At 56.0% G+C, this 45,607-nt stretch carries 33 protein-coding genes and 1 pseudogene; 16 read left to right on the top strand and 18 right to left on the bottom strand.

Features of this window, described 5'->3' with window-relative positions; genetic code table 11:
* On the top strand, positions 1-193 hold a 193-nt coding region (locus EXE46_RS17320; RefSeq protein ID WP_206750444.1), incomplete at its 5' end, for a hypothetical protein.
* A 69-nt stretch (positions 194-262) separates the two neighbouring features.
* Here EXE46_RS17320 and EXE46_RS11695 read toward each other — a convergent pair.
* A complete protein-coding gene (locus tag EXE46_RS11695) occupies positions 263-1,084 on the bottom strand; it encodes an IS5 family transposase (RefSeq protein ID WP_137688574.1) in 822 nt (273 codons plus the stop codon).
* A gap of 101 nt (positions 1,085-1,185) precedes the next feature.
* Here EXE46_RS11695 and EXE46_RS11700 point away from each other — a divergent pair, with 101 nt between their 5' ends.
* The 4 genes from EXE46_RS11700 (at position 1,186) to EXE46_RS11715 (ending at position 3,958) form a co-directional block, all read left to right on the top strand.
* On the top strand, positions 1,186-1,539 hold the full coding sequence (locus tag EXE46_RS11700) for a MarR family transcriptional regulator (RefSeq protein ID WP_137688575.1): 354 nt from the start codon (positions 1,186-1,188) through the stop codon (positions 1,537-1,539).
* A 478-nt stretch (positions 1,540-2,017) separates the two neighbouring features.
* On the top strand, positions 2,018-2,446 hold the full coding sequence (locus EXE46_RS11705) for an RDD family protein (RefSeq protein ID WP_008584128.1): 429 nt from the start codon (positions 2,018-2,020) through the stop codon (positions 2,444-2,446).
* Positions 2,447-2,577: 131 nt separating this feature from the next.
* The gene (locus EXE46_RS11710) at positions 2,578-2,862 is read left to right on the top strand and encodes a deoxyhypusine synthase family protein (protein WP_241981547.1); all 285 of its coding nucleotides are present in this window, start codon (positions 2,578-2,580) and stop codon (positions 2,860-2,862) included.
* A 331-nt stretch (positions 2,863-3,193) separates the two neighbouring features.
* On the top strand, positions 3,194-3,958 hold the full coding sequence (locus EXE46_RS11715) for a deoxyhypusine synthase (RefSeq protein ID WP_255509553.1): 765 nt from the start codon (positions 3,194-3,196) through the stop codon (positions 3,956-3,958).
* A gap of 112 nt (positions 3,959-4,070) precedes the next feature.
* Here EXE46_RS11715 and EXE46_RS17625 read toward each other — a convergent pair whose 3' ends face one another.
* The 3 genes from EXE46_RS17625 to EXE46_RS11725 are packed head-to-tail and all read right to left on the bottom strand — an operon-like array spanning position 4,071 to position 8,945.
* Entirely contained in the window at positions 4,071-4,193 is a 123-nt protein-coding gene (locus tag EXE46_RS17625) for a hypothetical protein (RefSeq protein ID WP_255509550.1), read from the bottom strand.
* Between the two features lie 37 nt (positions 4,194-4,230).
* The gene (locus EXE46_RS11720; protein WP_137688576.1) at positions 4,231-4,911 is read right to left on the bottom strand and encodes a hypothetical protein; all 681 of its coding nucleotides are present in this window, start codon (positions 4,909-4,911) and stop codon (positions 4,231-4,233) included.
* Positions 4,912-4,913: 2 nt separating this feature from the next.
* A complete protein-coding gene (locus EXE46_RS11725; RefSeq protein WP_137688577.1) occupies positions 4,914-8,945 on the bottom strand; it encodes an Eco57I restriction-modification methylase domain-containing protein in 4,032 nt (1,343 codons plus the stop codon).
* Between the two features lie 158 nt (positions 8,946-9,103).
* On the opposite strand from EXE46_RS11725, the gene EXE46_RS17435 reads away from it, so the two are divergent.
* Positions 9,104-9,916 carry a uracil-DNA glycosylase family protein gene (locus EXE46_RS17435; protein WP_241981548.1) on the top strand — a complete coding sequence of 271 codons (813 nt, stop codon included), beginning with the start codon at positions 9,104-9,106 and terminating at the stop codon, positions 9,914-9,916.
* A 378-nt stretch (positions 9,917-10,294) separates the two neighbouring features.
* The gene (locus EXE46_RS11735; protein ID WP_137688578.1) at positions 10,295-11,725 is read left to right on the top strand and encodes a PAS domain S-box protein; all 1,431 of its coding nucleotides are present in this window, start codon (positions 10,295-10,297) and stop codon (positions 11,723-11,725) included.
* Positions 11,726-11,778: 53 nt separating this feature from the next.
* Here EXE46_RS11735 and tnpC read toward each other — a convergent pair whose 3' ends face one another.
* The 4 genes from tnpC to EXE46_RS11755 all read right to left on the bottom strand — a co-directional run bounded on the left by tnpC (position 11,779) and on the right by EXE46_RS11755 (position 24,704).
* On the bottom strand, positions 11,779-13,218 hold the full coding sequence (tnpC, locus tag EXE46_RS11740; protein ID WP_137688579.1) for an IS66 family transposase: 1,440 nt from the start codon (positions 13,216-13,218) through the stop codon (positions 11,779-11,781).
* Between the two features lie 368 nt (positions 13,219-13,586).
* Positions 13,587-13,943, bottom strand: a complete 357-nt coding sequence (locus EXE46_RS11745) for a hypothetical protein (RefSeq protein WP_137688580.1) — start codon at positions 13,941-13,943, stop codon at positions 13,587-13,589.
* A complete protein-coding gene (locus EXE46_RS11750) occupies positions 13,936-24,390 on the bottom strand; it encodes a cadherin-like domain-containing protein (RefSeq protein WP_137688581.1) in 10,455 nt (3,484 codons plus the stop codon). Before EXE46_RS11750 ends, EXE46_RS11745 begins: the two co-directional genes overlap by 8 nt.
* Positions 24,387-24,704 carry a hypothetical protein gene (locus tag EXE46_RS11755; protein WP_137688582.1) on the bottom strand — a complete coding sequence of 106 codons (318 nt, stop codon included), beginning with the start codon at positions 24,702-24,704 and terminating at the stop codon, positions 24,387-24,389. The genes EXE46_RS11750 and EXE46_RS11755 overlap by 4 nt, the downstream gene beginning before the upstream one ends.
* 515 nt (positions 24,705-25,219) lie before the next feature.
* On the opposite strand from EXE46_RS11755, the gene EXE46_RS11760 reads away from it, so the two are divergent.
* Positions 25,220-26,023 carry a recombinase family protein gene (locus EXE46_RS11760; protein ID WP_137688583.1) on the top strand — a complete coding sequence of 268 codons (804 nt, stop codon included), beginning with the start codon at positions 25,220-25,222 and terminating at the stop codon, positions 26,021-26,023.
* 134 nt (positions 26,024-26,157) lie between these two features.
* Here the strand turns inward: EXE46_RS11760 and EXE46_RS11765 are convergent, their stop codons facing one another.
* Entirely contained in the window at positions 26,158-26,640 is a 483-nt protein-coding gene (locus tag EXE46_RS11765; protein ID WP_137688584.1) for a hypothetical protein, read from the bottom strand.
* 237 nt (positions 26,641-26,877) lie between these two features.
* Here EXE46_RS11765 and EXE46_RS16865 point away from each other — a divergent pair, with 237 nt between their 5' ends.
* Positions 26,878-27,036 (top strand): hypothetical protein, encoded by a 159-nt coding sequence (locus EXE46_RS16865; RefSeq protein ID WP_158413949.1) that lies wholly within the window; start codon positions 26,878-26,880, stop codon positions 27,034-27,036.
* A gap of 265 nt (positions 27,037-27,301) precedes the next feature.
* Complete coding sequence (locus EXE46_RS11770) at positions 27,302-27,793, top strand: hypothetical protein (protein ID WP_241981549.1); 492 nt, start codon at positions 27,302-27,304, stop codon at positions 27,791-27,793.
* A gap of 165 nt (positions 27,794-27,958) precedes the next feature.
* Here the strand turns inward: EXE46_RS11770 and EXE46_RS11775 are convergent, their stop codons facing one another.
* The 5 genes from EXE46_RS11775 to EXE46_RS17750 all read right to left on the bottom strand — a co-directional run bounded on the left by EXE46_RS11775 (position 27,959) and on the right by EXE46_RS17750 (position 31,940).
* Positions 27,959-28,792, bottom strand: coding sequence for a phosphate ABC transporter ATP-binding protein (locus tag EXE46_RS11775; protein WP_137688585.1), 834 nt, complete (start codon positions 28,790-28,792; stop codon positions 27,959-27,961).
* Positions 28,789-29,646, bottom strand: a complete 858-nt coding sequence (locus EXE46_RS11780; protein WP_137688586.1) for a PstA family ABC transporter permease — start codon at positions 29,644-29,646, stop codon at positions 28,789-28,791. The genes EXE46_RS11775 and EXE46_RS11780 overlap by 4 nt, the downstream gene beginning before the upstream one ends.
* Positions 29,643-30,590 carry a phosphate ABC transporter permease subunit PstC gene (gene pstC, locus EXE46_RS11785; protein ID WP_394348198.1) on the bottom strand — a complete coding sequence of 316 codons (948 nt, stop codon included), beginning with the start codon at positions 30,588-30,590 and terminating at the stop codon, positions 29,643-29,645. The genes EXE46_RS11780 and pstC overlap by 4 nt, the downstream gene beginning before the upstream one ends.
* On the bottom strand, positions 30,584-31,567 hold the full coding sequence (locus tag EXE46_RS11790; RefSeq protein WP_137688588.1) for a PstS family phosphate ABC transporter substrate-binding protein: 984 nt from the start codon (positions 31,565-31,567) through the stop codon (positions 30,584-30,586). Before EXE46_RS11790 ends, pstC begins: the two co-directional genes overlap by 7 nt.
* 226 nt (positions 31,568-31,793) lie before the next feature.
* Positions 31,794-31,940, bottom strand: coding sequence for a hypothetical protein (locus EXE46_RS17750; RefSeq protein WP_137688589.1), 147 nt, complete (start codon positions 31,938-31,940; stop codon positions 31,794-31,796).
* 377 nt (positions 31,941-32,317) lie between these two features.
* On the opposite strand from EXE46_RS17750, the gene EXE46_RS11800 reads away from it, so the two are divergent.
* The 4 genes from EXE46_RS11800 to EXE46_RS11815 all read left to right on the top strand — a co-directional run bounded on the left by EXE46_RS11800 (position 32,318) and on the right by EXE46_RS11815 (position 36,561).
* Entirely contained in the window at positions 32,318-33,118 is an 801-nt protein-coding gene (locus tag EXE46_RS11800) for a UbiA family prenyltransferase (RefSeq protein ID WP_241981551.1), read from the top strand.
* Positions 33,119-33,205: 87 nt separating this feature from the next.
* On the top strand, positions 33,206-34,885 hold the full coding sequence (locus EXE46_RS11805) for a histidine kinase N-terminal 7TM domain-containing protein (RefSeq protein WP_241981552.1): 1,680 nt from the start codon (positions 33,206-33,208) through the stop codon (positions 34,883-34,885).
* A 295-nt stretch (positions 34,886-35,180) separates the two neighbouring features.
* Positions 35,181-35,330: a DUF2080 family transposase-associated protein gene (locus EXE46_RS11810; RefSeq protein ID WP_137688590.1), complete on the top strand. Its 150-nt coding sequence runs from the start codon at positions 35,181-35,183 to the stop codon at positions 35,328-35,330.
* Between the two features lies 1 nt (position 35,331).
* The gene (locus tag EXE46_RS11815) at positions 35,332-36,561 is read left to right on the top strand and encodes an RNA-guided endonuclease TnpB family protein (protein ID WP_137688591.1); all 1,230 of its coding nucleotides are present in this window, start codon (positions 35,332-35,334) and stop codon (positions 36,559-36,561) included.
* Positions 36,562-36,628: 67 nt separating this feature from the next.
* On the opposite strand, the gene EXE46_RS11820 is transcribed toward EXE46_RS11815, so the two are convergent.
* On the bottom strand, positions 36,629-37,321 hold the full coding sequence (locus EXE46_RS11820) for a TetR/AcrR family transcriptional regulator (RefSeq protein ID WP_137688592.1): 693 nt from the start codon (positions 37,319-37,321) through the stop codon (positions 36,629-36,631).
* A gap of 202 nt (positions 37,322-37,523) precedes the next feature.
* Here EXE46_RS11820 and EXE46_RS11825 point away from each other — a divergent pair, with 202 nt between their 5' ends.
* Entirely contained in the window at positions 37,524-39,155 is a 1,632-nt protein-coding gene (locus EXE46_RS11825) for a COG1361 S-layer family protein (protein ID WP_394348196.1), read from the top strand.
* 3 nt (positions 39,156-39,158) lie between these two features.
* Positions 39,159-41,630 (top strand): RND family transporter, encoded by a 2,472-nt coding sequence (locus tag EXE46_RS11830; protein WP_137688593.1) that lies wholly within the window; start codon positions 39,159-39,161, stop codon positions 41,628-41,630.
* A gap of 869 nt (positions 41,631-42,499) precedes the next feature.
* On the opposite strand, the pseudogene EXE46_RS11835 reads toward EXE46_RS11830, so the two are convergent.
* The 3 genes and pseudogenes from EXE46_RS11835 to EXE46_RS11845 form a co-directional block, all read right to left on the bottom strand.
* Positions 42,500-43,087: pseudogene (locus tag EXE46_RS11835) on the bottom strand (hypothetical protein).
* A 62-nt stretch (positions 43,088-43,149) separates the two neighbouring features.
* Complete coding sequence (locus EXE46_RS11840) at positions 43,150-43,851, bottom strand: hypothetical protein (protein WP_394348197.1); 702 nt, start codon at positions 43,849-43,851, stop codon at positions 43,150-43,152.
* 294 nt (positions 43,852-44,145) lie between these two features.
* The gene (locus EXE46_RS11845) at positions 44,146-45,315 is read right to left on the bottom strand and encodes an NAD-binding protein (protein WP_137688594.1); all 1,170 of its coding nucleotides are present in this window, start codon (positions 45,313-45,315) and stop codon (positions 44,146-44,148) included.
* Positions 45,316-45,607: the final 292 nt, after the last annotated feature.

A 45,607-nucleotide genomic window follows, 5' to 3' on the forward strand; every position in this document is an offset into this window, starting at 1 on the left:
TACTGTTTCGGTAGCCGCCGCATTCAAGAAGTCGTCTACCGAAGCCACATTTTGCAGGGTTGCGCTGGTGTTGGACACACTTTCCGCACCCTGCCGCTTCGTACGTGACGCTTTCTATGACACGCTCAGCTGGTTAAAAAGAGAACTGTATTACCCAATCAAAATGGTTTGGATCTATGGCGCTCTTGTTTGACGTGAAAAACGACAATATAGTTCACTAATACTTACGCGGATTTTTATCTAAAGTACGCTTATTGACCGCTCAGAGTGATCGATCTACGTTATGAATGAGACAGGCGATGATGAGTTCACGGAACTGCTTCCACCAGCACCGTGACCGGACAAATGCACCGTACTTCCGCTTGAGTGTTGAGTTGACACTCTCGGATTGACTCCGCTGGCCGTAGAGATCAGTGTCTAAGCGTGCGTTCCATGCTCGGTGGAGTGGCGTGAACTCACGGTGCTTAATCAGTGGCCGAATCTCGTGTTGTCGGGCAAGTCGCCTGATTTTCTGGTCGTCGTAGCCCTTGTCACCGAGGAGAACGTCGATATTCTCGGGATTGCGCTTGATCAACGATGGAACGATCTGGCTATCGTGTTTCCGCGTCGTCGTTACGTGTAGATCGAGAATCGCGTTCACTTTCGTATCGACCAGCAGTGTCACTTTGAGCTGCTGAATCGTAAGCTCAGCCCGTTTCGTGTAGTGTTTCGAGGCATGACTCCGGTCGAAACCTGACGCATCGACTCCAACGATACCGTTTGTCGGAAGTAGCGTCGCTGAGAGAGTCAATATAACACGCCAGACAGCCATATCAAGCCGAGTGAACGCCTTACAGAGCGTTGACGGTGTAGGTAGTTCAGCTAATCCAAGAGCTCGACGAATACGTGGCATCTCGATTAACTCGTCAAGCAGTCCACGGTAGGTCGTATTCTTCCGAACTTTGAGACACAGTAGAACAACGTGCTGCGGAAGTGTATAGCGGTGTTTAGAGAATTTCGAGGAGTATCGAGACACTGCTCGGCGTGCCAGATGGATCGCCTTCTCAGTAAAACGCAGAATCTGCGACTTCGGGAGGGTCTTCATCTCATGGAATTACAGGACGAACATGTAACTCTCTGAGGGTTTCAACAAAGCCAACGCAGCAGAAAGAACGATTATAATGGATACACGTTAGATGTTGGAATATGAGTGCGTCACAGGGTGAAGCCGATCTCTCGGAGGACGAACGTGCGGGTCTTGAACTGATCCGCGAGACGGGTGGGATTCACCAGAGCGACTTTTGGAAAGAGCTGGGCGTCTCTTCGCGAAAAGGAAGCCGACTAGTCGAAGGGCTTGAGAGTGCCGGGCTGATTCAGCGTGAGGAAACGGTGTACGGAGGTCAACGGACCTACTATCTCGAACCAACAGCATCTGATCGTGACTTTTCACTGCTAATGGCGGGTGACATGCTCTCGCCATTTATCGGTGAGGAAGAAATCGATCCGCAGTCAGACGCCTTCTCCCAGTGGCTGATGAACCTCACATACGAGGAAGAGTGACCCTGATCTCGAGGGCTTCTGACAGCTCTTAGTCACCGACTCTCATACTTTTGTATTGGAATCTCTCGCATAGGGAGTTCGCTGATTACACCGATAATCAACACACGAGGTCGTTGTTTAACCAACGTAGATGGGGGAACCGTCCAGCATGTTGGCTAATATCGCTCACTCTCATGGAGAACTGCTGAAAAACTCATCGCCAGTGGAGTCTGTTATTTCACTTGAAGCAGTGGTGTGTGAGTCCAATACTGTCCCTCCACCGTTTCCGAAGCTTTTGTTGACGAGCAATCGTGGGAACCCGCACACCACCATGTCCGAAGCTATTCACTAGAGAACAAGCGACTACTGCTGTGTTGATATCCAATTTTCCAGATACATTCTCGTCTGCAACAGCCAGTCGACGAGGGCTGCGAGCTGTTTTATAAATTCGTTCCAGAACTATCAAAGATTAATAAGTGATGGGTAACAGAAGTGGGATATGGAAAAGCATCCGCAACCGCAGCGAGGGACGAACGGAGATGTGATCTGGCACCGAGTCGGAGCATTCTTCATCGACTCGATTCTCATGGGGCTAATCTGGGTTCCCGTTATAATTGTCGGGGCAGCTCTTGGTGACCTCGGTTTCCTCGTTCTGGCGTCCGCGGGACTGGTCGCAACATTGGTTTACGGGTTTCTCCTTGAGGGACTATACGGGTACACACCAGGTAAATACCTACTTGGACTGGTCGTTATCAAGTCCGACGGCTCAAACTGTACGATCGGCGCGTCAATACTACGGAACTTGTTATGGATCGTTGATGCACTCCCGACGTTCAATCTCGTCGCAATGGTATCAATACTGCTTACAGACGACAACCAACGGGTCGGTGACCTCGTTGGAGATACAGTCGTCGTCAAGCAACAGTAACCGGAACGGATCGGTCTCTGCTTGACTTGTACTGAGCGATTGGGGTGAAAACTCTCAACTGCTGAGGATTTCAACAACGGCTTGAAGACCAATTTCGAGTTCTTCAAACCGGCGTCAGATTATCCAGTAGTATGGACACAGACGACTCTCACAGCGACGTCGTCCCTGGGAGTGATGAGGAACCCGACACGCCGGATGTTGGTGGCTACAACTTTCGCGGAGAATTTGATTTTGACGAGATGCTTGACGCGTATGGGACAACGGGGTTCCAGGCGACGCAGCTCGCAGAGGCAATCGACATCGCCGAACGCATGCAGGAGGCGGACGCTACTGTCTACCTCACGTTCACGTCAAACATCATCTCGTCGGGGCTGCGCGAGACCGTCGCGTATCTTGTTCGAGAGGGGCTTTGTTGAAATCCTCAGAAGTTGATAGTTTTGTGCCTCCAATCGCTCAGTACAGGGGACTCACGGGTCGCTCAATACAGACGAAGGAGATCTCAACCGGGTCTGGTGGTTTTAATATTGTTGTCAGGAAATGAGCTACCGTGACTCCAAAAAAGATTCTTACAGTATATATTGCCCTTCCTTGCCTCCTATACGGCGTGTTCTTTCTCTCGGCCCTCACATGGTATTCCGAGATGATTGGGACAGATACACTGCGAACCACACATACAGTATTTGCCAGTTATATCGCCCTCATTCTTTACACAAAACGGGACCAACTAACCGCTGAGTAAGCAGTCTCATCGACTGGCTGTTTCAGGCGATAATATGTCTGAAGAATAGGATTTCAACAAAGCCTCGAGAGGGGTATGTGGACGTAGTTATTACGACGTCTGGATCGCTCACCGAGGACGTGATCAAGACGGCAAAGCCATTCAAAATGGGAAAATGGGACGCAGACGAGGCATCGCTCCGTGAGCGTGGGATCAATCGGCTCGGGAATCTCTTCGTTCCTTCTGACCGGTATGTGTGGTTGGAAGAGTATCTGTATGATTTCTTTGAGGACTTTTTCGCAGAGGAGAAAGTGAGAACACCGACGTCGTTCGCACGCGAGTTAGGTGAAACTCTTGAGGATGAGGATTCGGTTCTGAAGCAGGCGGCGGACAACGACGTACCGGTGTACTGTCCAGCGTTGACGGACTCCGAGGTCGGGAACTTCCTCTACTACTATCGGCAAGGGTACGATTCAGAAGTGGGTATTGAGATTTTGGACGACTATGACTCGCTAATTGAAGATTGGCTGCTCGCGGACTCGACAGGGCTCATCGCGGTGGGGGGTGGAGTACCGAAACACCATGCAATCATGACGAACCTCTTTCGAGGAGGAGCGGATTACGTGGTGTATATTTCAACGGGGATGGAGGGTGATGGGTCATTATCGGGAGCACCGCCGAACGAGGCGGTTTCTTGGGGGAAGATCAAAGAAAATCAGACGAACTACACACAAGTGGAAGCAGAGGCAACACTTGTCTTCCCACTGCTTGTGGCGAAAGCATTCAAACAATAACCTCTCAAACGCCCGTTTCGGGTCTGCTATGCTCTCGAGTGGGCGGAATTAGCGCAATAATCACGACCACAGATGCCTCGATTGTACAACAGGATTCGCGACGGTCAGCCGTTCAGTTGTCGTCAGCGTCGTCGTCGTCGTCACGCTGGCGGCCTTTCGAGACCCGTTCGCCCCCGCTGAGGAGGCTCTCACGCGCCTTCTCTCGATCGGATTTCTCTTCGCTTTCTGCGCTCATACAATCCACTTGTACAGTCAAGTGTATAATCGTTGGGTCAACGCCACTCTTGGATGTCAACAATCGCTCTGTGGACCTGCGTGACCAGTCCGGACACCCAGACGACGCCTCCTAGCAGCCCGATTGATGACAGCCAGAGCCAGATCGGGACAGAACCCGAAACACCTTCATAAATCCCCAGCACGAACGAGACGATCGCCGTGACAATCAAGACGATTGTCAACTGGATCAGTGGGATGTTCCGGAGGTTCGTACTCCGATTGAAATTGATCCGCATTATGTAGTTCTTCACGAGCAGTTCTTCGGTCTCGTCTCGTGTGAACTCGGCTTTGAGTAGATTCGTGAGGTTGTCAGAACTCACACCAACGTCGAGTTCCGACGCGGTGTAGGTCATCGCTGCGAAGGCCGTCGAGAGGACCAACGCACCGATTCCGATCTCTGTATAAAGGTTCACAAACGGCTCGACGTTTCCGAGTCCCGTCTCGGACTCGGGCCCGACCTGTATTGCGATCGATAGCACGGAAATGAGGATACCGATCAGTGCGACGTTGAGTCGGAGTATCTTACTCGCCTTCGTGTCGATGTCGTTGAGCGTCTCGCGCTGTGCGTTGACGGTTTCGCGAGCTTCCGATCGCAACTCGACGAGCTGCTCTGTGTCACCGCCGAAGTCCACGTTACCGAGTTCCTCTTTCAACTCGGTCGGATCGCGACTTGCCATCGTCAGTTCACAGCCTCCTCGACTATCTCGATCTCCTCGTCGGTGAGCCCGTACAGCTCGTAGACAATCTCGTCGATCAGGTCGTCGGTCTTCTCGATCTTCTCGTCAAGCTCCTCGGCACGCTCGACCGCCCGGAGGTAATTCTCTAGGTCGTCAGCCACGTCGTCGACATCGGGCAACTCGATCACCTTCAACCGGTCGACGAGCGAGTTCGTCTTCGTCGCCGCCTCGCGGAAGTTCGCGAAGCCGCCCGCCTCGTCGACGGCGACCGGAACGAAGTGCTCGATCAGATCCGCCTCCGGCTCCGTGAGATCCGTGATCCGGAACGCGGGCAGGGGGTCCGTCTCGGTGTATCCCCACTGGTCCGTCTCGTGCGCGTCTTCGTTTTCAGGCTTGTAGCGAGCAGTGGCTTTGATCAGGACGGTGTTGGAGGATTCGCGCTCAACTGAAACACTACCTGTTTTCAGATTCGGGTAATCTTCAGTAGTTTTGTTGAGTATCGAATCTGTTTGGGCTGTCGGTTGGAGAAGTCCAACTGAACTGATCTCTACGTCATAGCTCGTGTTTCCGAGATATTGTTGGAAATTCAGATTGAACCCTGATCGCTTATTTTTGTACTCAATGAGTGGGTCTACAACGCTTTCAATAAGTTCATACGACGAACCTGCCTCAGATAGGTGTTCAGAAACTTGTGGAGGATAGTCCTCTTCACTGAAGCTTGAGAGATCGACACTCTCTGAATCTAATATGATGGGCAGTGATTCAAGATGAGATTGCTGTAGATGGGGGAACTTGATCTCATCATTTTGGAACGCATGAAGATACCAAAATGAGAGGAGGCGGGCAGGGAGTAGGCCACAGAGATAGTCCAGATTTTCACCACACTGCATATGATAGACCATATTCGTCGAGTAGTATCCGTGTGTGTCCTTGCCGATAATCAACTCAGAGGCCAAAAATCGGACCAGCAGTTTCGGTGCCTCCTCGTATATTTCTCGACCTTTTAGGGTATCCTCATCGATCGCATTTAGATCGATATGCTGTCCGGAGTGTTTCACGTAGTGTCGATTGACATCCCTGTGGTCGACAATTGGTCTGGTCGACTCAGATGCTTGGTCACTGATTGACGCATGATTCATACCACACTCTGCACCGCGATTAATCGATACGTGAGGTCCGAGTCGCGTTGTAGACGACCTGTTTATTTTATCCACAAGATCTATTTGGGATTGGGAGCTGTTGACCGGGAAGATTGTAAACGGCATCGCAGGAAGCAGGCTATCACTTACCTCCCACGTTTCGATCTGGTTCTTATTTTGCCGTTCGCCCATCAGGGTCGGAGTGTCTGTGCTATCGTTTCTGGACAACAGAATGAGCGCATCGTTGTTGACTCCCTCAAAAGCTACACCGAGGTCGATTGCCTGCGACAGCTTCCGGTCAGTAGCTAGCCGCTTCCTCAGGTCTTCATATGATTCATTCGTCGCGATTCTTTTTGGAACTACGAAACACAGAGGATCGGAACCACCAGAGAGCTTGATCCCTCTCTCAAGGAGTACTGCAGCAAGGTCAAATTGACCGACAGCAGACACGTACTCCTCGCGCATATAACTCACCAAATCATCGGGCATACTTCCGGTTCGTGTCCCCATCCACGGAGGGTTTCCAACGACCGTATCGAAGCCCAACTCTGCCTTCTTTTTTCCATCCCGATTGAAGAATACCTCGGGGAACTCCAGTTCCCAATGGAAGAAGTCCTGCTCCTCGGCGGTCGCCTGTGCAGGTTTGAACCAATCCGTTTTCTCAATCTCTGCCCAGTCGTCTCCATCTTCGATCGCACCCGCCATCTGCTCGTAGGCGTCCTCGGGCACGTCGCAGCCGAACTCCTCGGCCGTGTGGACGTTCGCAAGTTGGAACAGCCGCTGATACAGCGGGTCCTCGCGAATTTCCTCGTACAGTTCCTCCATCGACTTCACGCTCTCCAAGGAGTCGTTGTCGAACGCGAGGAGATCCGACATCAGCTCCATCACGTGTTCGAGCGTGTCCTGCCGGACTCGTGCGAAGGCTTGCGTCAGCGTGAGCTGGCCGCCATTCTCCTCCGTGTCGTCCGAGAGGACCTCCGTGATGTCGCTACCGACGAGCGAGTTCCCGGTTTTTAGGTGGTGGTCTAAGAACGCGAGCGGCTGGTCCGCCGCGAGGGTTTCCAACCACATCGAGAGCTTCGACAGCTCGACCGCCATCCCATTCAGGTCGACACCGTAGATGACTTCCTTGGAGATGTCACGGCGGATGTCCTGCTCATCGTACGACTGGATCTCCTGTTCGCGAACGACGCTCATCACCTGCTCGGTGAGGTAGCCCGTGGCCTTCGTCAGGAAGTGACCCGATCCCATCGCCGGGTCGAGGATTGTCAGGCCCTTCACCTCCTGCCAGAACTCGACAAAGTACTTCCGGTCGCTCGGTTCTAGCCCCTCCTCGCGGAGTTTCGAATCGATCTCATCGATCAGCGGGTCGACCGTCTCCTCAACGATGTAGGTGACCACGTAGTCCGGGGTGTAGTACGCCCCCGTGGCTTTGCGCTCGCCCTCGTCATTGACGACGTATAGCCCACCCTCGTCGACGACCTCGACCGCGTCAGCGACCGACACCTCGTCGCCCGGCTTCCACACCTGTCCACCATCCTCCGCGACCGCGGCGACGCCCTCTGGCCCCGCAATTCGGAACTCGTGTTCGAGCAGCCCTTCGTAGATCGATCCGAGGTGTCGCGTGTCGAGGTCAGCGTAGTCCGCTGGGACGTGCTCGCCCTCGTCGTTCTCTGTCGTCGACAACCAGAAAATCACCTCTGCAATGTACGGGTCCTTCACCTCGTGTTCGGTGAGGAACGCGTGATCCTCGTGGCTGAATAGCCCACCGTTGTACGGCGGGATGTCGAGGTCCTCTTCGCCCTCGTCAATCAGCTCGAACAGCTCGGAGAGCCGCCCCCAAATCGATGAGGAGTACTGACTGAATTCGTCGTCGAACGCGTCTCCTGACTCGACGTCGAGCCCCTCCATGTCGTCGATGATCTCTTCACGCTTTGCTTCGAGGCTGAAGTACTCTTGATACTCGTCACTGGCTGCGGGGTCGTCGGGATCGATTAGACCCCGTGACTCGGCATAGAGGACAAACATCAACCGATAGAGCAACACAAGCGACTGCTTTTTCAGCTCGTCGCGAGCGTCCTCGTCATCCGGATCGATGTCAAGGTCGTTCGACTCAACAAATCCTTTGCCGAGCACACGCAGTGCTCGGAACACGTTGTCTTGGAGGTCCTCGCCAAGTTCCTGTGCGGCAGTCTCCGATTCTGTCCATACGTTGTCGAGGAACGAACTTCCCGCTGTCTCGACAAACGCTTCTGGCCTGAAGAAGACATAAAAATACTTGAACGCCTCCAGATCCCCGCTTTCGAGAATTTCCGGGAGATCGACCTCATAGTAGGTCTGTGTCTCGTAGTCTTTCGTCCCGTAGAGCCGCCACTTCTTCCCGTCCGTTAGGACACCCCATTTCAGATCGCTTGGCGTCCGTTCGAGGTAGTATTTGATCTGGTGAGACGCGTCTCGGTACGAGCGCTGCTCTGCGAATCGCTGCTCGAAGTCGGAGTCCCACTGCTTGGCTTCGAGGATCGCTGACGCCCGTGAGAATAGCCCCTCGTGGTCCCCGTCGAGGGCTCGCTTTGCTCCCTCTCGGCGTACGTCGTCATTTTCGAAGAGCAGCCGATCGACGTAGCCACCACCGTCTGGGAGAGTCACCTCCGAGCTCGTACCGTACCCGAGGATGTCGACGACTTCGGCAATCCACGTGCCAATTAAATCGTCTTCGTTGTAGGAGGGCAGGAGTGTACCTTCCTTCTCCCAGAGGTCGCGTATCTGCTCGAAGGCTTCCTTGGCCTCGGCGTCGCAGTCCCATGCGTCGAGATCGGCGACGCGCTCATCGAGATAGTAACCGGAGAAGAGGTTGGAGTTCTGGTAGGGACCACTCCCGAGCGTCGCTTGACTCATGTAATACCAAATCCACACGTCAGCGCGATTAAATAGATGGCGGAGCGATTCCCAACACTGGCTCGTCCTGACGGAGAGCGTAGGCGGTAGTATTCAGACCGTTCACGACTCACTCTACCCGAACTATCAATTAGTCCGCTAGACACCACTCGATACAAATGGACGAAACGACCGCTCGCAAGATCCTCTCGGAGATCGACGAGCCAACGGAGCCGACGCTCCGAGAGCTACAGCAGACGGCGATCGGTAGCGTCAAGGCGGTTCTCTCAGATACAGGATTTCCTACCCGAGAGGAGGTCAGCCGGCGGCTCTCATACACGTTCTACTACGACTGGGAGACTGACGATCCGGACATTGTCCTCCTCGTTCAGGATCCAGGGAACCTCCATGAACGTCACTTGTCGGAACTGCGTCCGCAGAACCCACTCGCCGGCGAATGTTCTGCTCGCGACCAGATCGGCGTCTACCGCGAATTTGCCAAGAGCTGGTTGACCGGGCGAAATGCTGACTTCTCGGAGCGTTTTTTCGAGACGCTCGCCCGTCACGATCTCATTTCGCTCCCGAACGGCTGGCACCAGTACGTCGACTCTGGACAGTTCTATCGAGACTTCTACCTCGGCGACGTCGTGAAGTACCGCGTCGACGGTTTCGGAGTTGCCGCCGAGCGCGCCTCGTATCAACACCTCCTCAAGCAAGAACTCCGAGCGTTGGATCCGGAGCTGGTGATCACCTTCGGCGGCAACGCGTGGCCGGCACTCCGACGCTCAACCGCGCCCGAGCCTGTCATGGAGACGGACGCCGACCCAGAGAGCATTATGGCTATCCATGGGACACTCCACCAGATCTCCGAGCCGATCGACACCCACGTACTCCCGCTGGCTCACATGAGTGGGCAGGTCTGGTGGCGGTTCCCACCTGACGAGTACATCTCGCGACTCAGCAAGGCGCTTGAAGTGCTCGAACGCCAGTAGCGAAAACGACGGGAGGCGACACGTATCGGCTCGACATGAGATAGCGACTCAACTGATTGTAGGCGGTCACGTGTCTGGGAGGGTCGGACCATATGTAGAGATAGGGGCCGCAAGCCCGAAATGTGGGACTACGGCTAAGTGCCAGACAGTCTATGAGATGCGGATGTGGGTCGTACCGTTATTTTGGCTCTGCTAAAATCTCTTCTTCAGATACATTCCCGCCTGAAAAGGCCACCTGGGGAGAGCTTCTCATTAACCTTTTACCACGGCTCGTTTAGTCATTCTGCCCTCGTGCTGTCTTTGGATTCAGCGAACCACATTCGACACTATCCATTAAGGGCTATGATTGTTTTATATATTCAGTACGTGTGAGCAATAATGAGAGACAATACGGCTTCAAAAAGGGATAATGAACGGGGGGCCGACTGGTATCGAGCACTCGTCGAGGAAGTGAACGACCTCGCAACAGTCGTCGATACCGACGGGACAATACGCTACGTCAGTCCAGCCGTCACGCGAATTCTTGGTTACGAGCCCGACGAGTTAGTCGGTCACGAAGGGTACGAATTTGTCCATCCCGACGATCGAGAGCGAAACGCTGAGGCGGTCGAAGCGGTTCTGTCAAACCCGTCAGAACCAGAGACCGTCGAAGTCCGATTCAAGGATGCTGACGGATCGTGGTGCTGGATCGAAGCCACGATGAGGAATCGGCTTGACGACGGCCTTATTGACGGTATTCTCCTCAGCAGTCGGGACATCACCGAGCGAAAAGAGCACGAGAACGACATTCGGGAACTCGCCGAAGAGTACGAAGCCCTCTTAGATAATGTGGAGGACGCGATCTTTCTCGTAGCTGTCGAGCAGTCGGACAGTGGTGTCAGGTTCGAATTCGAACGGCTCAGCCCGTCTTATGAGAGACAAACAGGGATTACAACTGAAGAAGTACAAGGGCGGACGCCACGAAACGTATTCGGCGAAGAGCAAGGGGCAGAACTCGAAGCAAACTATCACCGGTGTGTCAGCGCTGGTGAGCCAATTTCGTATCAAGAGGAGCTACGGGTCAATGAGGAGGCACGCTTCTGGCAGACGAAGCTCGCGCCGGTGATCACCGGTGATGAGATAACTCGCCTCATCGGGATCACCCGGAATGTCACCGATCGCGTTGAACGAGAGCAACAGTTACGGCGACAGAACGACCGGCTCGACGAGTTTGCGAGCGTTATTTCTCATGACTTGCGTAGCCCGCTCAACGTCGCACAAGGTCGTGCGGCACTCCTTGCTGAGCAGGCAGAAAGCGACCATCTCGATCCCCTCTTACGAGCGCTCGATCGAATCGAAGCAATTGTCGAGGATACGTTGACTCTCGCACGGCAGGGAAACACAATAAGCGAAACAGAGGCGGTCAGTTTGACTGATCTTCTCGGGAAGTGTTGGGCCACAGTAGACACGAGCAACGCAACCATCGAAATCGTAGACGAGATGATGTTCCAAGGCGATCCGGGCCGGTTGCGACACGTGTTCGAGAATCTGTTCCGGAACGCTGTCGAACACGGTGGGCCTGACGTGACCGTTCGTGTTGGGCGTCACGGCGAACAGGGAATATACGTCGAAGACGACGGGCCAGGAATTCCAGCAGACAAGCGCAAAGAAGTGCTTGAACCGGGGCATTCTTCGGCTAGTGATGGTACTGGTTTCGGGTTGACCATTGTAAAACGGATTGTAGAAGCTCACGGATGGAAGTTGTCTGTGACTGATGGAACAGAGGGCGGCGCGCGGTTCGAAATCACAGACATTGAATCCGCTAGTTAGATCCTCTGTGTTGAGCGGTTCATGAGTTCCATACATTGAGCGATCGTACGTGTTTACCCTGAAGACTCAACAATCGGAGCAGCCTGATCCCGTGAGATCATCTCGTTGTCGCGGACAACCCGCCTGAGTTCGTCGTAAGGATTGCGTCCCTGCTGGCGCCACGTCGCCAGCAGGGACAAGACTGTCTCGTGGACAAACATTCCTCGGTCATTACGAAGCGTTCCGATGATCTTCCGGAGAACAACAGGTTCACGGAGTGCGTTCTCCGCGGCGTTGTTCGTCGGGGAGACCGCTGGCTCACCGACGAAGGTGAGCCAGTGGTCGAGTCCTCCTTCGATCTTCCCGAGCAGTGTTGCCACCGGTCCGTCGGGAACTGACCGCTCAATCAGCGACTCAAGGTCTCTGCGCGCTACGCGCTGTAGTTCTGCCCGCCTGCGTAGAGTCAAGTCGCTCTCCAGCCGAGCCTGGAGAGCGACGTAGAGTTGCCTAAGAGCTTGGTAGATCGGTTTGCCATCTGCCTGTTTTTGCGCAACGTCTTCAGCCTCTCGGAGAATGTGCGCCCAACACCGCTGAAGATTACTGCTGAAGGCGGGGTACGCCGTCCATCCGTCACAGATGACCGTTCCCGCGAAGTCCTCGCCGAGGACTTCGGCGGGAACATCACTCCCACGACTCTCTCTGACCGCGTACAGCGTGTGTTCTGTCGTCCGAAACGTCCAGATCCACGCTTGCTCACCGTCGCGTTTGATGCCTGTTTCGTCGATGTGAACCACGTCAGCTCCTTGGATTTCTCGACGGAGTTGCTCATACTCGCAGCGACCGGCGCGCGCAGCGCGCTCGGTCGCGTGCAATGTAGATGCGCCAGAGAGTTCGAGTCCGTGTAGTTGCTCGAAGCGATCGGCGATCTTCCGGTAGGGGAGACGATAATCGTACCGAGAGAGTGCTGATTGAGCGATAACGTTCACCCCGAACTGCCCCTCATCGGGGCAGTCGGGGTGTGTCGCAACTGTCTCCGTTCCGCAGGAGTCACACTGGTAGTAGTGGCGATTGTACTGGGTGACTTCTGGAGGCTGTGGATCCGGGATCTCCTCGACGAGTCGGGGGCTGACGCCCACCGACTCGTCGAAGTGGTCGCCACACTCAGGACAACAGTCACAGGTAACCTCAACTTCTTCGTCAGGATCAGCGTGAGACCGCCACTCTGGCTCGTGACCGTCTTTTCGACCGGGAGTACCGCCGTCAGTACGAGGTTCTTCGTCGTCGTCCTCGCCGGGCGAGGACGACGACTCGTCATCGGTCGATTGTTCTTTGCTCGGTGGCGTATGCGGTCCTTCGTGCCACCGGAGCTTCGCCCTGAACTGTTTGTTCTCTTCGCGGAGCCGTTCGTTTTCCTCACGGAGCTGTTCGTTCTCTTCTCGAAGCCGTTGATTTTCTTCCTCAAGCGCAGTGAGTCGTTCGAGGATCTCTTTCTTTGTAGGCTCTGAAGAAGTCATAAACAGGCGAAACGGGATGGTCTCCGGTCAGGAGACCATCCCTCAGGAATCCACTTGCTCGCCTGTTGCATCGATCTACGATATCTCTCAAACGGCTCCTAGGAGAGAGTACCGAAATCGATCTCGGGCTAAACACGTACGAGCGATCTATGAGCGTCCTGTATTGACCGGAACCAAGTCGGAATATCTTGCCTAGTGAGGATTTCAACAGAGCCTGCTTAGGATTTGGTCAGTCGCTATGTGGCAGTTATGTCGTACATGTCAGCTACTTCCCCGACCTACCTACTCATTCCGTTCGCTTCTTGAGGTCGGGAGCTCCATCCCAAAAGTGCTGAATCCGACAGTACTCCGCATACCAAACGGCCAGCTCATTCCGTCCGCTGTGTGTTGAGAATCACCGCAAGGGCACCGCCGACGAGTATAAACGCACCGAACAGCACAATCAGGACGGTCTGGTTCTCAATGCCGTACCCGAACACGAATACACCGACCATCGCCGAGATTACCCCTCCGGCCTGGCGGACAGCTGAGTACTGCGCTTCATAAATTGCGGCCCCAGTAACTGCGATAATCGAGAGGAGAATCCCAGCCCAGTATAGCGGGCTAGCCGAACCGATGCCGACGACGGAGACCGCTAGAGACAGCGCTGCGATGATAATACCCGCTACGGCGATCCGACTCCCCCATCGGACGCCATCGGCAAGGGTGTCGGAGTGCTCACTCATCTTTCTCACCACCGGTATCGTCGTTTTGTATCTCGAGGAGTTGTCCCATCATACCCCGCTGCCAGATGGGATACACGACGAGCAACAGGCCCACGAGTGGTATAAGAAGCCACCAGTACCAACAGATGACCAAGGATCCGTAATCGATCCCGAACATCTCACACCCGCTGTCTTCGATGGTAGGCCCAGTAACCACGAACTGCGAATACCCGTTCGTCGTGGCACGGAATCGGTAGGCAGAATCAGATTCAGAGACCAGCGTGACATTCTGCGTGCGCCACTCGCCATCGGAGTACCGTTCGAATGAGATCTCATCAGGCTCAGTTCCCGCCGGCACTGCCGATTTTTGTACCTTGAAGACAAACGACGTATCCGTGAAGGTTTCACTCGGTACGGTGTAGTCTACTGAGACGTACTGGACTGCTGACCTGTCTGGCTCTGTGACCACGGCATCCGACCGAATTGGGTCTGTTGAGTGGGTTACATTCATACTGAAGTTACCGGTTCGGGTCACAGTCATATTGGTTTCCTCAATGTTCGCCGGGCGACCAGTAATACTCGGACGTGACGTATTGACCAGGTAGTTGCTATTCTCGGGAATGTATTTTCCTTCAATATTGACCGTTCTGTCGTCAGTATCTGTGTCGACACCAACTTCCTGTACGACGAGGTATGCCCCGGTGTTCGAGAGCCAGACGTCAATCTGTGAGACCCTCGCGTTGCTGACAATCTGGAGCTGTGCCTGCCGCTCGTCAGTTGTCCGTGGAGTAAACCGGATGTAGATCTCACGGCGCTCGCCCGGAGCTAGGGTAAACGGGGCGTCGCTGTCGTTGACCACAGCAAACTCGCTGGGATGTCGCCCAGTGATTGTGGTCTCCTCAATGACGAGTGTGCTGTTCGAAGTTACCAGATTCCTCACCACGATGCTCCGGATCTGGGGCTCTCCGACCGTGTCGTTCTCGAACTGGACTCGCTCTGGTTCGACACCGATTTGTGGCTGTGTCGAACTCGGCCCCTCAGTCGTGGGTGGAGTGGGCGTCGTGGTCGTGCCGCCGTCATCTCCATCACTCTCATCGCTTCCGTCGCCACTGTCACTTCCATCACTCTCATCGCTTCCGTCGCCACTGTCACTTCCATCACTCTCATCGCTTCCGTCGCCACTGTCACTTCCATCACTCTCATCGCTTCCGTCGCCGTCATCGCCTCTATCGCCACCGTCACTGTCATCATCTCCGTCACCACCGTCACTGCCATCGCCACCGTCGCTGTCATCACCTCCATCGCCACCGTCGCTGTCATCGCCTCCATCGTCACCGTCACCACCGTCGCTGTCATCACCTCCACCGCCACCGTCGGTTGACGTATCTACGTCTGTAGTGTCTTGTTGGTCTTCAGCACCGTCGTTACCCGCGTTGTCTTTGGCCGTCTCCAGCGTCGCGTTGTAGGTTCCGTCACTGCTTCCGTTATAGATCGCGGTATAGGTTCCGTTCGTCGCATCGTAGATGAAGTCGTCCTCCGTTAGCGTCGTGTTCTCCGGCCCGCTCAGATCCACGCTGATGTTCGACAGCTCTTCGCTGCTGTTGAACGTCACCAACACGTTCTGTCCGGGTTCTTCCGAGACATTGAACGAGTCGTCCGGAATGTCGGGTGCGGTCGTGTCGACGGTCACCTCGTCAGACTGTCCGGTGGCACCATCGTTGCCGGCGCCGTCCTCAGCCGTCTCCACCGTCGCGTTGTAGGTACCGTCGCTGCTGCCCTCGTATGTGGCGGAGTAAGTGCCGTTGTTGGTGTCGTCGGTGAAGTCCTCCTCAGTCAGCGTGGCGTCTTCAGTGCCGGAGACGTTGACGCTGATGTTGTTGAGTTCTTCGCTGCTCTCGAAGCTAACGGAGACGTTCCGGCCCTCTGGGTTCGAGACGCTGACGTTCGAAATTGTTGGTGGGGTCGTGTCGACGGAGAAGTTGACCGTGTCGGAGCCGACGTTGCCGCTGCCGTCGGCGGCGTAAACCGTGACGTTGTGCTGGCCGTCGGAGAGAGTCAGCGTTTTGTTCAGCGTCTGGGTGCCGTTGGCACCGCCGCTGGCGGTCTGGTTGGCAGCGCCATCAACGCTGTATGTCCAGTCACCCGTTTCGTTCGCGCTCGCGTTGAACGCAACGGTACCGGTGGCAAACGTCTCACCCTCCGTCGGCTGGTCGATACTCACTTCCGGGGCGGTCGTATCGCCGGTGATTGTCACCGTCAGCGTTGCCGTATCAGTGCCACCTTCCTGATCGCTCACAGTGTAGTCGAAGATGTCGTTCAGCGTCTCGCCAGCGGCCAGCTCCTGGACATCCGTTGAGGTGTCGTTCAGGTTGTAGGTGTAGTTGCCGTCGGCCTCGATCGTCACATTGCCGTAGTTGCCCGCCACCGTCGAGTTGACATCCCCGTCGCTGTCGTTCACTTCGGAAACCACTAACTGACCGACCGGGTCGTCGTCGCTGTCGATGCCGTTTCCGTCGTCGTCACCGATAACGTTCCCGCTGGCACTGGTCGGCCCGTCCTCGCTCACCGAGGCATTATTATCGGTCGCATTCGGCGCCGGGTTGTTCACCGTCCAGTCGAATGTGCCGGTTTGGTTGGCGTTAGCCTTGCCGCTGCCGTCGTCGGCCGTGATAGTGACGTTGTAGGGTCCGTTCTGCGAGGCCGAGTCGTTGATCGTGCCGTTGATTTCGCCGGTGCTCGAGTTGATCGTCAAGCCGGTCGGCAGGTTGCTGGCGTTGTATGTCAGCGTGTCGCTGGCATCGATGTCGGAGAAGTTGTTCGAGATGTCCACGCTCACCGTGTCACCGTCGTCGTCGGTCTGGTTCGGCAGCGCCGTGTCCAGAACCGGCTGGTCGTTGGTGCCGGTGATGGTCACCGTCAGCGTCGCCGTATCGGTGCCGCCTTCTTGATCGCTCAAGGTGTATTCGAAGGTGTCGGTTAGCGTCTCGCCAGCGGCCAACTCTTGGACGGTGGTGAAGGTGTTGTTCAGGTTGTAGGTGTAGGTGCCGTTGGCCTCAATTGTCACGTTACCGTAGTTACCCGTCACCGTCGAGTTGACATCCCCATCGCTGCCGTTCACTTCGGAAACCACCAACTGACTGACCGGGTCCTCGGGATCACTGTCTGCGCCGTCGTTGTCGTCATCATCGATAACGTTCCCGGTGGTGATAGTTGAGTCGTCCTCGGTCACAGAGGCATTGTTGTCAGTCGCCGTCGGCGCTGGGTTGTTCACCGTCCAGTTGAACGAGGCGTCCACGCTCGTGCCCGTCTCATTACCGCTGTCGTCAATGTCGGTGGCGGTGACGGTGACGTTGTAGGTCCCGTTCTGTGAGGCCGAGTCGTTGATCGTGCCGCTGATTACGCCGGTACTCGAGTTGATCGTCAAGTTGGTCGGCAGCCCGGTCGCCGAGTACTCCAGCGTATCTGTGGCATCGACGTTGGAGAACTCCGTCGACGTATCTATGCCCGATATCTCCTCACCGTCGTCGTTGGTCCGGTTGTCCAGGCCGGTCGTTGTCGGCGCGTCGTTCTCGCCGTTGATGGTGATGGTGAATGTCTGATCGGCGCCGGTGTCATTGCCACCGTTGTCGGTGCCGCCGTCGTCCGTCACGTCCACGGTGACTGTCACCGTTTCGCTCTCACCGTCGGCCAATATCTGGCTCGGTGTGAAATTCAACGTGCTGTCGTTGCCGTCCGTATCCGTGAAATTGGGCGGGGTATCGAACAGTTGGGTAGCGTTGAAGTTGGTTCCGTTACTGACATCGGAAACGTTGAACGTGACGGTCTGACTGTCTTCGTCGGCGCCGCCGCCTTCCTCGACCGATTCCATGAAGTCGTTTTCGGTCTGCTCACCGTCATCTTCATTCACGGTGAAGTTCTGCGACGGGCTGGCCGACGGGGCGTCGTTGACCGCATCCACATCGATTGTCAGTGTGTTCCCATCCGTGTAGGAGCTGCTACGATTGTCGCGCACCGAGAAGTTGAACTCGGCGAAGCCATCGCCGTTCTCATCGGCCGGTGACGTGTAGGTCAGGTTGCTATCGTTGAGGTTGGACCGACTGATGTTATCGTCTTCATCCACCTGGGCACCGCTGAGGTTGAGCGTGCCGTTGTCCGGCAGCGTATTGATGCGCACCTCACCAAGCGTGTCCATCTCGCCGCCGGGCTGGCTGTAGTTGAAATCGCCCGCGGAGAAGGTATAGGTGGTGTCCTCATCCGCGGTGACGGTGTTGTCCGAGGCCTCGGGCGGGTCGTTCCGCTCGTTGATCGTCACCGACGCGGAGAGTGTGTCGTTCAGAGCCGGGCCGCCGGCATCGTTGTCACCGCCATTGTCGTTGTTGCCGTCGCTGAGCGTGACCGTGATATTGCGTGTGCCATTAAAAGTGTCCGAGCTGCTGTTGTAGCGCAGTGCCTCCAAGATGGTGTTCGCCTGACCGGTCGTCGCTGTGGTACTGAGATTCACCACCAGATCGTTGCCGTTACTGCCGCCGCTCACACTGGCGATACCATTCAGGTTGCTGTCGTTGATCGTAAGCTGGTCGAACGATTGGCCGCCGTCGTCCATCGACACTGTGATGTTTCCGGAACCGAATTCGTCTACGCCGGCTGTCGTGTTGATGTCGATATCGGAGACGTTTGCGCCGGTGACCAGCTGTTGGGGAGCGGTGCCGTTGTTTGGTTCCGTGCTCTCGTCAACCGTCGCCGAGGTACCGGTGCCATCCAAGACTGGTGCGTCGTTGCGTGGGCTAACCGACGTATTTAGATTGGTGACATTCGACCAGATGTCGGTGTCGTTGTTCGGGTCGTCGCCTACAGCCTCGGAGATATCCGCACTGGTGTTGAAGCTCTGCTCCGCATCTGCCAGCCTGACGTCGAGAGCACCCGGCGTGCCGGTGTAGTTGCTCACCGGCACGAAGCGCAGCTCGGCATTAGTAGGCAGGATGATAGCGCTGGTATCATCCAGCCCCTCCTGCGAAATATTGGTCCAGTTCCCACCGTTATCAGTGGAGTACTCCCACGTGCCCTCGGAACTCGCGTTGGCGGCATTGCCGACGATGGCGATAGCGCCCAGACTGGTGCTGTTATCGTCACCACCGGTGATGTCCGTCTGATCGTCGATACTATCGTCGAACACGCCATCAAATAGATCGATTACTGTGTCACCGGCTGTGCCATCCTCTTCCGATGATAGTATTGCATTACCCGTTGCGGACGGCGGATCGTTCTCGTTCGTGACATGGGTCTCGATCGATACGTTGTCCGTCGACCAGCTCCCTGTCTCGCCCGTCCCGCCCACTTCGGACAGATCCTTGAGATCCCCAGCACCGTTGCTGACATTTGAACTAAGATCCGTACTGTTATCGGCCAGACGCACGTCCAGCGTTCCTGGGGTGCCGTGGAAGTCGGCAGCCGGGTCGAAGCGGATCTTGCGGCTTGCATCGACCACCAGGGCGTCGTTCGCATTAAGATCGGCCGGCACGTCAATCCAGCCCTCACTCCCGTTGCTGACCTGCCAAGTGCCCTGCGACGTGGTGTAGTTGGTCAAGCCGGTGATGGCCACGTAACTGAACGCGGTTGAGGTGTCGCCGCCACCATCTGCTGTCTGATTGTCTGTCCCGTCGTCATAGGTGCTGTTGAGGAGGCTCGACAACGTCTCACGGGTGCCGGTCTGATTTTCGACAGTTGCGTTAACATTCTCCGGGTCACCGGAGGCGACCGGGCGATCGTTGACCGGATTGACCTCGATAGTCGCTGATTCACTGGCGTTTAGAGCACCTCCGCTGCCCGTGTTGCCCAGGTCATCGACTTTGACCGTGATGGTATCCGGGTCAGCGGTCCCGTTGGTATGGAAATCATCATCGGGCGTATAGACCAGCCCGTCAAGCGCGGTATTGATCTGGCTCTCGGTGCCGTTGATGGTCAGTGATTCGGTGTCATTGCCTTCCAGCGACGCGCCGGAGCTCGCGGCTGTCACGGTGCCGTGGTCAACCGAAACGGTCGCCTCCATGTCAGCGCCGAAGTCGTCGGGATCGCTGACGTTGAATGTAGTGCTGTTACCGCTGGAGAAGGTCAGGCTGGCGTCCTCATCGACGCTCCGGTTGGACGGAGCGTTCACCGACGGCTCATTGTTGGTCTTAGACACTTCGATACTGAATGTGTCGGTGACCGTGTTGTTGCCGTCCACGCCGACACCTTCCGTGCCGGTGCCGTTGCCCGTGGCAGGTTTCCGATCGTCGGCGGTGACATTCATGAAGATGATTTCGTCCACGTTGGGATTATCCGGGGCGTAGTCCATGCTGTTCAGGGTCGCCCGGACGTCCGCTGCCGTGCCGTTGACGGTGACTGTGGCAGTGCCATTGTCTGTGACGGTAGCACTACCCGAAGACGTGAGGTTGATCGTGCCGTCGGAACCGCCGCCCAGTGTCGCCGCGACGTCGACGCTTATGAAGTCATCTGCCCCCTGATCGGTGTCGACCGTGTCCGACACGTTGAAGCCGTTGATGGCGGTGCTGTTGCCGCTGTCGAGGGTCTGGTTGGCCGGCACGTCCAGGGTGGGCTGGTCGTTGACCGGGATGATCTCTATGGTGTTGTTCATCACATCGGTCTCCTGGCCGTCGGCGTGGTCGAAGTCCTCGAATGTAGTTTTCAGATAGAGTTCGCCGATGCCATTGACCGGGCCGTTGTAGTCGGGAGCGCCCTCGAACTGGAGGTCGTTGAGCGCGGCCTCTACGTCGGAGATCGAACCGGTCAGTGTGATGTTATTGCTGTCGTCACCTGTCGATGACGTCAGGCCCGTGGTATCGCCCAGGCGCAGGCTGCCTTGGTTTGCGGCATTCGCCGGATTGGTTCGCTCGCTATCATTGTAGAGCTCGACGGTGACCGTGACATCCTTGTCGAAGCTGTCCACGTCACTGAGGTTGAAGCCATCCAAGGTGACCTGGCTGTCCTCGTTGACGCTATAGGTGTTAGTGTTGGTGATGGTGGGCGCATCATTGCCATTCGAGGCGCGCAGCGTGATATTCTGAGTGACACGGTTATTGGCTGCGTTGATCGGCGTGCCGTCGGAGTTGTTGAGCGCGGGACCGCCGTTGGCGCCGGAGGTGGGGGTACCGCTGCTGTTGTAGAGGCGGTCGTCGGCGATGACGCGGATCGTGTAATCGTCGGCATTGACGTTGGCTTTGGTGCTGAAGGAAACGGTCGACAAATTCAGCACGTCGTCGATTTCGGCCTTGTTGCCCTGGACGACGAGCGACTCGGTGCCCTTGCCGGAGACATAGGCATTGCTGCTGCTCGGATCGGTGGCGGTGTAGTTGAGCTGCCCGGCGTCGACGAGGTCGCCCGAGCTGTCGCGCACACTGAGCTCGACCCGCATGAAGTCTGTCTCGTTCGTATCGATTCCGTCCTGGAGGTCAACGTCATCCACGGTGATGTCCGGAATATCCGTGGTGTTGTTACTTGGAGCAAAGGCGTCGAGCGAGCCGGGCGCATCCAGTTCCGGCACGTCATTCCGCTGGGTGATGTCGATGTTGTAGGTGGACGGCGTGGCCGTCGTACCCTGGGGGAAGTTGGTTGTGTCGTTGGCCTGAAAGTCACCGTCACTGACGATATAGTCGAACGAGTCGGTGTTGTTGTATGTGGCGGCTTCGGTGCCGTCATGCTCGTACTGGATATTGCCGTCATTCAGATCGGCCTGCGTGAAAGAAGAGCCCACGCCGACCGGATTGCCGTTCAGCAGGAGTTGACCATGTGCCGGGGCGTCTCTGATGCGGTACTGGCGTTGGGTGCTGGAGCTGTCGTTGTCGCCGAAGGACAGATGAGCACCGTCCGCGGGCGTCGGCTCGCCGGACCCCGTCACGTTGTTGATAGTATCATAATCGGTGGCACCACCGATGGTGACGGCCTCACCTTCCAGCACGGGGCCGGCTTCGTCCGTTGTTAGCTGGGATTTCGAAACAAAATCAGGCTCTGGCGGGTCGTTAATTGGGTAGATGACGATGGACACGCTGGTCTGTGTGCCCGTGCTGTTGGCGTTGGTGTCCGTAGCATCCCCCGAACTCACGCCGGCATCATCTACGGGGGTAATAGCAAAGTCGTCGGTGAAGTTTTCCGTGCCGTCGTGGGTGTACTCGAGGGCTCCGTCTTTGAGCTGGGCCTGGGTAACATTGTCACCCGCCGTCACCGCCGCGCCGTCGAGCGTGAGCGTACCGTTGCTCGGCAGGCTGTCGATGGTGAAGCTCAAGTTCTGATCGGCTGCAAAGCCGGTCTCGTTGTCCGAGGCCGAGTTGTCGGGGTCAGACAGGGCGACATTCGTGCTCGTCAGCGTGACATTCTGCTCCTCGTTGACGAACGCGGTGTCCGTCTTAGCCGACGGCGGGTCGTTCTGTGGGGTGACGTCGAGGTCGAAAGTCTGATCGGGCGAGGTCGCTTGTCCGTCCGATAGGGAGTACTTGAAGGAATCGACGAAGTTCTCGCCGCCGTCATGGGCGAAGGTGACCTCGCCATCGTTGACATCCGCCTGGGTGAAGCTCTGGCCCACTCGCAAGCGGTCTCCGTTCAGGCGGACATCACCGCTGGCAGGCAAAGTTTCGAGCCGATAGACGATCTCACTAGGTGATTGTTCGTCGTCGCTGGCGTTCAGCATAGACTGTGTCAGGGGAACCGTTTCACCTTCCAGAAGAGTAGTCGTATTGCTGCCGACCAAGGACGGCGGGGTATTTTTCGGCGCGTCTGAGTCCGGCGCAGTCCCCGTAGTTGCGCTATCGGTGACGTTGACGGTGAAGGTGTTTTCGGTCAGCGGGCTGTTCTGGGCATCGGTGTCGTAGATGCCGCCCTCGCGCACATTGGGAAGGATGCGGAACCCGCCATCCTGCACGGTGAAGGAGAAGCTGTCCGCGCGTGTACTGTTCTCGGACGGGACATTCCTGGTGACATACTGAACGTTACTGGCGTCGATATCGGCCTGGGTAAATGTGGCACCAGCCTGCAATCTCTGACCATCGACCTCGAAGTAGCCGTCGGCCGAATTGGGCACGTCGGTGACGTTGTACGTCAGCGTGTCGTCCGCCGAGTCCGGATCGGTGAGGTTGAGCATATCATTGGTGAGCGTCAGGCTGCTGTTCGAATTCAGGGTTTGCTCCTCATTCGTGGTCAGCGCCGGGTCGTCGTTATTCGGATGGATGTCGAGGGTAACCGTGCCCGTGGCAGTCTTCGGGTTGTCGGCACCGCCGCCGTCATCGGTCACGTTGATGTCGAAGCTGTCCGGTGCCGGCTCGGTGCCATCGTGGCTGTATGTGAGCTGAGTGATATTAGCCACCTCATCGCCCTCGTCGACGGAGGTACCGTCGTAGTAAAGATCGCCTTCCGTGGGCAGGCTCTCGATGGTGAATTCAGTGATGGAGTCGCCCTCGGGGTCGGTGATGTTGATCGCGCCACGTTTTCCCCCGAGAGTGGGCAGCGTTCCGTTATTATCGAGGGGTACATCGGTCTCGTTCTCAATGACCGTGACGGTGCCACCGACGCTGGGCGGTTGGTTGACCGGTTCGAGGTTGACCGTCACCGGCTGATCTTCCAGCAGACCACCGGCCCCATCGTCGTAGGTCAGATTGAAACTGTCGTTGTCGGGGGAGGTGACTTGAGAGCCGTCATGGACATAGGCGAGGTTGTCCAAGTTCCCGGCGGCCAAGGTCGAACCGGTGGTAACCGGGTTGCCGTTGAATTCGAGGCTGCCCTGCCCAGGTAGTGAAGCAATTTTGATGACGGTCTGTTCCTGGTTGTTGTCGATCTCGGTTAGTCCCAGTTCGTCCTGCGTGAATCCCTGGCCGGATGAGTTCGGCGCATCGAAGGTGGCCGAGCCCCCCTCACTGACCGTCAGGCCCGTGGCGCTGCTCTGGTTTACCGCCGGTGCGTCGTTGATGGGAGTCACCGCAAGGTTGTCCACCGTGTACGAGGTGTTATCGTCGTTGGTGGTGTCGGTAAAGGTAATGTCGATGGTCGGATCATAGCCGGAGAGCTGGCTGTTCTGATCCGCCTCGGGCGTGAAGTTCATGCCGCCGAGGGCGTCATTGACCTCGGCGACGGAGCCAGTGATCGTGACGGTGTCGCTGCCGTCGGTGCCGTTGGTGACGCTCGCGTTAGTGTTGGCAAGATCCACCGTGCCGCCGCTGACGGTGAATTCCGCCTTCATCGCGACCAGAGTGCCGTTAGTCGGATCTGGGGCATCGGCATCGGCTACGCTGATGCCGGTGATAGTGAGGTTGGTATCTTCTGGGGTCGTGCGCGGCTGGTCGGCCCCGGTATCCGTGACCTGGGGCGCCGAGCCTGACTGTGCGGTAACAGGCGCTGCTAGAGCCACGCTGCCGAGGATAACCATCGACGTGACCACGAGGATAGCGACGCCGATACTCAAGGCCACATCGAGACGTTCGCTCATTTAGTAATCACCTTGGTTTTCACCTCATGCCTATTCAGTACACTATTACTCTCGTTAATAGCGGGGACTATGGCAGCGTTGAGGTCGCTCTTCGGCCGTGTTGTCTCTACGTTGTCGGCTATTCTGTTGCCGTCGGTATCCAGATCATTCGGGGCGCTGCCGAGGTCGTTCTCAGTCGTGTCAGTCGGTCCGTCGCCGTCACTGTCAGTAGCCGCGACGGGCGTAACAGCTGCCACACCCGAGAGGACCGCAAACGCAAGGAAACATGAGAACCCATCGGCAAACATTTGTACGCGATGCGAACAGACACTCATTTTCTAACTCTGTATCAACCTTTGACAAATAAGTTACCATCTGACAGTATTATTTTGTCTTTCTACAGAGTGTGATAGAACGGTTTTTCTCATCAAATAGCAGGGAGAATGCTAAGGTGGTGTGAACTCCGCGACCCTGTAAGATGATCCCCCGGTAGAGTCGTTCTTCTGTACCGAGATTCAGAACGATAGTGTGTACTTGAAGGGACGCTAACAATTCCAACGCGATTGAGTATCAGCCAAGGTACAACGAGTTTGATCGCTCCCCGACGTGGTATAACGCATCCGTGCCTTAATTTGATGCTCGTGACGAGGGGGGTGGAATCGCGATGATTGAAAACAAGGCCCTTGTCATGGCGGAGAGGTATAATTCACGACTGTGTTGAGTTTATTATTTAATGTATCTCTGTTTGAGGGCTGGTCAGCTAATGTTAAACTGCGTCGAGAAGGTACTCCTTCTCTCAATTCTCAAAAAGATGTGTCTATTATATACTCGATGGTGGATAACGAGAAGTATGGACACTGTCGCGATCTATAGTCGTGTCTCGACGAGCGACCAAGACGCCAGCCGTCAACTCCACGAGCTTCGAGACTTCGCCGAGCGGGAGTACCCCGACGCTGAGATCGTAGAGTTTGTCGACATTATATCGGGCACGGCGACCGACGAAGCCGAACAGTACCAGACACTTCGCTCGGAAATCGCGACGGACGGCGTCGACGCTGTCGTAGTGGATGAGATCAGCCGCCTATCGCGTCTCGGCGGCGGAGAGATTCACGACTTCATCCAACACGCCATTGAGTATGATACGTCCGTACGTGACCGTGAAATCGGTCTGTCGATCGATGTCGACGGCAGCGAAGTCGATCAAGCCGTGAAGCAGATGCTTGCCTCACTACTCGGCGACCTCGCAAAAATCGAGCACAAACAGAAGCTACGACGGATTCGTTCCGGAATCGCGGCCGCACAAGACGCGGGGAAATGGACTGGCCGTCCGCCAACCGGATTCACAGTCGATGAAGAGAGCCGTCTCCGTGTCGACGTCGAAGCATTCCTTCGCCTTCGAGCCGGGATTGAACGGGTCGCCGCCGGCGAAGACCAAGCGAACGTCGCCGACGACATCGGGATCGCCACCTCGACACTGAAGAACGCATACACGAACCGTGCCGATCTCTACCTCTACGGCGGGGCTGATGACGAGCGCCTTGAGGCGGCCGTCAACGAGATAACACCACTCTCGGAACCAGAAGCGATCCCCGTCACAGACGAAGAGCGCGTTCGGCAGATCGTTCGCGACGAGTTACAATCAGGTCGCAACTGAGCGATTGGCCCTATCTCTTCTCGTTCAGACTGAATATCGTGTGAAACAGCTGGTCACTGAACAATGCGTACTTACCTATCGTCATCTCGGGATACCAAACGCTACGGGCCAGTACTTGAGACGGACGTGGCTGACTACGCCGCTGTCGATCCCAGGTTCTCCTGAATACGATCAAACAGATGGAACACAACTCCCAGTATAGAACAGAGCATGCCGATCGCCGCGAGTAGGAGCCAGCCGCCGAAGGCGAACGGGAGCATGCGGTCCGCAAGCGTTGTGAGCGGGGAACCTGAGCTCGGAAGTCGGGCAAGTTCTATGAACAGTGGAAGGACGGTCCCGACACTGCCCACGACCGCGCCGGCACTGAGGAACGCTCGGGCAAGACGCGTCGGCGAGCCGAAACGCACTACCGCCGCTAGCGTGGTCGCCTCCGCAAGCGCAAACAGGCCTGTGAGTCCGATTCCAAGACCAATCGCGGCGACAATACCCGCGACAAAGCCGTCGCCACGGGGTTCAGCGGGAATTCCACTAAGAGTGTACCACGCATAGCCGAGGCCAATACAACTGAGGAGCGCAGCACCGCCAGCGATTGCGAACGGGCGGTTACGGAGGGGCATATCGGTCGGTCACCCGTGATCGATATATTTTTTGTGTGTATTGACCGATCCGTGGTTCACCTGTACTGACCGCAGGGAGAATCAAACATAACAGGCTCTGTTGAAATCCTCAGAAAATGATATATTGAATCCGGTTGCGGTCACTACAGGATACTCACTAGTAGACCAGATCTCCATATAGTACGAGGCCGGCTGGGATGGCGAGAGATTATCTGTAATGAACAGAATATGATTAAGATGAGCGCAAACAAGAGCATCATCGGTCTTCAGGTATCCATACTAGGCTTGGCAGTAGCTAACTTCTACCGAGGGTCAGATATATTTGGGTTTTTAGTGCCTGTTGCCCTCTTATTATATGGTTCGTATCTGGTTGGAAATAACGAGTTTGATCGTTGAGAAGTAAGATACGCAGTTCTCATCCACCGGCTGTTTCACATGGAATTATGTCTGAACAATAGGATTTCAACAGAGCCACATAACACTATCTGAGGATTTCAACAGATCTACATGTTCGATAAGCGAATGGCACTCGTAGTCCGTGAGTCATTCTATGACAGTCCCTGAAAGAGTCCCGTTCCGTGAGGCCGAAGAACCGCCCTACGAGATAAGCAGTGGCCGGCCTGACGAAACCGACAAGTGAGCCAAGTAGTAAGAGGAAGTAATGAGTACACTACGGCGAAATGTGTTGGCGGCGGCCGTAACCGGATCAACGCTTGGGCTTGCCGGATGCGGTGATCTCTCGGGATCGGACGGTGACGCAGCTGGACAGACTACTGATGGAGAAGGCGGAGCCAATGATGACGGTGCGGCGCGCGCAACGATTGCACTTGATGTACAAGAAGAGATTCAGGAGGCTCAGGAAGAAATTGGTACACGTGTTCAGGAAGAAAACCTCTCGCGCGAAGACGCACAGGCAGAACTCCGCGATGCCCAAGTCGAGATTATTTCGGCTGCGATTGAGGATCTGCGAACGTACGTAGCAGATGTTGACGGCCTCACTGTAGAAAACGCCAACGAGCAGGCAGCTGCGGTTCTCGTCAATGGGCCAGCCGCAGCAGTGTTAGGCACGTTAGACACCACCCGTGTAAACGCCCTTCTCTCCGCCTCTGATTTCCCTGCTCCGCGGCAGGACGGACAGACTAACCGATCCTGACCAGGTTAAACGGTCACAAGATGAACGGGATTGAAGCCTACGCCGACGACACCGTTGTCTCGTGAACTCGGACGCCCTCGGCTGATCGAAGGGTTCTGAATATCTTCGTTACTTTCCAAACGACTTTTGCGCCGACGATGAGCGCGCGCTGTGATCCGTGGCTGTCTACTCGCCACCATCGGAGACCGGCGGTGTGACCGTGGGACCAGCGAGTGTGTCGTCGCGGTCAACCGGTGTTGAGCCGCCGATAAACGATTTTGTCCGCTCTTTCTGTGGATTTTCGAAGAACGACCGCACATCGTTGGCCTCAATGACCGCTCCGAGATAGAGGAAGACAACCTCGTCAGCGATTCGACGGGCTTGGGCCATGCTGTGGGTGACGAGAATGATCGTATACTCGGATTTTAGCCCTTTGAGCGTCGCCTCGACGCTTTCGGCCGACACCGGATCGAGCGCGGAGGTTACCTCATCACAGAGCAACACGTCTGGCTCGACGGCCAGCGACCGGGCGACACAGAGCCGCTGGATCTGACCGGTCGATAGTTCCGCACCCGGCGCGTCGAGCCGGTCGGACACTTCTTCCCAGAGGTTGACCTTCCGGAGATAGGTTTCGACCTTCTCATCAAGCTCAGCCTTCGACTCGTAGTCGCCGTGGATGCGCAGCCCGTAGGCGACGTTTTCGTAGATCGACACCGGCAGCGCGGTCGGCGTCTGTGGGACGTAGCCGATCTGTCTGCGGATCTCCGGGGCCGGCACGTCGGTGTTGTACACCGATTCCCCTGAGAGCAACACGTCGCCGTCGATTGCGACGTTCTCCTGGATGTCGTGGAGCCGGTTGAGCGATTTCAACAGCGTCGATTTCCCACAGCCCGAGGGGCCGATGATCGTCGTGAGCGTGTTCGCCGGGAAGTCGATTGAGACGCCTTTGACGGCCTCGATCTCGCGGTCGCCGGTGTACGTTACTGAAAGCTGGTCTGTCGTGAGTGGGATCTCTGTCATCTGTTTCCTCCAGGAGTGTATCGTGCATAGCGCCCGGCCAACAGCTTCGAAAGAAGAACCAAGCCGAGCACGACGACGGTCAACACGAACGCCGCCGCGTAGGCGTGAGAGCGAACCTCGGCGTTAAATGACATCGCCTGATCGAAGATGAGCACCGGCAGCGTCGTCGCCGCCTCGAACAGCCCGCCGGGCATCCGGGTGCTGCGGCCAGTCGTAAACAGCACGGTCGCCGCATCGCCGATCCCGCGGGCAAACCCCATCACCAAGCCGGCGATCACGCCCGGTGCGGCCGCCCGAACGGTCATCCGCATGCTCTCAAACCGGGTCGCGCCGAGCCCGTAAGTTGATTCCCGAACCGTCTCCGGGGCCGCGCGCAACGCCTCGTCGGTGTAGCGCGTCATGATCGGATACTGGAAGATGGCGATGGCGACGATGCCGAAAAACAGACTGGTCTGGGCACCCGTGGCGATGATGATCGTTAACACGAAGACGCCGTAGACGATTGGTGGGGTGCCCCACAGCACGTTGAGAAACATATTCACGACCTCGGAAAACCGCTCGCTGGAGTAGTCACTCTGGAGATAGACCGCCGTCGACACCGCAGCCACCATCGAGACGACTGTCGCCGGGCCGACGATAAAGAGACTGCCGAGCACCGCATGCAGGAAGCCGCCCGTTCCTTCGAGCATGTAGCGCGCGCCCGGCGGCGTGAGCACGATCGAGGGATCGGCGAGCAACACGCCGCCGCCTCTGGAAACGGTGACCCCGATCACCAACAGCAACACACCGACGACCAGCAGCGCGGCCGCCCGCACCGCAACCCCGAACAGCCGCTGTGTGGTATAGCGGTTCATCGGTACTGCCACCGCCGTTTGAGCCGCCGTTGAACGAGCATCGCCCCGAAGTTAAACAGCCAGACGACGACGACGAGCATCAGCCCGACGAAGATCAACGCCGACTGTGTGAGCGGTAGCGACATCAGCTCGCCGAAATCGTTGACGATCAGCGTCGGCAGCGTCTGACCCGTCGAGAAGATCGAGGTAGGTATCTGTGTCTGGCCGCCGATCAGCAACGCCGGCACGATCGTCGCGCCGAACACACGGCCAAACCCTAACAGGATCGCCGAAAAGATGCCCGGCCCGGCCGCCCGAAGCAGCACCGACCGGATCGTCTCGAACTTGGTCGCGCCGACGCCGAGCGACGTTTCCCGCAGCTCGTCGGGGAGCGATTCGAGCGACTCGACCGCCAGAGAGGTCATAAACGGGGTGACGACGATCGCCATCACGAGGCTGACGGTGAAGATACCGACGCCGACGGTGCTCTCGCTGAACACCGGGGCGACGTAGCTACTGATAAACGGCACGACGACGATCAGCGCGACCAGCCCGAAGATCACACTCGGGATCGCCGCCAACACGTCGATCAGCGCGGCGACGAGCGTCTTCGTCCGCCCCTCGGCGTACTCGGCAATATAGATCGCCGCACCGAGTGCAATGGGGATTCCCATCGCCATCGACAGCGCGGTGACGTAGACGGTGCCGACGATCGCCGGCAGAAAGCCGAACTCGTTGCTCGCGGGGTCCCAGTTTGCGGAGGCCAACATCGAGCTGAGCGGATACTCCGAGAGGATCGGCAGCGATCGGTAGAACAACAGCAGCGTGATCCCCGCAAACAGCGCGACCGCCAGATAGCCCGCCGCGGTGAGCCAGTAGCTGCTGTAGCGTTCGGCCAACAGCCGCCGGCCGAGCCGACTCGACCGAGCATGATTCCGGAGACTGTCGGTGTCAGTGGTCACGATTCGGTGTTGTTTTCGAGGGTCGCACGGCCGTCTTCGAGGCGATCCTCGGTCAGCGGAACGTAGCCGTTTTCGGAGACATACTGCTGGCCGTCGGTGAGCACCCACTCGATGAACGGCGCAACCGAGGCGTCGAAGGCTTCGTTTGCGGCGAGCCACATCTCGCGGGCCGGCGGTGCTGGGTAGTCGCCGCGCTCGACGGCTGCGAGCAACTCGCTTCGGGTCTGATAGAACGACTCGGACTCCGAGAGCCCGTCGCCGTCGCCGTCGAGGGGGATCGGCCGGATCTCGCCGTCGAGCTCGCCGGTGTCGAGGTTGTAGACGTAGTTGACGTTGTTCATAGCGATTGCGTTTTCGCTGTCGCCGAGCGACTTGGCGACCGGCTGATCGCCGTTGAAGTTGCCGTCCGAGAGCCCCTCAAGCTCGTCTTGTGTGTAGGCGTTGCCCTCGCCGCCGAGGAACTCGCCCCACTTTTTGTACGCCGCGGAGGCGTCCGAGCGGCCGTAGACGACGATCTCGGCGTCGACGCCGGCGTCCGGAAACAGCTCCCCCCAGTTGGTGATCTCTTTAGTAAATATTGCCTCTAACTCCGCTCTGGTTACCCCCTGTGACTGAATCTGGTCGATCACCGGGTTGTTTTTGTTGACCGTGCCGACAACGGTGTCTATCAACATCGGCACCGCGACAAGTCCGCGTTCGCGCTCTTCCTCGAAAGGCTCACGTCCCATCATGGCGACGTCGACCTGCTCGTTGAACAGGTCGGAGACCCCGACGCCGGTGCCGCCACCGGAGATGTCGAAGGCGAGATCGCTCTGCTTGGCGTAGATGTCGGCCCACACCTGTACCATCGGCAGTGGGCCAACGCCGCCGGAAATTCGCGCCGTTTGGCCCCTACCGCCGTCGAGACAGCCGGTGAGTGAAGCTCCGATGCCAACAGCCGTCGCAGTTAGCACAGATCGTCGTGAAGACTGCTCTGTCATCACCTCAACTAGAACCTCGATTAATATAGCCCCTCAGCCGATGACAAATATCGGCTGTTCACCAATATACACGAAAGTATTGCTGTCGTCTATGTCGTCAGCTGGAAAATGGCGTGGGGGGAGTCAGGGTAACAGCTGTCCTGTTACTCAGCTTTGAACGTTAGCGTCGGCTGTTGAGTGAACTAAGAGGTGATCGATCTCTTCGATAAGGTCATCGACGTCACGATCATCGTTGTCTCGAACGGCTGTGTTGAATCGCTGTAAGGCGTAGGGATTCACTAGTTGACGGAGCGCTTGATGTTCCCTGTTCGGCAAGAAGCGCCGCACGACCTTGTGCGACGTTGATCGGGCTACGCAAGTCGTGGGAGATCACGCTCGCAAACTCGTCGAGCTGGTCGTTCTGTTGCTGTAATCATCCAACCAGTTCATACTGATTTCTCCTAAGGGATACGAACCGCAATCACGATATGTCAACAAAATAGATAGTTGAGGGCCCCGCAAACAGACAGTTGATCTGCTGAAGGGTCTCTATCTATCTTTATTGTCAGTTGGAAGTAATTTATGGCGGACACCCAGGGAAGCAACAGCGTGTTTTCTTGCGGTGTCCCTAACAGAATGTCAAAGAAAAAACCAGAACGGACGAGTTCCGGCAAAGAAACTACCGGAACCGGTAGCAGTTTTCGTCCATCAGTCGAACTGTGGCATCGTATCCGAAAAGCCTGTATTTTTCTCCAACTTGATATTGTGGGCATGGGGATCGCGGGAACACTCGTCACGATGGTGATCTTGTCGCTTGAGCCATCCCTGGCACCCATCGTCGTTGGACTGGTTGCTTACGGTGTTTACGTCGGTGACAGAATCAGCGATGTGCGATATGACCCACAAGCGACGTCTGAGCGAAGTGCGTTCATCGGGCGACACAGGCGTCTGCTTTCGATTACGTCTGCTGGAGCATACGGACTTGCAATTACTCTCTCAGCGCTTGGTGGTCCACTCGCACTTGCGGTCACCCTCGTTCCAGGTGTGACTTGGATCTTGTACGTAGTGGATTTGTCTGAACGATCGCTTGTGCCACTCGAGCGCCTGAAGGCTATCTTTGTCCTTAACTCTACGCTTGTGGCACTAGCGTGGGCGACAGCAATGGTGTTCCTGCCAATTGTGTTTGCTGACGCCGTAATCACGCCGCTTGCCATCGTGTTGGCGATTTACTTCTTCGCAGACATTTTCGTCAACACTGAAATTCCGAACGTCCGTGACATCGAAGATGACGCACAGAATAATGTCTCAACGTTTCCGACTGTCGTCGGCGTCAACCGGACACGCCATCTATTGTATATCATCAACATGCTCTCAATTCTCGTCGTCGTTGGAGCGTTTCTTAGCGGATTCCTCCCAGCACTTTTCGCGGTGGTCCTTCTTGCTGGACGAGTGTTGGCGGTTTTCCTTAACAGTCGAATTGGGCGTAGTGATGACTACCGTCGCCTAGAGTTGCTCGGTGAGATGAACTACGTGTTCGTGGCGTGCGGACTGTTCATCGCTATCTCCGGGTAATCCACGGCGCTCTCTTTTTTTTATTGAAGGCACGTAGTTTAATTTCTTAGACATAAAGTTAGTATACATTGGTGTCCTTGTAATACTGTGTCGAATACTATTTTTCTGCTGTTTGTGCTACACATTTCTGTCGTTCTTGGCTCAGCTTCGGCCATCTTAGCGTGGAGAGAGGGACAAACTCCGGGGGCAAGACCTCTCGTACTACTGCTTGCCGGACAGGTATTCTGGTCGCTCATGCTCGTCTTTCGACTCCGAGCACCTGCCATAGAGGCGAAGCTATTCTGGATGCACATGATGTGGATCGGTGTCGTTGCAATCCCACTCGGGTGGATACTGTTTGCGTTATCATACACCGGTCGCGATCGTTTTTTGAACTGGAGATATGTATCGACATTCGCAGTCGTCCCGGTGGTGACCGTGATTTTGGCCATTCTCGGGCCGGCTCAAGATCTCCTCCAGATCAGTATCGCGCAAACCCAAAATCTCAGCGTCCTCCAGAACAACAACGGTGGCATCTGGTATTGGATCGTCGCCGCTTATACGTATTTACTGGGTAGCGTGGGCACTGCTCTGTTGATCGGGTTGGCTCTGGACCAGATGACTGCGTTTCGGAATCAGGCATGTACACTGATTGGAGCATTGTTTATTCCTTGGGTGATAAATTTCTGTTACCTCGCAGGTGTTCTCAAAACCCCTATCGACCCGACACCAATCGCATTTTCAGTTTCTGGCGTCATTTACCTGATCTCTATTCGGCGGTACAGTTTGCTGCGAACGAACCCGGCACCGAACAACAGTGCCCAAGGACTCGTATTCGATGGTGCCCAAGAGGGCATAGTTGTTCTTGATTTCAATGATAACGTCATTAACGTCAACGAACCGGCGCTAAAGATGCTCAATGTGCAAAGAGATGAACTGCTCGGGTCATCTGCGGCAGAGACGATCCCAAAGTATGAGGCGTTCCCAGATTCCGGGTCGTTTGAAGACTTTCTAACGATACAAACCAAGTCTGGCAAGAGGGATTTCAAGGTCAAAACCGTCGAGATTACTACACAGCGAGGGCAGGTCACTGGGAGCATGGTGACGTTACAGGACGTGACTGAGTTCTTACGCCAAGAACAGCGCCTGCAGGTTCTCAATCGCGTGCTTCGTCACAACATCAAGACAGAAACAAACCTAATACTTGGGTACAGCGAGAGCCTACCAGCGGAAGCAGCAGATCGGGTAAAACAAAGCGCCCTACAAATCGATGAGTTGGGACAGAAGGGTCGCGAGGCGATCCGGCTTTTCAGCCGTGCTCGAGAGAAACCTGAACTCAGGTCGATGCAGACAATCTTTGAAGAGCGACTGAGAGAGGTGAGATCACGCTTTCCGGACGTTACATTTGAGCTACAGTGTCCTGATCAGAACGTAGCTGTCGATGTTCTCGTTAGTCCGGTGCTTTCGAACGCTATCGAAAACGCTGCCGAACACAACAACAGTGACAGCCCACATGTTGAGATTGTTGCCAGCGTAGGTGAGCAGATAGAGATCGAAATCCGCGATAACGGGCCGGGGATACCCGAGTACGAACGATCCGTACTTTCTGAAGGAACGGAATCTGTGCTTCACCATGGGAGTGGGCTCGGACTGTGGATTATCAAATGGGGAACCGACCTCCTCGGCGGTCGTGTACAGTTTAGCGAAAGGGAAGTGGCCGGAGCTGTCGTCAGTATATCACTTCCACAAAAGGAACCGTCAGCGAACCAGAGCGGAAACGTGGGATGAGACTGTCTTCCTTCCCATGATTCGGTAGTCCCACACAGACGTGTTAAATAAACGGGTACCTGACAGATTTACATTAGTTACCTACCACACCCTGAAATGTGTGGCATTCAGCGTGAATTTCCTTTTTAACTGGAATTAGGCGCTAAGTCCCCTTCCTCAAGGAGTAACGCAGGGAGCGAAGCGACTGAGTAGCGCAGTAGGGAGGGGATACAGCGCCGCACGGTTCTCAAACACGTTCGCTGCCCGGCCCACAGCCCCACCGCTACTTTTATATCTATACATAATATATACATTGGTGATGGACAGGTTTGAAATCGAAGGCGAGGAAGTCCTCAACGGGACGGCAAAACCGTCGGGGAATAGTGCCCACGTCATCGTTCCCAAACGCTGGCGCGGAGCCGACGTGAAAGTCGTCCGCGTCTCCGAACCCGATTCAGACGAGTAAGATGAAGTACAACTACAAGTATCGACTCAACCCGACAGAAGCCCTCACCGAGACGCTTCTGTACCACGTCGATACTTGTAGGCAACTGTACAATCACGTCCTCTACAAACTCAACGAGGCAGACGACATTCCTGCTCGCTACGAGGCACAGGGGCGACTTCCCGACCTTAAATCGTGGTGGGACGACCTCGGAAATGTTTACTCGAAGGTGTTGCAGATGGCCGTCAAGCGGGTCTACGACAACCTCTCCACGCTCAAAGCGCAGAAGGAGAACGGGCGTGCTGTGGGGATGCTCAAGTGGAAGCCCCCTCGGGAGTATCGGTCGCTCACCTACAATCAGTCCGGCTTCGAACTCAAGAATACGAGTGGTCGGCCCGTGTTGTGGTTGAGCAAAATCGGTGAGATTCCGATTCACCTCCACCGAGACATTCCCGAGAACGCGACCATCAAACAGGTTACGGTCAAGCAAGAACCCACGGGCGAGTGGTATGCCACGTTCGGTATCGATGTGGACGAAGCAACGCCGGAGAAACCTGAGAGACCAGAACAAGTCGTTGGTATCGACGTGGGGATTCTCAAGTACGCCCACGATACTGACGGGTACGCCATTGAGAGTCCCGACTTCAGCGAGGAACGTGAGCGACTCGAACGCGCACAACGCGACCTCTCACGGAAACAGCACGGGTCTGCGAATTGGGAAAAACAACTTCGGGTTGTTGCCGACTGCTACGCTGACCTGAAGCGCAAGCGGCGAGACTTCTTGCACAAGCTCTCGAACTACTACGCGACCGAGTACGACTTGGTGGCCGTTGAGGATTTGGACGCGAAGGGACTGGTCGAACTCCCGGGCAACTCTCGTAACCGAGCGGGAGCGGCGTGGGGGACGTTCCTGCGGATGCTCGAATACAAGTGCGAGCGCGAAGGGACGCACTTCGTCGCGGTTGACCCGAAAGATACGACGAAAGAGTGTGCGTCATGCGGTGTCAAGACGGACAAACCGCTGTGGGTTCGTGAGCATTCGTGTCCGTCGTGTGGGTTCGAGGCGGATAGGGACGCGAATGCGGCGTGGAATATTCTTTCTCGTGGCCTCGGAAAAGTAGGAGTGGTTCACTCCGAATCAACGCCTGTGGAGACTGCGCTCCCTGTGGATACGTCCGTATCTGCAAAGCGCGTTGTGGAAGCAGGAAGCCCCACCCTCAAGGAGCGAACCGCGTCAGCGGTGAGCGAGTAGGGTGGGGTAGTTCACACGCTGAGAGCGGTAGGCGAATGCTCACCGTTCACTAACCTGAATTTCTGAATCAAACAGTAGAAGACATCGATTCATCCGCGAACAATCCAGTGATAACCGTGTCGATCAGTGCCTCCTCAACCTCATCATAGGTCTTGTTCAGGACAATAGGTGTGTTCTGTGCTTGCGTGACGAACAGCAGCGACCGTAGGAGTCCTCGTATGATATCCGGATCGTCTATCCGGACATCATCGTGCGCAACCCATGCTTCCGGCTGCGGTAACACGCGGAAATCTGCTTCGGCAGCTGTGTCGGGTTTGTTGTCGCTATAGTCTTCACTAGTGGTGCCCGTGTCATTGTCGCCTCCTGTACTGGTGGCATCATCGTAGTTTGTTCCATCCAACTGCTCATCGATCCGTCGTATCTCACCCTCCACAAACAGCCTCCGAATAAGAGGGTTCGTTCGGACTTGCTTAAGCGTCGTCCGCAGGATCATTTCAGCTTCCGCCTGTGGTGTCTCCACCTCACCGACGACTGTTTTGAGTTCTTCAAATAACTGATCGCGCTCAGAGACCAGCACAACAAGATACAGTTGCTCTTTCGAGTCAAAAAACTGGTAGAACGTACTAGTACCGATTCCCACCTCTTCCGTAATATCACTCACACGCGTTCGATCGAAACCGAACTGCGCGAAAAGTTTGTGGCCCGCTTCAGTCAACTCTTTGCGGATACGCTCGCGATCTTCATCGGTAAAGCGCGCCATTATTCCTTCCTCGTGTCAGCTGCGACAGCTTCGTTTTTTCGTTCCATACCGAGACATGAGATTCCAAGAACAAAATGTTTATTGGTTCTCGGGTGAAGTGGTGAGTGTGCAACGATCTTGCCACTTCTCGCCGAGTAGTCCCACAGCGGAATTCCCTCGATCCCGGTGTACAAACACCACGACTATCGAGGTGCGGTAGCGCATGCGGACTCGCCCCCTATCCGTTGTGCTTGTGAGTGTGCTTCTCCTCACTAGTGGTCTCGGCATCGGTGCTGTCGGCGCCGAGCTAACCGGCTCCGACGCCGCGTCCAGTGTCGGAGTTGGAGCGCCCGCACAGGCCTCGAACATCGGTGGGTCTCCTGACCTTGACGTGTTCGCGCCGAACCCGAACCTCGTCCCCGGCCGGACGAATCAGATCTCCCTTCAGATCGCCAACGACGGAGACCTTCGGTTCGGGAACGCTGCGAACAGCGATCTTGTCACTACGGCGCGCAACGTCCGCGCCGAGGTTGAAGCGAGTGGTCCACTATCTGTTGAGTCGGGTGAGACATCGATCGGTAGCGTGACAACAAGCGCCCCCGGTGAACTACCGGTGAGTCTGAACGTACCGCAGGGCGTCGAGCCCGGAACATACTCGCTGGATCTAGATCTCACCTACGGCTACATCTCTTCGGGCGAGAGCCGGACCGTGACCGTCTCCCGCGACGTTGAAGTCCGTGTGCGCGACGACGCCCGGTTCCAAGTCGTTGACATCGACAGCGACGCCCAGATCGGTGACAGCGGCACCGTTGAGGCGACGATCGAGAATGTCGGCGCGGAGACGGCGCATAATGCTGACGTGACTTTCGGGACGCAAAGTAGCAGCGTCACAGTAAGCGACGGCCAGTCCAACACTGTTCGGATCGAGGAGATCGAACCCGGCGAGACGACATCTGTCGCATACGATGTGGGCGTCGCGTCCGATCTACCCGTCCAGCAATACACGCTTGCCGGTTCCGTGCAGTTCGAAGACCCCGACGGGATCACCCGCACCGACGATGGGCTCTCGCTCGGGATCCTCCCGCTTGCCGAACAGGAGTTCGCACTTGCTGACGTGGAGTCACAGCTTCGTGTTGCCGAGGACGGCGAACTGGTCGGCACCGTTCGCAACGACGGTCCTGTTCCGGCCCGTAGCGTTGTTGTTCAGTACGCCGGCGATTCCCAGAGCGTGATCCCGGCAGAGCGGTCGACTGCTGTAGGGACGCTTGATTCCGGCGAATCCGCGAATTTCTCCCTGCCTATCGCAATCGGTGGTGAGGCTGAGGCCGGCTTACGCTCGCTCGACATGGCTGTGCAGTACCGCAACGAGGAGGGCGAGACGCGAGCGTTCGAGGAACTTGTCGTCGACGCCGAAGTCGCTCCCGAACGTGACCGCTTCGACGTTGCGGTCGAGAACCGCACTATCCAGTCAGACGGGACTCGTACCATCGATGTCACCGTAACGAATAATCTCAACGAGACTGCCAGCGACGTCGAGGCACGGTTGTTCGCCGACGATCCGCTCGATACAGGTGATACCGACACGGGGTATGTTCAATCACTTGAGCCCGGGGAACCCACCACGATGACCTTCGAGTTGACCACGACGGGCTCTGCAACGCCAGGTAGCACGTACCCAATCTCGCTTGACTTCCGGTACGATGACGCGGACGGAGACAGCCAGCTGACAGACACCTACCGTGTCCCGATAGACGTGACCGAGAGTGAGGGCGGTGGACTACCGCTGCCGGTTATCATCGTCGCACTCCTGGTCGTCGGGACGGGGGCGCTTGTCGTCTACCGGAGGCGGCAGTAACCGATGTCTCTCGGCGAGCGGATCGAGGCGTGGACACGGCGAGTTAACGACGCCATCGTCGACAGCCCGCGCCGAGTCATCATCATATTCCTCGTTCTCACGTTGGTGTTTACCGGCGGGATAGGCCTTGTCAGCACGGACACTGAGGCCACCGATTCGTTCACCGATGGTCTCGAGGAACAGCAGGCACTTGACGCGGTTAACGAAGAATTCGAAGATCCATTCGAATCCGATGATGAGTCCACACAACTCATCCACTCGGGAAGTAACGTTTTGACGAAAGAGGCGTTACTCAGAGACCTCCGGGTCTTAGAGGAGGTTGAGTCGCGAGACGACCTCCGGGTAGCCTCGGCCAACGGCCCAGCCACGGTCGTCGCACAGACAATCGACCCGTCGGCGACCACGGCAGCCGAACAGCGGCGCGTCTTGGAGTCGACGAGTGCGACCCGAGTCAGACAGGTCGTTCGCAGCCTCTCAGAAAATCCGCGGTTTACGGGGGCGGTTGCGACAGATTTCAATCCGACGAGCGTGAGCGCAAGCGCGTCGATTACGATCATCTCACACGACGTGCCGGGAGGGTTCTCCGATGGGGACCTCCAAGAGGTTCAAACGACGATCCGATCGATTGCAGCTGATCAGCCCGGGGATCTCACGGCGTTCGGCAGCGGCGTGACGAACGCCGAGACGGCCAACGTCATCGGTGACTCGCTCACCATCGTGATGCCTGTCGTTGTGCTGTTGCTGCTGTTGTTCCTAGTCGTCGCCTACCGCGATCCGATTGACCTCGCGCTCGGGCTGCTGTCGCTTCTGATGACCATCATCTGGACGTTTGGGTTCCTTGGGTTCTCTGGAATTCCATTTAACCAACAGATGATTACCGTTCCCGTGCTGTTGCTTGCGGTCGGGGTCGACTTCGGGATCCACATCATCAACCGCTATCGCGAGGAGGTCGTCGACGGCTATGAGGCGACAGAGGCGATGCGCGAGGCGAATAACCAGCTAATGATCGCGTTCATCATTGTCACTGTAACCACTGTGTTCGGATTCGGGGCGAACGTGATCTCTGACCTCACGCCGATCCGAAACATGGGAATCGCCTCGGCGGTCGGGATCACCTTCACCTTCCTGATCTTCGGGCTGTTCCTGCCGGCAGCAAAACTGGTCGTCGACAGGCTGCGAGAGCAGTACGGAGTCCCGGAGTTCAACTCGGCCCCGATCTCTTCCGAGGACTCGACGCTTGGGAAGTTCCTGACGTTTCCGGCACAGGTTAGCCGGTACGCGCCAATCGCGTTCGTGGTCGTGCTGCTCGTGACAGGGGGGATGGCCGCGGCGTACGGCAGCGGCGTCGACACCTCTTTCGAGACCGAGGACTTCCTTCCCCCGGAGGAGCAACCGGACTATGTGACCAGCCTCCCTGAGCCGTTCGCACCGAGTGAGTACACTGTCACTGAGACGTTGAACCTGCTTGAAGACCGCTTCTCAACTAACCAAGATCAAACAGTAAAGTTGTACGTCGAAGGGAACTTCGAAGAGGGCCATGCGCTTGAGGCTCTCGCGGACCCGAACGACGATGCATCAGGCTCACTTGCAGTCGGTGATGGTGGGAGCGCCCAGCCAACCAGTATTGTGACTGTAATTCAATCGCATGCCGAACGAAATCCGGAGTTCGCCAAACTGGTCGCCCGCAACGATATCGACGGAAACGGAATACCCGACCAAAATCTCGACCGTATCTACGACGTGCTGTTCGCATCGTCGTCCGGCGATCGGGCTGAGCAGTACCTCACGCCGGATCGACGGAGTGCGCAGGTCGATTACGCGATCGACTCCGGGGCCTCACAGGGTGAGGCCGCGGCCGACACTCGGGAGTTCGCTGAAGAGTTCCGGTACGAGACGACCGCCACCGGTCAGATCGTCGTTTTCGACGCAGTGACTGATATCATTTTCAATTCTTCGATTCAGGGACTAATCATCGCGATGGGGTTAACAGGATTGTTCCTCGTTATTGCCTACGCCGTATTGGAGAGCAAGCCGCTCCTCGGAATAGCGAATCTCTTCCCGATCTTAATCGCAATCGCATTCCTACTTGGGACAATGCGATACCTCGGGATATCACTGAACGCGCTGACTGGAACAATTCTATCGATTTCAATTGGGCTCGGAATTGCGTACTCAGTACACGCCACACATCGGTTTATCGATGAGTACAACGCCGGCGCCGACGCTTATGAGTCGATGATTATCACGCTCTCGGGGACGGGCGGCGCCCTGCTCGGGAGCATGCTCACCACTTCGCTCGGGACGGGTGCGCTCGCGCTCGCCATCACACCCGTGCTTGGGGACTTCGGCCTCTTGATGGCGGTGAGCGTGATCTATTCTTTCGTGTTTACCGTGATAGCGCTCCCCCCAGCAGTGTTGTTGTGGGAACGCTACCAAGGCGTATGGAGTGGGATTAATCTGTCAGTCTCAGGCTGACATCCCAGCAATATTTTCTACCCCCGTCTCAGAGGTAGGAAGAATACGGGGAACCGGACACCTCTTGACGAATTTATCGAGAACAGAGGAGAACATCTGTGTCTCTGTGAGATGAATCCAGCTACTCCGTTGAATCCGCAGAACGCATCGGGTTGACATCCTCCTGCGCCTGAAGACGCAGGAATCCTGAGCGTTGGGGGTTTCAGGTTCGCAACCATGACTCCAGTTTCTTCTTCGGGAACCCGTTTAACCCATCACGAAACGGCGGCTGACTGGCGGTGCCAAACCGCCGTTACTCCTATCCTCGGCATCGTTAACTCCCCATCTGTTGTTTTTGCCAGCAGGGAGTCAACGTCGCTTCGACGGACTTGGAGTTGCCTTTGAGCTTGCTCGACCAACAGGCACGAGGCGAACCCCTCTAGCATTCGTGTTCACCGTGTTGGTGTTTCGCATACTGTCTCATTAGTGGCGGGTAGACCGCCACCGAAGGCCGTTCGGAATCGCTCCGTTCCGACCTGACCTTACCCCCTGATACGAAACAACACAAGTTGAAACTACGGATTTTGGAAACTCAGGACTGTCATCGAACAGTGGACTGTGTAGAGTTTTGTCGGATTCATCCTACGGCTAAAGCCGCAGGTATTCTCCTTGATTCTGTATAAGCTCCTCCTGTGCTCGGTTCAGGACCGCTGCCGAGAGAATTCGGAGATGGAATCTTGGTAGAGAGCGAGAAGATCGAGATCACTAGGTGGATAGATCCAATTCATCGACGACGAAGGTCGAAATAAACGCGCCTTCAATTAAATTCACCTACTAGTGGCAATACGAGCTCAAAACGGTGAAGCCTCGATACTTGTCTCCGAGGTAGTTCACGAACCCTCGTCTAACGCCCCGTAGAGCCCTTTTTCGATCCGCGCCGCGACTCCAGTGAGGTGCGCCTGTCCGAACGTCGCCACGATCAGTGCCCCTACAGAGTTGTACATCTGGTCGAGAACCGTGTCATCGAGCCCATGCTGAGCGAGCGGCATCTTGATACCGGTCTCGGCGGCGACGATGTCAAGCGCGAACTCAAACAGTTCCCAGACGACTCCGAATGCGAGCACCACCACAAAGATGAACACGAACGCGAAGCGCGCTGGGATCTCGACTTGGTCGCTGTGGAGGTCAATCGCTCGCAGCGTCGTGTATCCTGCGCCGGCGACCAGCGACGCCGAGAGAGCGTGCGTGAGGTGATCTCACCACGGGATCAGCGCATAGAACCATGCCGATCCAAGCGTGTGGAGGAACACCGCCGACGTAATCCACACGCCAAGCCATGGGTTGGGAGGAATGTTGTAGTTGCGTTCAAGCAGCGCCGGAATGAACGTGACGAACAGGCCAATCCCACCATTGGTGATCGCCTTCGGCTGGCCGAACAGCACGCCGTATCCGACGATAGTAACTAAGAGAACCTGCATCACCCTCGTGAGCCGCCGATGTGTCCGAGGGGACGAGCGAGCGCGGAGGGCGCCTCGAACACTCATCGGCGCACCACCCATCCTATCGCTCGGTGGAGGTATGCTTCGCGCCGCCGGAAATACGCGTCGAAGAGGACTCCGGCGACGAGCCCAGCCAGCGTCACGTAGAGCCACTCGATCATCAGCGCCTTGTTTGTCGTCAACAAGTTGGTACCGAGCATCCGATCGGCATTCCACCGTAGGACCGTCAACACTGCCGCTGTCGCCAGCGTCGTCATCACGACGAAGACGACAGCGAACCAGTGTGTCACGCGCAGCGTGGTGAACATGTGAAGTTCTACAGTGATGATCAGCGCGAACGCGGCGAGCGCGAGATACGCTGCGAAAGTTCCCACTTCTCCCCCAAAGAGCGCTCGCACCAGAACTGGCAACAGCGCCAGCCCAAGCACCTCCCATGGGAGCATCACTTTCGCGTTTCGAGCCGAGATTGCCGGTGCGAGCACAACAACGATCATAGCGGCGACGATAGCCATCGGGAGGAGGTCAAAGTCGAACAGGCTCTCGACGAACACTCCTGCGAGTACTGTCACCATCGCCCACGCAACTAACGCGTTCGTCCGTCCGCTACGGAGAAACCGCCCCAGACGGCCCTCAATAGCGCCTTCTTCTAGAACGTCAGGTTCGGAGTTATCTGGAGCGCCTCCACCGACCTCAACCCCAGAGTTTCCATCCCTGGCGTCCGAAGCGGATTCGTCAGAATCCATACTCATACTCGGTTCGGTCCTCACATATGGATTGTCTTTGTAGCACGCCAGACATACGTACCATTGTTTGCTACTTCTATTTTTCAGACGTGAGTCCTTGACGGCAAATGGTATCTATACGTTAGATTATTATCGTCACTAGGTGCTGAATCGTTTGGTATAACATCAATACCAACCGTTTTCTGATCAGAACATGACATCTACGGAGAACTTCAGCAAAGAAAATTTCACTTGAGTCGCTGCGAGTGTCTCATACTGGTCGCTCGCCGCATAGTTCATGACATTTTTCTTCGATTACTTGTCTTGCAATCGTTGAACAACCTCCGTTGCAGTGTCTTGTTGGCTCCGAGCTGATTCTGCCAATAACTCTCCGCCCACAAGAGCCGGACTGATTACCGTATTGACCCCTACGAAGCGGAATTTCTCGATATTCTCTTTATTTGTCGCCGCAGCAACAATCCAGATATCGTCGTCTTGATTTCTCACGGTGATGGCTGTCATGATGTCTTCTGCATCGTCTTCTGTAGCAATAACGACGGCACGCGCTACATCTAGCTGAGCACGTTCGAATGTCGCATTTGATGTCCGAGAACCATGTAGCTCTAAAACATCTGGTCCAGTAACACTTAGTGCCTTATCAGTTTCAGAAATCACCAACAGTGGGCAATCACCCTGTAAATCATCAATAATCGGGATTGTTGATTGATCGTACCCCGCGATAACAATGTGATCTGAAAGCTGGTCAAGTTCAGCGTCGTTAGTCATTCCTAATGCCTTGCTGAAGCGATTCTCAATGACGGGAGTTAAGAGTGTACCAAGCGCGACAGCGAACGTAACCGTACTAACGATTAAGACTGACAGGGCATACAAGCGAGCAAATCCGCTTTCCGGAACAGGTGTGGCGTCGCCGTATCCAACCGTGCTTCCAGTTACAATCGTAAAATAAAATGCATCTAATAGAGTGTCAATTCCACGGAAATCATTGCGAAGTGAATACGTTCCAATCGTACCGTACGCCTGCGCACCGACCAGAGCTAAGCCCGCAGCGATTTGTGTGTCAGTTAGTGCGACGTTTCGGTCGAATACCTCTTTTTTAGGCAATAATATGGTAAATACAATAAAAGAAAGCAGTACAAGCGGTGTGGAAAATGCGCTTGACTGAAGAACTCCCTGAATCGTTACCGTGAGAACGAGAAAAAGAGATGCGTACCATGCAGCCCGCCAGCGTCGCCGAAGACCGTAATTGGTGAGAAAAAGAAGGAACCCAGTTAGCGCCCCTGTAAAGCCAGCAGACTCTATCGCACTTGATGGTAACTGATCGGCAATAAAATTAATTTTTGCGGCTCCTGTTAGCGTCGCCACACCTGTTACAATTGACAAAACAGAAAGTACAGCAACTAACTGTACAATTCCTTTCGTGGATTTTATATAACTAATTGAAACGGATTTTGCTGTGTCAATCACAGTTCTATCATGTAATTACGTATCGGGATTCTCAGACAATTCTGATGCTGTGAAGCCACCATCTTGAGCGAGATCTTACGTAACACGAGATCAATTGGATTCACTCTGGCCATAAGTTCTTGCTAGAGGAATAGAATCTTAAGTCCTGACAAACAAGAAGTCACCCACGCCACATCAACATACCTTTCTTGTAATGTGGCAATTAGTAGGTAAATGGAATATAGCTCAGGACTACGACGGCGGATCATCTTCGGAATTGGAGGGTTAGGATTATTAGCTGCTGTCATTTTTG

Source organism: Halorubrum sp. GN11_10-6_MGM (assembly GCF_005435165.1).
GTDB lineage: Archaea > Halobacteriota > Halobacteria > Halobacteriales > Haloferacaceae > Halorubrum.

Bases quoted from the DNA above. Each gene is read 5' to 3' on its own strand.
- EXE46_RS11695 (WP_137688574.1), bottom strand. From the start codon at position 1,084: ATGAAGACCCTCCCGAAGTCGCAGATTCTGCGTTTTACTGAGAAGGCG.
- EXE46_RS11820 (WP_137688592.1), bottom strand. From the start codon at position 37,321: ATGGCGCGCTTTACCGATGAAGATCGCGAGCGTATCCGCAAAGAGTTG.
- EXE46_RS11705 (WP_008584128.1), top strand. From the start codon at position 2,018: ATGGAAAAGCATCCGCAACCGCAGCGAGGGACGAACGGAGATGTGATC.
- EXE46_RS11745 (WP_137688580.1), bottom strand. From the start codon at position 13,943: ATGAGTGAGCACTCCGACACCCTTGCCGATGGCGTCCGATGGGGGAGT.
- EXE46_RS17435 (WP_241981548.1), top strand. From the start codon at position 9,104: ATGGACGAAACGACCGCTCGCAAGATCCTCTCGGAGATCGACGAGCCA.
- EXE46_RS11775 (WP_137688585.1), bottom strand. From the start codon at position 28,792: ATGACAGAGATCCCACTCACGACAGACCAGCTTTCAGTAACGTACACC.
- EXE46_RS11815 (WP_137688591.1), top strand. From the start codon at position 35,332: ATGAAGTACAACTACAAGTATCGACTCAACCCGACAGAAGCCCTCACC.
- EXE46_RS11760 (WP_137688583.1), top strand. From the start codon at position 25,220: ATGGACACTGTCGCGATCTATAGTCGTGTCTCGACGAGCGACCAAGAC.
- EXE46_RS16865 (WP_158413949.1), top strand. From the start codon at position 26,878: ATGAGCGCAAACAAGAGCATCATCGGTCTTCAGGTATCCATACTAGGC.
- EXE46_RS11720 (WP_137688576.1), bottom strand. From the start codon at position 4,911: ATGGCAAGTCGCGATCCGACCGAGTTGAAAGAGGAACTCGGTAACGTG.
- EXE46_RS11765 (WP_137688584.1), bottom strand. From the start codon at position 26,640: ATGCCCCTCCGTAACCGCCCGTTCGCAATCGCTGGCGGTGCTGCGCTC.
- EXE46_RS11790 (WP_137688588.1), bottom strand. From the start codon at position 31,567: ATGACAGAGCAGTCTTCACGACGATCTGTGCTAACTGCGACGGCTGTT.
- EXE46_RS11840 (WP_394348197.1), bottom strand. From the start codon at position 43,851: ATGGATTCTGACGAATCCGCTTCGGACGCCAGGGATGGAAACTCTGGG.
- EXE46_RS11735 (WP_137688578.1), top strand. From the start codon at position 10,295: ATGAGAGACAATACGGCTTCAAAAAGGGATAATGAACGGGGGGCCGAC.
- EXE46_RS11710 (WP_241981547.1), top strand. From the start codon at position 2,578: ATGGACACAGACGACTCTCACAGCGACGTCGTCCCTGGGAGTGATGAG.
- EXE46_RS11725 (WP_137688577.1), bottom strand. From the start codon at position 8,945: ATGAGTCAAGCGACGCTCGGGAGTGGTCCCTACCAGAACTCCAACCTC.
- EXE46_RS17625 (WP_255509550.1), bottom strand. From the start codon at position 4,193: ATGAGCGCAGAAAGCGAAGAGAAATCCGATCGAGAGAAGGCGCGTGAG.
- EXE46_RS11750 (WP_137688581.1), bottom strand. From the start codon at position 24,390: ATGAGCGAACGTCTCGATGTGGCCTTGAGTATCGGCGTCGCTATCCTC.
- EXE46_RS11830 (WP_137688593.1), top strand. From the start codon at position 39,159: ATGTCTCTCGGCGAGCGGATCGAGGCGTGGACACGGCGAGTTAACGAC.
- EXE46_RS11755 (WP_137688582.1), bottom strand. From the start codon at position 24,704: ATGAGTGTCTGTTCGCATCGCGTACAAATGTTTGCCGATGGGTTCTCA.
- EXE46_RS11800 (WP_241981551.1), top strand. From the start codon at position 32,318: ATGGGGATCGCGGGAACACTCGTCACGATGGTGATCTTGTCGCTTGAG.
- EXE46_RS11700 (WP_137688575.1), top strand. From the start codon at position 1,186: ATGAGTGCGTCACAGGGTGAAGCCGATCTCTCGGAGGACGAACGTGCG.
- EXE46_RS11825 (WP_394348196.1), top strand. From the start codon at position 37,524: ATGCGGACTCGCCCCCTATCCGTTGTGCTTGTGAGTGTGCTTCTCCTC.
- EXE46_RS11780 (WP_137688586.1), bottom strand. From the start codon at position 29,646: ATGAACCGCTATACCACACAGCGGCTGTTCGGGGTTGCGGTGCGGGCG.
- EXE46_RS11770 (WP_241981549.1), top strand. From the start codon at position 27,302: ATGAGTACACTACGGCGAAATGTGTTGGCGGCGGCCGTAACCGGATCA.
- tnpC (WP_137688579.1), bottom strand. From the start codon at position 13,218: ATGACTTCTTCAGAGCCTACAAAGAAAGAGATCCTCGAACGACTCACT.